Source organism: Subtercola boreus (assembly GCF_003399625.1).
GTDB classification, from domain to species: domain Bacteria; phylum Actinomycetota; class Actinomycetes; order Actinomycetales; family Microbacteriaceae; genus Subtercola; species Subtercola boreus_C.
The window spans coordinates 1-57,671 of sequence record NZ_NBXA01000023.1; the positions used below are offsets into that span (position 1 = coordinate 1).

41 protein-coding genes, 1 tRNA gene and 2 pseudogenes (1 of these 44 running past the window's edge) are annotated in these 57,671 nt (G+C 68.9%); 18 read left to right on the forward strand and 26 right to left on the reverse strand.

The window, feature by feature from the left end; genetic code table 11:
* Positions 1–176 (forward strand): annotated as a pseudogene (locus tag B7R21_RS12050) (IS256 family transposase); the annotation flags it as partial.
* 16 nt (positions 177–192) lie between these two features.
* Here B7R21_RS12050 and B7R21_RS12055 read toward each other — a convergent pair.
* From B7R21_RS12055 to B7R21_RS12070, 4 genes are all read right to left on the reverse strand, one after another.
* Complete coding sequence (locus tag B7R21_RS12055; protein WP_147305880.1) at positions 193–1,794, reverse strand: hypothetical protein; 1,602 nt, start codon at positions 1,792–1,794, stop codon at positions 193–195.
* A 157-nt stretch (positions 1,795–1,951) separates the two neighbouring features.
* Positions 1,952–2,025: transfer RNA gene (locus tag B7R21_RS12060), tRNA-Met, on the reverse strand.
* 86 nt (positions 2,026–2,111) lie between these two features.
* A complete protein-coding gene (locus B7R21_RS12065; protein ID WP_116283513.1) occupies positions 2,112–4,997 on the reverse strand; it encodes a UPF0182 family membrane protein in 2,886 nt (961 codons plus the stop codon).
* Positions 4,998–5,071: 74 nt separating this feature from the next.
* The gene (locus B7R21_RS12070; protein WP_116283514.1) at positions 5,072–6,205 is read right to left on the reverse strand and encodes a YlbL family protein; all 1,134 of its coding nucleotides are present in this window, start codon (positions 6,203–6,205) and stop codon (positions 5,072–5,074) included.
* A gap of 174 nt (positions 6,206–6,379) precedes the next feature.
* Here B7R21_RS12070 and B7R21_RS12075 point away from each other — a divergent pair, with 174 nt between their 5' ends.
* Positions 6,380–7,750 carry a zinc-dependent metalloprotease gene (locus tag B7R21_RS12075; RefSeq protein ID WP_116283690.1) on the forward strand — a complete coding sequence of 457 codons (1,371 nt, stop codon included), beginning with the start codon at positions 6,380–6,382 and terminating at the stop codon, positions 7,748–7,750.
* Positions 7,751–8,691: 941 nt separating this feature from the next.
* Here the strand turns inward: B7R21_RS12075 and B7R21_RS12080 are convergent.
* Positions 8,692–10,449, reverse strand: a complete 1,758-nt coding sequence (locus tag B7R21_RS12080) for an ATP-dependent helicase (protein ID WP_116283515.1) — start codon at positions 10,447–10,449, stop codon at positions 8,692–8,694.
* Positions 10,443–11,453 carry an NAD(+) diphosphatase gene (nudC, locus tag B7R21_RS12085; RefSeq protein ID WP_253259781.1) on the reverse strand — a complete coding sequence of 337 codons (1,011 nt, stop codon included), beginning with the start codon at positions 11,451–11,453 and terminating at the stop codon, positions 10,443–10,445. The genes B7R21_RS12080 and nudC overlap by 7 nt, the downstream gene beginning before the upstream one ends.
* A 61-nt stretch (positions 11,454–11,514) precedes the next feature.
* On the opposite strand from nudC, the gene B7R21_RS12090 reads away from it, so the two are divergent.
* Entirely contained in the window at positions 11,515–12,567 is a 1,053-nt protein-coding gene (locus B7R21_RS12090) for a phosphotransferase (RefSeq protein WP_116283517.1), read from the forward strand.
* Here the strand turns inward: B7R21_RS12090 and B7R21_RS12095 are convergent.
* Both B7R21_RS12095 and B7R21_RS12100 read right to left on the reverse strand, forming a co-directional pair.
* The gene (locus tag B7R21_RS12095; protein WP_253259782.1) at positions 12,551–15,877 is read right to left on the reverse strand and encodes an ATP-dependent DNA helicase; all 3,327 of its coding nucleotides are present in this window, start codon (positions 15,875–15,877) and stop codon (positions 12,551–12,553) included. The two genes, B7R21_RS12090 and B7R21_RS12095, sit on opposite strands and share 17 nt — an antisense overlap.
* Entirely contained in the window at positions 15,874–19,332 is a 3,459-nt protein-coding gene (locus B7R21_RS12100) for a UrvD/REP family ATP-dependent DNA helicase (RefSeq protein WP_253259783.1), read from the reverse strand. The genes B7R21_RS12095 and B7R21_RS12100 overlap by 4 nt, the downstream gene beginning before the upstream one ends.
* A gap of 153 nt (positions 19,333–19,485) precedes the next feature.
* On the opposite strand from B7R21_RS12100, the gene B7R21_RS12105 reads away from it, so the two are divergent.
* The 3 genes from B7R21_RS12105 to B7R21_RS12115 are packed head-to-tail and all read left to right on the forward strand — an operon-like array spanning position 19,486 to position 21,368.
* Entirely contained in the window at positions 19,486–19,710 is a 225-nt protein-coding gene (locus tag B7R21_RS12105) for a DUF3107 domain-containing protein (protein WP_116283520.1), read from the forward strand.
* A 16-nt stretch (positions 19,711–19,726) separates the two neighbouring features.
* The gene (locus B7R21_RS12110; protein ID WP_116283521.1) at positions 19,727–20,032 is read left to right on the forward strand and encodes a hypothetical protein; all 306 of its coding nucleotides are present in this window, start codon (positions 19,727–19,729) and stop codon (positions 20,030–20,032) included.
* A gap of 49 nt (positions 20,033–20,081) precedes the next feature.
* Positions 20,082–21,368: a kynureninase gene (locus B7R21_RS12115; protein WP_116283522.1), complete on the forward strand. Its 1,287-nt coding sequence runs from the start codon at positions 20,082–20,084 to the stop codon at positions 21,366–21,368.
* Between the two features lie 169 nt (positions 21,369–21,537).
* Here the strand turns inward: B7R21_RS12115 and B7R21_RS12120 are convergent, their stop codons facing one another.
* Complete coding sequence (locus B7R21_RS12120) at positions 21,538–22,254, reverse strand: ferritin-like fold-containing protein (RefSeq protein ID WP_253259784.1); 717 nt, start codon at positions 22,252–22,254, stop codon at positions 21,538–21,540.
* Positions 22,255–22,564: 310 nt separating this feature from the next.
* Here B7R21_RS12120 and B7R21_RS21125 point away from each other — a divergent pair.
* A pseudogene (locus B7R21_RS21125) lies at positions 22,565–23,771 on the forward strand (DEAD/DEAH box helicase); the annotation flags it as partial.
* 797 nt (positions 23,772–24,568) lie between these two features.
* A complete protein-coding gene (locus tag B7R21_RS12130; RefSeq protein ID WP_116283523.1) occupies positions 24,569–25,783 on the forward strand; it encodes a DUF445 domain-containing protein in 1,215 nt (404 codons plus the stop codon).
* A gap of 30 nt (positions 25,784–25,813) precedes the next feature.
* Here B7R21_RS12130 and B7R21_RS12135 read toward each other — a convergent pair whose 3' ends face one another.
* The 3 genes from B7R21_RS12135 to B7R21_RS12145 all read right to left on the reverse strand — a co-directional run bounded on the left by B7R21_RS12135 (position 25,814) and on the right by B7R21_RS12145 (position 30,576).
* Positions 25,814–28,144, reverse strand: coding sequence for an acyltransferase family protein (locus tag B7R21_RS12135; protein WP_116283524.1), 2,331 nt, complete (start codon positions 28,142–28,144; stop codon positions 25,814–25,816).
* A 127-nt stretch (positions 28,145–28,271) separates the two neighbouring features.
* Positions 28,272–29,564, reverse strand: a complete 1,293-nt coding sequence (locus B7R21_RS12140) for a GDSL-type esterase/lipase family protein (RefSeq protein WP_116283525.1) — start codon at positions 29,562–29,564, stop codon at positions 28,272–28,274.
* A 121-nt stretch (positions 29,565–29,685) separates the two neighbouring features.
* Positions 29,686–30,576: a PHP domain-containing protein gene (locus B7R21_RS12145; RefSeq protein WP_116283526.1), complete on the reverse strand. Its 891-nt coding sequence runs from the start codon at positions 30,574–30,576 to the stop codon at positions 29,686–29,688.
* A gap of 66 nt (positions 30,577–30,642) precedes the next feature.
* Here B7R21_RS12145 and B7R21_RS12150 point away from each other — a divergent pair, with 66 nt between their 5' ends.
* Positions 30,643–31,641, forward strand: a complete 999-nt coding sequence (locus B7R21_RS12150; protein ID WP_116283527.1) for an endonuclease/exonuclease/phosphatase family protein — start codon at positions 30,643–30,645, stop codon at positions 31,639–31,641.
* A gap of 4 nt (positions 31,642–31,645) precedes the next feature.
* Positions 31,646–33,205, forward strand: a complete 1,560-nt coding sequence (locus tag B7R21_RS12155; RefSeq protein WP_116283528.1) for an aminopeptidase P family protein — start codon at positions 31,646–31,648, stop codon at positions 33,203–33,205.
* A gap of 26 nt (positions 33,206–33,231) precedes the next feature.
* Here B7R21_RS12155 and B7R21_RS12160 read toward each other — a convergent pair whose 3' ends face one another.
* Positions 33,232–33,822, reverse strand: coding sequence for a general stress protein (locus B7R21_RS12160; protein WP_216364219.1), 591 nt, complete (start codon positions 33,820–33,822; stop codon positions 33,232–33,234).
* An 86-nt stretch (positions 33,823–33,908) separates the two neighbouring features.
* On the opposite strand from B7R21_RS12160, the gene B7R21_RS12165 reads away from it, so the two are divergent.
* From B7R21_RS12165 to B7R21_RS12180, 4 genes are all read left to right on the forward strand, one after another.
* A complete protein-coding gene (locus B7R21_RS12165; RefSeq protein ID WP_116283529.1) occupies positions 33,909–35,294 on the forward strand; it encodes a magnesium transporter MgtE N-terminal domain-containing protein in 1,386 nt (461 codons plus the stop codon).
* Positions 35,284–35,838, forward strand: coding sequence for a DUF1003 domain-containing protein (locus B7R21_RS12170; protein WP_116283530.1), 555 nt, complete (start codon positions 35,284–35,286; stop codon positions 35,836–35,838). Before B7R21_RS12165 ends, B7R21_RS12170 begins: the two co-directional genes overlap by 11 nt.
* Complete coding sequence (locus B7R21_RS12175; RefSeq protein WP_116283531.1) at positions 35,831–36,985, forward strand: P-loop NTPase; 1,155 nt, start codon at positions 35,831–35,833, stop codon at positions 36,983–36,985. Before B7R21_RS12170 ends, B7R21_RS12175 begins: the two co-directional genes overlap by 8 nt.
* A gap of 119 nt (positions 36,986–37,104) precedes the next feature.
* Positions 37,105–38,082, forward strand: coding sequence for an aldo/keto reductase (locus B7R21_RS12180; RefSeq protein WP_116283532.1), 978 nt, complete (start codon positions 37,105–37,107; stop codon positions 38,080–38,082).
* 7 nt (positions 38,083–38,089) lie between these two features.
* Here the strand turns inward: B7R21_RS12180 and B7R21_RS21130 are convergent, their stop codons facing one another.
* On the reverse strand, positions 38,090–38,701 hold the full coding sequence (locus B7R21_RS21130) for a hypothetical protein (RefSeq protein WP_437184189.1): 612 nt from the start codon (positions 38,699–38,701) through the stop codon (positions 38,090–38,092).
* Between the two features lie 105 nt (positions 38,702–38,806).
* On the opposite strand from B7R21_RS21130, the gene B7R21_RS12190 reads away from it, so the two are divergent.
* On the forward strand, positions 38,807–39,436 hold the full coding sequence (locus B7R21_RS12190) for an O-methyltransferase (protein WP_116283533.1): 630 nt from the start codon (positions 38,807–38,809) through the stop codon (positions 39,434–39,436).
* Between the two features lie 90 nt (positions 39,437–39,526).
* Here B7R21_RS12190 and B7R21_RS12195 read toward each other — a convergent pair whose 3' ends face one another.
* The 3 genes from B7R21_RS12195 to dapE form a co-directional block, all read right to left on the reverse strand.
* Positions 39,527–39,700, reverse strand: a complete 174-nt coding sequence (locus B7R21_RS12195; protein ID WP_104244821.1) for a DUF3117 domain-containing protein — start codon at positions 39,698–39,700, stop codon at positions 39,527–39,529.
* 93 nt (positions 39,701–39,793) lie between these two features.
* The gene (locus tag B7R21_RS12200; protein ID WP_253259785.1) at positions 39,794–41,002 is read right to left on the reverse strand and encodes a hypothetical protein; all 1,209 of its coding nucleotides are present in this window, start codon (positions 41,000–41,002) and stop codon (positions 39,794–39,796) included.
* Positions 40,999–42,099 carry a succinyl-diaminopimelate desuccinylase gene (gene dapE / locus B7R21_RS12205; RefSeq protein WP_116283535.1) on the reverse strand — a complete coding sequence of 367 codons (1,101 nt, stop codon included), beginning with the start codon at positions 42,097–42,099 and terminating at the stop codon, positions 40,999–41,001. The genes B7R21_RS12200 and dapE overlap by 4 nt, the downstream gene beginning before the upstream one ends.
* Before the next feature lie 255 nt (positions 42,100–42,354).
* On the opposite strand from dapE, the gene dapD reads away from it, so the two are divergent.
* Positions 42,355–43,323, forward strand: a complete 969-nt coding sequence (gene dapD, locus B7R21_RS12210; protein WP_116283536.1) for a 2,3,4,5-tetrahydropyridine-2,6-dicarboxylate N-succinyltransferase — start codon at positions 42,355–42,357, stop codon at positions 43,321–43,323.
* A gap of 18 nt (positions 43,324–43,341) precedes the next feature.
* Here dapD and B7R21_RS12215 read toward each other — a convergent pair whose 3' ends face one another.
* Genes B7R21_RS12215 through B7R21_RS12230 form a run of 4 tightly spaced genes read right to left on the reverse strand, consistent with a single transcriptional unit; the run spans position 43,342 to position 46,657 of the window.
* Positions 43,342–44,679 carry a citrate synthase gene (locus B7R21_RS12215; RefSeq protein WP_116283537.1) on the reverse strand — a complete coding sequence of 446 codons (1,338 nt, stop codon included), beginning with the start codon at positions 44,677–44,679 and terminating at the stop codon, positions 43,342–43,344.
* A 31-nt stretch (positions 44,680–44,710) separates the two neighbouring features.
* Positions 44,711–45,844: a succinyldiaminopimelate transaminase gene (dapC, locus tag B7R21_RS12220; RefSeq protein ID WP_116283538.1), complete on the reverse strand. Its 1,134-nt coding sequence runs from the start codon at positions 45,842–45,844 to the stop codon at positions 44,711–44,713.
* Positions 45,845–45,847: 3 nt separating this feature from the next.
* Positions 45,848–46,174 carry a ferredoxin gene (gene fdxA, locus B7R21_RS12225; RefSeq protein WP_116283539.1) on the reverse strand — a complete coding sequence of 109 codons (327 nt, stop codon included), beginning with the start codon at positions 46,172–46,174 and terminating at the stop codon, positions 45,848–45,850.
* Between the two features lie 36 nt (positions 46,175–46,210).
* Positions 46,211–46,657: a hypothetical protein gene (locus tag B7R21_RS12230; protein WP_116283540.1), complete on the reverse strand. Its 447-nt coding sequence runs from the start codon at positions 46,655–46,657 to the stop codon at positions 46,211–46,213.
* Between the two features lie 117 nt (positions 46,658–46,774).
* On the opposite strand from B7R21_RS12230, the gene B7R21_RS12235 reads away from it, so the two are divergent.
* Complete coding sequence (locus B7R21_RS12235; RefSeq protein WP_172592153.1) at positions 46,775–47,674, forward strand: EfeM/EfeO family lipoprotein; 900 nt, start codon at positions 46,775–46,777, stop codon at positions 47,672–47,674.
* A 49-nt stretch (positions 47,675–47,723) separates the two neighbouring features.
* Here the strand turns inward: B7R21_RS12235 and efeB are convergent, their stop codons facing one another.
* Genes efeB through efeU form a run of 3 tightly spaced genes read right to left on the reverse strand, consistent with a single transcriptional unit; the run spans position 47,724 to position 51,946 of the window.
* On the reverse strand, positions 47,724–49,058 hold the full coding sequence (gene efeB, locus B7R21_RS12240; protein ID WP_253259786.1) for an iron uptake transporter deferrochelatase/peroxidase subunit: 1,335 nt from the start codon (positions 49,056–49,058) through the stop codon (positions 47,724–47,726).
* Positions 49,059–50,273, reverse strand: coding sequence for an iron uptake system protein EfeO (gene efeO / locus B7R21_RS12245; protein ID WP_216364221.1), 1,215 nt, complete (start codon positions 50,271–50,273; stop codon positions 49,059–49,061).
* Between the two features lie 20 nt (positions 50,274–50,293).
* Positions 50,294–51,946: an iron uptake transporter permease EfeU gene (gene efeU, locus B7R21_RS12250; RefSeq protein ID WP_116283543.1), complete on the reverse strand. Its 1,653-nt coding sequence runs from the start codon at positions 51,944–51,946 to the stop codon at positions 50,294–50,296.
* A gap of 198 nt (positions 51,947–52,144) precedes the next feature.
* Between efeU and B7R21_RS20735 the strand changes: the two genes are divergently transcribed.
* Positions 52,145–54,745 carry a bifunctional 3'-5' exonuclease/DNA polymerase gene (locus B7R21_RS20735; protein WP_253259787.1) on the forward strand — a complete coding sequence of 867 codons (2,601 nt, stop codon included), beginning with the start codon at positions 52,145–52,147 and terminating at the stop codon, positions 54,743–54,745.
* 548 nt (positions 54,746–55,293) lie between these two features.
* Here B7R21_RS20735 and typA read toward each other — a convergent pair.
* Together typA and B7R21_RS12270 are read right to left on the reverse strand one after the other, a co-directional pair.
* Entirely contained in the window at positions 55,294–57,207 is a 1,914-nt protein-coding gene (typA, locus tag B7R21_RS12265) for a translational GTPase TypA (protein ID WP_116283544.1), read from the reverse strand.
* 143 nt (positions 57,208–57,350) lie between these two features.
* Positions 57,351–57,671: the 3' end of a dipeptide ABC transporter ATP-binding protein gene (locus tag B7R21_RS12270; protein WP_172592154.1), read on the reverse strand. It continues 1,434 nt past the right edge of the window; only the last 321 of its 1,755 coding nucleotides appear in the window; its start codon lies beyond the right edge, outside the window — the gene reads right to left on this strand; the stop codon is at positions 57,351–57,353.

A 57,671-nucleotide genomic window follows, 5' to 3' on the forward strand; every position in this document is an offset into this window, starting at 1 on the left:
CGGTCCGCGCCAGGGGACATTTCCCCAATGAGCAAGCCGCACTGAAATGTGTCTACCTGGCCGTGATGAGCCTGGATCCGACCGGCCAAGGGCGGGCCCGCTGGACCCAACGATGGAAGGCCGCGCTAAACGCGTTCGACATCACTTTCAACGGCCGACTCACCGTCGGACGCTAACCCACAACAACACTAGTTACACCGAATTCTTGACAGACCCGCTGTTCGCCAATTCAAGTTCATAGGCCGGAAACGACACTTTGAATGCGCTTTGACCAAGCTTCTCCTCCCTTTCTGTTCGGCTTAGTTGTGCCCGCTCGAACAGAAATTCGTGAGAATACCGTCCGAACGTGGATTCGAGTTCGGACGCCTGCTGGTAGATAAAGGTGCGCTGTTCGTCAACGAAAGAGCGGAATACTGCTGCCTGCTCGGACAGGTCTGCGTTCATGGACCTAACACGAGCTCTCAAGGTCGCTAGTCCGCTCTCGGCTTCGGCACCCCCTCGTTCCGCGCGTGGAAGACGTGAAATCAACTGCCGAAGGTGAGACTCGCTGGAAGTAGCCCTCGCGTCAAGTTCAGCGAGCTTCAGCCGCAATCCGTCGAGACGACTCTGAACATCCGCGGCCGACGCTTTTGATACTTCATACTCAGCGGAGGCATTCGCATACTCCGCTTCGGTCGAGTAGGCACGCGCGTCGGAGATGTCCGAAACGTTGTCTGCCACAAACGGTTCAACTACGTTCCCGCAAAAAGCACAGTTGTGATGGGCGACACGGTCCTCCATTGCTAGCCGCAGTTCAGGCGATTGGTGGCCACACAGGAAACAGTTCCCAGTGGCTAGGAATGATCCAAACACGTACTGGGCGGATTGCTCGTGCTCCGGGAACCTAGCGGCCAAGCTGGCCAGCTTTGCGTGCTCGAACCTCCGCTTCGCCGTGTCGAGTGCCAGTTCCAGCCTTAGAGCCTCCAGTCGCCGCTTGGCCAGCAGTTCTGCGAGCGCCGCTTGGTCACCCTCAAGTTCTTCTCTACTCACCCCGTCGTCTGCCAACATGGTTTGAAGCGAACTGATTGCAGCACGCAATTCATCTGGTGTCTGAGCTGACTCGCTTTCTTCGGCTATTGCTCGCTCCTCCCGGTTGAGAGCGACGTTCAAGTTTCGACGTCGACTGTCCAGTTCCAAGATCGAGCGTTCCTGACTCGTCCACTGTCTTGCGTTCTCGATCGAGAGAAACAGGGGTCTGAGCAGTTGGCGTTGAGCTGAGCGATCCCAGATGAGTGCGCGACGATCATCCATGTAAAAGGTCACGAACCGCAGTACCAAGATCCAATCAGCAAAAGATCCGAGTCCCGCCCTGTCGCAGATCACGTCCTGGAATACGCCTTCTGACGTCTCCAAGTCCGTTCCGTCGACGGTTATATGGGTGACCGACAAATCTCGGAGGGACCGGGACACTGAGATTGCAGTGGACCCTACCGAGAAGTCGAGTGTCGCGACTGCATGTCGGGCCCCGTCTAGCACTCGGTTCCCAAAGTAGTTCCTTGCAGCTCCGACGATGCGAGTTGCAGCAACATTCGCATTTCCAAGCCCGTCGGTGGAAGACAACTTTGGGAGATCGAACGGTCCCGAAAGCATGCGAAACATGATCTCTATCAATGTACTTTTGCCAAGCCCGTTTGCGCCGAGAATCACGCTCGCCGAAGAATCCAGGCGGACCGAAAGACCCGCGTTCCCGGGCGAACCAGGATAAAGGTCATACCCGTTGACCTGGAGTTGATCTAGAACGGGGAAGTTGATCATGAAATGGTCCTAGGGACGTCGCGGTCGGCGTTGCACTCGGCTGCGTTACAGCTGGTCCAGTTTGGCGTGTAGTCAGTTCAGTAGTCAACAGTGCCCCGAACACAAAAGCCGCCCCGGGTAATAACCCGGGAGCGGCTTCTGATCTGGTTTTTCTTTGTTGCGGGGACAGGATTTGAACCTGCGACCTCTGGGTTATGAGCCCAGCGAGCTACCGAACTGCTCCACCCCGCGGCACAAGATGTAACACTATCACAGCATTTGGCAGCTCGTGACCGCCGGGCCCCCGCCGCGACCCGAAGGCCGCAGCGGGAGGGCCACTACTGCTGGCCCGAGGCGGCGATGGCCGCAGCCACCGCATCCTTCAGCTGCTGGTCTGCGACGCCGTAGGCGGTCCAGTCCGCGGCCTGGAGGGCTGCGGTCCGCGCATCCAGAGCAGCCTTCGCGTCGCTCAGCGCCTTCGTGAGGGCCGCATTGTCGCCGGGAGCGGCAGGAGTTCCAGTACCGGTTCCTGTGCCCGTGGTGGGCGGCGTGATGCCCCCATCGCCGGCCGTGGCTCCCGAGTTGCCTCCGAACAGGTCGTCGAGCGCAGCGTCGAGGGTGTCCTCGAAGGCGATCTTGTCACCGAAACCGACCAGGATCTTCTGCAGGAGCGGGTAACTCGTCTCACCGCGCGAACGAACGTAGACCGGTTGCACATAGAGCAACCCGCCCCCGACCGGCAGGGTGAGCAGGTTACCGCTCAGCACCTCGGTCGACCCCTGTTTCAGGAGGTTGAGGGCTTGCGAGACGGTGGGATCCGAGTTGAACTTGTTCTGCACCTGGCCGGGGCCGGGCACCGTCGCATCCTTCGGCAGGGTCAGCAATCGCATCTTGCCGTAGTCCGCGGCCTTCTGGCCCGCCACGGAACCCGCGTTCGCATCGACCGCGAGGTAGCCGTTGAGACTCTTCGACGTGTCCTGCCCGGTGAGCGGGATGAAGGTCGAGTAGATCGAGTACGACGGTGCATCCTGGCCCGGCACCTGCAGCGTCAGGTAGTACGGCGGCTGCGTCGTCGGGTTCGAGGCGGGCGATGTCGGGTCGTTCGGCGTGGTCCAGGCGTCTTCACGCGAGTAGAACGATCCGGCGTCGGTGACGTGGTACTGCCCGAGGATGGCCCTCTGCACCTTGAAGAGATCGGCCGGGTACCGCACGTGGCTCATCAGCTGGGCACTCATGTCGCTCATCGGCTTGAGGGTCGACGGGAAGATCTTCTGCCAGGTCTGCAGCAGCGGATCCGTCTCGTCCCACGCGTAGAGCGTGACCTTGCCGTCGTACGCGTCGACAGTCGCCTTCACCGAGTTGCGGATGTAGTTGATGTTGTTGTCGGGCGCGTACCCGGGCTTCGGGGTGTACGTGTCGGCGATCGCCGCGCTGAGCCCCTCCGTGCGCGAGTACGGGTATTCGGATGTCGTCGTGTAGCCGTCGACGATCCAGACGACCTTGCCGTCGACCACTGAGGCATACGGCGCGGAGTCGATCGTGAGGTAGGGCGCGACCTTCGACACCCGGGTGGCAGGATCACGGTCGTAGAGGATCTGCGAATCGTTGTTGACCGCCTCAGAGAGGAAGATCTGCTCCGACTGGAACTTCAGCGCATAGGCGAGCTTGTTGAAGACGTTGTCGAGCTTCGGCCCGCCATCACCCGTGAAGGTGGTGTACGTCTGCGAAGCGCCATCCGTTCCCGACGGGTAGTCGAGTTCGATCTGGGTTGAGCCGGCCGGCGCACCCACGATCGAGTAGTTGGGCGAGTTCTCGCCGAAGTAGATGCGCTGCTCGTAGTCGCCGAGCACACCCGTGCTGGGGATGCCCTGCTCGGCGAACACCGGCTGGCCGTCGACCGCGCGCTGGTTGCCGTAGGCCGCGACGATGCCGTAACCGTGCGTGTAGACGACGGTCTGGTTGTACCAGCTGGCAGATGTACCGAGCTGGGCGAGGTTCAGGTCACGAACGGTCGAGACGACGTCCTGCGTCTTGCCGTCGATCGTGTAGCGGTCGACGTTCAGATCTGTCGGGAACTGGTAGTACTGCCGGAACTGCTGCAGCGCGGCGAAGGTGCTGCTCACGAGGGCCGGGTCGAGGATCCGGATGCTCGAGGTGGTGGCCGCATCCGCCCGGAGCGCCCCGGGCGCGGCGGTCGTCGTCGCGGGGTAGGCGATCGACTCGACGTCGCTCACCCCGTAGGCATCCCTGGTGAGGTCGATGTTGTCCTGCAGGTACGGCTGCTCGAGGCTCCGCTCGGAGGGCGCGACCTGGAAGCGCTGCACGACCCACGGGTAGAGCGACCCGAGGATCAGCCCGCTCACGATGAGGAGCACCGTGCCGATGACGGGCAGCCGCCAACGACCGATGAACGCAGCGAGGAGGAAGAGCACGGCCACGATCACGGCGATGCCGGCGAGGATCTGGAGGCCCGGGATGGTGGCGTTCACGTCGGAGTACGAGGCACCTGTGATGAGACCGCCGGTGTTCGACAGCGTCGCGAACTGGTCGAGCCAGATGCTCACGGCCTGCAGGAGCAGGTAGATGCCCGCGGTGATCGCGACCTGGATGCGCGCGGTCTTCGAGATGCGCACCTCGCGCTGGCCGAACCGGATGGCGCCGTAGAGGTAGCTGGTCGCGATGGCAGCGATGCCGGCGATCAGCACGACGGCAGAGGCGAACCCGACCACACCCTGCCAGAAGGGCAGGTCGTAGACGTAGAACGAGATGTCCAGGTTGAACTGAGGATCGGTCGTGCCGAACGAGGTGCGGTTCAGGTACTGCAGCGTGACCTGCCACCGGGCAGCGGCCGAGACGCCGGCGAAGAGGCCGAGGAGCGCGGGGATGCCGAAGGCCGCGAGGCGACGGAGGGGCTCGACGACCTGCTGGTAGCGGTCGAGTTGCGAGTTCAGTTTCGCGTAGACCGGACGGAAGCGGAACGCGACCTCGATGCTCACGAAGACCGGGATCGCCATGGCGAAGAATCCGATGCCGAACATGGCCGCGCCGGCGAACCACTGGGTGGTCAGCACGCTGAGGAAGCCGAGCTGGTTGAACCAGAGCACCTCGGTGTACAGGTTGGTGAAGACGAAGAACAGGATCGCGAGAACGGCGATGACCGCAATGGCGACTGCGATCACCGTGCGCGATCTGCGTGCTGGCTTCTGGGCTGTGGAGGAAGTCACGGATAGCCTCTTGTGGTTGCTGTGGGGTGTCCGCCCATCCTAGACAACCCTTGCTGGGAAGCGGCCCCTTCGGTTCAGCCCGCGGCCTGAACCGTGTCACAGGTTGGCAACGAATCCGTGCTCGCGCCGGTGGCCAGGTCGTTCAGCACCGTCAGGGAGTCACTCAGCTTCTCGACCGCGAACACCTTCAACCCGTCGGGCACGTGACCCACCACCTCGTCGCAGTTGGTGGCCGGGGCGAGGAAGACGGTGGCACCGCTCTCGGATGCTCCGTAGAGCTTCTGGCGGATGCCGCCGATCGGCCCCACCGTGCCGTCGGCCGTGATCGTGCCGGTGCCGGCGACCTGCGCTCCCCCGTTCAGTTCGCCGGGGGTCAACTGGTCGATGATGCCGAGCGCGAACATCATCCCGGCACTCGGGCCCCCGACGTTGTCGAGCTGGATGTCGACGGTGAACGGGAACTCGAACGAGTCGGCCGACGCTGCAGCGATGCCGAGCAGGATGCTGCCGTCCGCCGCCTTCTTCGGCGTGACCTTGACGGTCTGGTCGGCGCCCGAGCGGGTGATGACGAGCGTGGCGGCGGCGGCATCCCCGTTCGCCGTGATCGCGGCCTTCAGCTCGTCGATCGTGCTCACGGCCGATCCGTTCACGGAGTCGATGAGGTCCCCGGCTTCGAGGATGCCCGTGGCCGCCGAATCGGCCGTCAGCTGGGCGACGCCGACCTTCTGGCTCGAGGTGAAGGGGATCTTCAGGTCGGTGAGGGCGGCGGCGATCGCCTCCTGCTGCGAGTCGACCATCTGCGCGGCGTTCTGGGCGTTCTGCTGGTCGACGCTCACGGAGGGCGGGTAGATGGCATCGATCGGCACGACCGCGCGGGTCGAGTCGAACCAGGCACCGATGATCTCGGCCCAGCTGGGCCGGGACGAAGGCGTGCCGACGACCGACACGGTGAGCATGTCGAGGGAGCCGGCGGTCGGGTAGGTCGTCGTTCCCGAGATGGAGATCAGTGGCACAGCCGATCCGTCGTGATCGCTCGTGCCGAGTGTGTTGAAGACCGGACCGGGCTGCTCGATCACGTACGGCAGGGGAATGAAGCTCATCCCGAGCGCCAGCACGAGCGCGACGATCAGGCTCGTCCAGCCGACGGTTCGACGACGGGAGCGCGGCCTCGCGGGCGCGGGCGCCTCCTGGTCGTCGAAGATGCTCACGGGTTCCTTTCGAGGGGTGGCGGTTCGAGGCGGTGGCGCTGTTCGCCACGGGCGCACGGCCCGACGTGCCAGCTTATGAGAAATCCCAGCTTGGCGAAGAGGCCACCGGCTAGCGTAGAAGGCAATGCTGACAGGCCGCACAGAGCCGGCTTGACGCGCAAGAAGGGTAAGACCGTGACTGACGAGCCAGACAAGAACCCCGAAGACGAGTTCACCGACATGCTCCGCCAATTCCTGTCGGGCAACTCCGAGCTCGATCCGTCGAAGCTCGCAAGCGCTGCGGGCCTGCCGTCGGATCCGGCGGCTGTCGCCGCCCTCATGCAACAGCTGCAGAACGCGATGCAGCACACCGGCGACGGGGTCGACTGGAAGGTCGCCCAGGACGCTGCGGAGCAGATCGCCTCCGCGGATGCCGTCACGATCACGCCCGGCCAGCGTTCGGCGCTCGAACAGGCCCTGCACGTTGCTGCGCTGTGGCTCGACGAGGTCACCTTCGTCTCCGAACTCGCCGCCCCTCCCCGCGTGCTCACCCGCAAGGAGTGGACGAGCGCGACCATGCCCGTCTGGAGCCAGGTCGCGGAGCCCGTGGCGCTCAGCATCGCCGACGCCCTCACCCGGGTGCTGAAAGACCAGGCGCCCGAGGAGCTGTCGGGCATGATGGCCAACGCCAGCCAGCTGATGCGCAACATCGGCGGGGCGCTGTTCGCGATGCAGCTCGGCCAGGTCGTCGGGCAGCTCTCGACAGAGGTCGTCTCGGGCGGCGACGTCGGCATCCCGCTGATGAACGACCAGCAGGCCGCACTCGTGCCGCAGAACCTCGCCGCCTTCGGAGCCGGCCTCGACATCCCGGCCGACCAGGTGGAGCTCTACCTCTCGGTGCGGGAGATCGCTCACGCCCGGCTCTTCCGGCACGCCAAGTGGCTGCGGCTGCACGAGATCTCCTCGATCACCGAGTTCGCGCGCGGCATCACGATCGACACCGACCGGCTCGAAGACCTGGCCTCGAGCTTCGATCCGTCGAATCCCGAGGAGCTCAGGGAGGCGATGGTGAGCGGTGCGCTCATCCCGCCGAAGTCCGAATCGCAGCTGCAGGCGCTGGCCCGACTCGAGACGACGCTTGCGCTCGTCGAGGGCTGGGTGGATGTCGTCACCGCCGCCGCGACGGTGAGGCTGCCCAAGCGCGATGCTGTCGCAGAGACTGTGCGGCGCCGGCGTGCAACAGGCGGGCCCGCCGAGTCCGCCTTCTCGACGCTGGTCGGTCTCGAGCTCCGGCCGCGGAGGCTCCGTGAAGCTGCGGCGATGTGGCAGGCCGTGACGGATGCCGTCGGCCCCGAGGCGCGCGACGCGCTCTGGTCGCACCCCGATGTCGTGCCGACCACGGAGGACATCGACAACCCCGACGCTCTCGTGGCCCGGCTTCTCGCCGGCGCCCCCGAGCCCGACGAGATGGACCTGGCGCTGGAGGACTTCTTCCGCGAGGAGGAGGCGGAGACCGCGGCGGAGACACAGACGGAACAGGACCCGGACGCGCCGCCCGTGGTCTGATCTGGCGCTGAGGGCTGTGAGGGCTTTGACGGCTGTGAGGACTGCCGCGCCAGCCTGTGGATAACTTCTGACGCCAGCAGCCCGATGGGTGCATGCTGTGCCGATGAGATCAGACAGCGGCACCCTCCGGCTCGACCCACGCTTCCCCGTGGTCTGGCGCTCCCCCACCTGCCTGCAGATCGGCGTCGACCAGCCGCGGGCCCGCTTCGCCCGGGTGAGCGCGGCCGAGGAGCAGATGATCCACGCTCTCACGCGCGGCGTGAGCGTGGAGGGACTCCGGATGATCGGAACCCGGTCCCACGCGAACGAGAGGTCGGTGTCACGCCTGCTCGACCGTGTCGCACCGGCGCTGGTCGGTGGCGCGGACTCCGGCGCTGAAGACCGGCCGCTGGCGGGGCGCACCATCGCCCTCTGCGGCGGCGCTCCCACCCGGGCCATCGCGCGGCTGCTCGGTGAACTCGGCGCGGTCGCACTGCCGGCGGCCGAGATCGAGTCAGCGAAGGAGCCGCCCGACCTCGCACTCATCGTCTCCTCGTGGTTCACACCTCCCCCCGAAGCCGCGGTGTGGATGCAGCAGGACCTGCCTCATGTCGATGTGGTGTTCAGCGACACCGAGGTGACGGTCGGCCCGTTCGTCACGCCGGGTGCCGGGCCCTGCCTGCACCGCCGGGAACGCTTCCGGATCGATTCGGACGAGAGTTGGCCCGCGATCGCCGGCCAACTGCTCGGCCGGCCCGCACCCACCGAGGTTCCGCTCACGATCGCGCGGGTCGTTCCGCTGGTGGCGTCGTTCTGCATCGACTCCCTGCGTGGCGGGGAGCCAGGGCGTGGCGGGGAGTCAGGGCGTGGCGGTGCGTCAGGGCGTGGCAGTTCGTCGGGGCGTGGCGGGGCGTCGGGCGCCGATGGCCTGGTGCTGCACGTCGACGCGGTGACAGGGGAGGTCAGCGAGAGCCGGCTGGCGCCCCATCCGGAGTGCGCGTGCCGAGCTCTGCCAGGAACCTCGATGCCGCCCTGGTCTGGGAGCGGGACGCCCCGGTCTCCGCCCACGACAGCAGGAGCCGCTGGCGGGCGCGGGTGACGCCGACGTAGAGCAGCCGGCGCTCCTCATCGACCAGCTCGAGGGTGGTGGCGTAGCTGATCGGCATCAGGCCCTCGCTCAGCCCGATCACGAAGACGGTCGGCCATTCGAGACCCTTCGCGGAGTGCAGGGTGGCGAGGGTGACGGCCGAGATCGTCGGTTCGTGCTGGCCTGCCTGGCGCTCGAGCAGTTCGTCGGTGAACGAGCGGAAACTGGTGCGGGGCGGCAGCTGTTCGGCGAGGCCCATGATCGCGTTGAGCGACTCCCAGCGGTCGCGCACAGCCCCGCGGCCCTCGGGTGGGCTCTGCGACCAGCCGAGCGAGCGGAGCACGTCGCTCACCGACTTGAACAGCGGTTCGCCACTGATCGAGACGGAGGCCGCCCGAAGCGACATGATGGCCTGCTTCACTTCGGGCAGGTCGAAGAAGCGCTGGGAGCCGCGGATCTGGTAGGTGACGCCCGCTTCGGCGAGCGCGCCCTCGAGCGCGGCCGCCTGGGCATTGATGCGGTAGAGCACCGCGATGTCCTCGGGGCGGGTTCCGTCGGCGATCAGCCGGGCCACCGAGGCGGCGACTCCGCGTGCCTCCGTCGATTCCGACGCGTACCCCGTGATGACAGGCTCCGCCCCCCGGGTCGGCGCGTCACCGGCCGCCCGGAGGGTGAGCGCACCCGTGCGGCCGCGCATCAGCCGGTTGGCGGTGTCGACGACCGCGGGAGTGGAGCGGTAGTTCTGTTCCAGTCGCACGACCGTCGAGTTCTCGTACGCGGAGGCGAACGTCAGGAGGAACGCCGACTGCGCCCCGGCGAACGAGTAGATGGTCTGGCTCGCATCGCCCACGACGCAGAGGTCACGGCGATCCCCCACCCAGAGCGACAGAAGGTGATGCTGGAGCGGCGAGACATCCTGGTACTCGTCGACGACGAAGAATCGGTACTGCTCCCGCACCTGCATCGCCACAGACGGTTCCGTCTCGATCATGCCGGCGGTCGCGAGCAGCACATCTTCGAAGTCGAGTTGACGGCGTTCGTCTTTGATCGACTCGTAGCCGCGTTGCAGGTCGATCACCTGGTCGATGCTCAACAATCCGGGCATCGTGCGGCTGCTGTGGGCGGCCGCGGCGTAGGCGTCGAGCGAGAGATTCGAGATCTTCCGCCACTCGATCTCGGCGGCGAGGTCGCGGAGCGAGGCCGTGTCGACCCGGAGCTTCAGGGATTCCGCGACCTGGGCGAGGAGCCGCGCCTTGCCCTCGAGCACACGCGGCACGTCGCCGCCGACGACCTGCGGCCAGAAGAAGTTCAACTGGGCCAGGGCTGCGGAGTGGAAGGTGCGCGCCGAGACCCCGCCGGCGCCGAGCGGGCGAAGGCGTGAACGGAGTTCGGCGGCGGACCTGCTGGTGAAGGTGAGCGCCATCACCTTGCCGGGTGGGAAGACCCCGGTCGCCACCCCGTAGGCGATGCGGTGCGTGATGGCGCGGGTCTTGCCTGTACCGGCTCCCGCGAGCACCACGACAGGGCCGAGGAGCGTTTTCGCCACCACGCGCTGTTCGTCGTCGAGACCGGCGAGCAGGGCATCCACACCCGTCGCGGGAAGCGACCGCTCCTCCTGTTCGCTCGTCACCATGTGGGACGGGGCAGCGGCCCGCCGTACCAGTGCTCGATGATGGCGCGGGCGATCGACGACGAGCCGGGCAGCAGCACCGTCGCGTCGGGGGCTTCGAGGTCTTCACGGCTGAACCAGCGCACGTCGAGGATCTCCTCGCCGTCCGGCAGCAGCGGATCGGCCGCGGTGTCGGGGTCGACGTGGGCGAGGAATCCGCACATCAGAGAAGCAGGGAACGGCCAGGGCTGGGAACCGAGGTACTGCGGTTCGAGGATCCGCACCCCCGATTCCTCTAACACCTCGCGGATGCTTGCCGCTTCCAGCGACTCCCCCGGTTCGACGAAGCCGGCGAGCAGGGAGTACCTGTTGTTCTCCCAGAGCGCGTTCGACCCGAGCAGGATGCGATCCTGGGCATCGACGATGCCGACGATCACGGCCGGATCGGTGCGCGGGAAGATCTCGATGTCCTGCACGGGGCAGCGACGCACCCAGCCGCCCTTCTCGGGAACGGTCTCGGCTCCACACCGCGGGCAGTGCGTGTGGGAACGGTGCCAGTTGATGATGCCGAGCGCCTCGGTGAAGGCCCCGGCATCCAGGTCGTCGAGTTCGGCTGCGACCGTTCGGAGGTTCACCCAGCGGCTCTCGTCGGGTTCGAGCAGGGCGGCGGCCTCGTCGGTGAGGTTCGCTGCGACGATCCGGGTGCCGACCGGTTCGGTTCTGCCGTCGGCCAGCGAACGGCCGAGGTAGACCAGGAGGTCGGAGGCCGGCGCATCCGCCGGCGACAACAGGGCGAGGGTCGGATGCCCGGACCCACCCGCTTCGCGGATCGGGGTTCCTGCCCAGTCCGCCGCGCCCGCCTCGGAGTCGCCTGCCCTGAGCAGGGCCTGCTGCCGCCAGATCGGCAGCACCCGGGTGCTCTCGTCTGCCCACAGCACCTCGAACACATCGGGCGTGTCCCGGAAGAGGTGGTCGCGGTCGATCTCGAAACGCGAGAGAGGCAGGGAGGGAAGCAAAGTCTTGTGCACGGGTTGACCAATCATGCGTGGCGGAAGCCTGCGAGCGAGGAAGCCGCCCTACCCTGAAGGTATGGCCAGATCCTCTCTCACTCTAGCCGCGCTCGCCACCGCTGCCGTCGCTGGGCTCGACGTCGTTTCGACGACCCCTCTCTCGACCGGTCTGACCGGTCGTTTCGACTCCGCGCTGCTCACCGTGCGGGGGGGCGACCAGCTGATCATCCGGGTTCCCACCTCGCAGGAGACGGAGACGGAACAGTCCGGCGACCTCGTGGCGCTGCGCGCACTCACCACCGGTTCGCGGGGACGCCTCCCGTTCCGGGCCCCCGAATTCCGCGGGCAGGCGCCGATCGGGCAGACCCGGGGAGTCGTGTACGACTTCATCCCGGGATCTCCCGCCACCCTCGACAGCCTCGACCACAGTGTCGAACTGGCGGAGGCGTTCGGGCGCGCCATCGCGGCCATCCATTCCCTTCCCACCTCGGTGATCACCGATGCCGGGCTGCCCGTGCTGAGTGCCACCGAGTCAGCGCGCGTGGCGACGGTGGTGAAGGATCGCGCTGCCGCAACGGGCAAGGTTCCCGTCGAACTGCTGACGCGCTGGTCGCTCGCCCTGGAAGACAGCGCGCTCTGGCAGTTCCAACCGGCGGTCATCCACGGATCCCTCGGGCCGGAGTCGTTCCTCGTCTCCGGTGAGCGGGTCACCGGCGTACTCGACTGGTCGAACCTCAAGGTGGGTGACCCGGCCGCCGACCTCTTCTGGCTCAGTTCGGTCACCCGTGAGGAGTCCGCGACCAGCGTGTTCTCGGGGTACAACGTCGCGCGCTCAGGGCCCGTCGACAGACAGCTTCGAAAGCGTGCCCGGCTCTACGCCGAACTCGAGATCGCGAAGTGGCTGGTGCACGGCTCGGACCTCCGTGACCCGTCGATCGTCAACGATGCTGTCGGGATGCTGACCGGCTTGGCGTCGAGCTCGCAGGCCGACCTGGTGAACCCGCTGTCGACCGACACCGGGCGGGTGCTCGCCGTGGACGAGGTCGAGGCGATGCTGAGCAAGACTCCGCGGAGCCAGCCCGTGCCGGCCCACGACCACGTGAACGCGGCCCGGATCAGCGACGACGACTGAACGGGGCCGGCGGGGCGGGGGCCGCTGGGCTCGTCGCCACCGTGGTCGCCGTCACCCTCTCCCAGAGCGCCAGCAGTTCGGACTCGGAGTACACGCGATCGGGAGCGATGATCTCGTCGACCGACACGAAGTAGAACACGGCATCGATCCGCTCGGGATCGATGCCCCGGTACTCTGCGTAGGCGAGCCGGTAGAGAGCGAGCTGGAGCTGCTTCACCTCGAGGTCATCGGCGCCGGATGGAGCGCGGCCTGTCTTCCAGTCGACGATCTGGTAACGGTCACCATCGCGGAAGACGGCATCGATCTTGCAGACGACGATGTTGCCACCCAGCACGAGGTGGATCTCGATCTCGACCTCCTCCGGCTTCCGACCGCCCCACGGCGAGGCCTCGAAGGTCGTCTGCAGCCGCTGGAGTTCTTCCTCTTCGGCAGCGCCCCCATCGATGGCGGGAGTCTTCGTCTCGGCGACGTGATCCAGAGCCAGATCGACGTCCAGATCCAGATCCAGAGCCGAGTCCAGTTCGCTGTCCAGATCCACATCGAGCTCGCCGGGGCCGGCATCCAGCTGCTCAGACCCGCCGACCAGGCCGAACCGGCTCTCGACCCAGGAGTGGAAGCGGGTGCCGAGCCTCGTCTGCCGATAGGGCCTGTCGGGCATCGGGCGGCGAAGCTGACGGAGCACCTCGTCGGGATCGGTCACATAGTCCTTGAACCGGGAGGCCGCCACGCGGGTCGGAACGACGAGTCGCTCCCCCTCGAGCCCGGCACGCCGTTCGGCGAGCAGCAGGTCGATGTCGTGGGACCACGGCGTCGTCGCACCCGCGTCGGCGTCGACCACCGCTCTGGCCGCGGCCTCGACCCGGGCGGCACGGGAGCCGAGCGGCGAGAGCGGCCACGGCACCAGCTCCGTCGACTCGGCCAGTGGATTCACCTCGCTCGCGGGGACCTCGGGCAGGGCATCCGGCGGAATCAGCCCGGCGCTTTCGAGTTCGCGGAGGAAGAGTCCGGGCATCCGCGGCTTCGTCGTGGTGGACCAGAACGATCCTGAGAGCAGCAGGCTCTCGCGCGCGCGGGTCACAGCGACATAGACCAGCCGGCGCTGCTCCTCGGCGTAGCGGTCGGTGATCTGCTCGGTGAAGACCTGCTTCGAGGCGGCGAACTCCGCCTGGTTGTCGGCCGACCGCCAGGCCAGCACGGGAAGCTCCCGCGAATCGCCCCGGAACTCGTACGGCAGTTCGCCGAAAGCGAGCCAGCCCTGTTTGCTCTGCGGTTTGCCCGGGAGTTCGCCCTCGACCATCCGGGGTACGGCGACGCTGTCCCACTCGAGACCCTTCGACCCGTGGATGGTGAGGATCTGCACGGTGCCCGGCTCCGGGTCGTCGGAACGGGGGCTCAGCCTGTCACGCTTCTCCGCCTCCTGGAGCCAGGAGAGGAAGGCACCGAGACCGGCGGACGGATCCGCGGCGATGAACCCTGCGATCTGCTCGGAGAAGGCGTCGAGGCTCGCGCGCCCGAGAGCGGACCCTTCGTTCGCCGCGACCTCGATGTCGAGCAGGAGCTCCTGCACTACGAGGTTCACCAGGTCGGGCAGGTCGAGCCCCGTGCGGGTGCGCAGGAAGGCCAGCTGACGGCCGGCGGCGCGGAGGCGTTCGACACCGGTCGCGCTGAACTGCTCGAGCATCCGGTGACCGGCGGGAGCCTCGGCCACGAAATCGAGCGCATCGACGAGCGACCGTGACTCGTCGACGACCACCGACTCACGGATGCGTTGCTTCAGGGCCGGATCGAGCTTCGCGTGGTGGTGGTCGCGCTCAGCCAGCCAGACCGCCACGGCGCTGAGGGAGGCGATGTCACGAAGACCCACCTGCCAACGGGCCCCGGTGAGGAGCCGCACCAGCTCGGACTCTGCGGTGGGGTGATAGATCACGCGGAGCGCCGACACCAGGTCGGCGATGGCAGGCTCTTCGAGCAGCCCGCCCAGGCCGAGCACATGGAACCGCACCCCCCGTGCTGTGAGAGCCGAGGTGAAGGCGCCGATCCGTTTGATGGAGCGGCAGAGCATCGCGGCGGAGCGCACTCCCCCGCTGGGGGTCGGGCGTTCGAGTTCTCGTGCGAACCAGCCCGCAACGGCAGCGGCCTCCTCGTCGACCGTCTCCCCGAAGAACACGTCGAGCCGGCCCACTGCTGCTGCGGGGCGGGGGTCGAGCCGCGACACCGGCACGGTCGACGCTTCGGTGAGCGGAGCCACCAGGTGGTTGGCGGCATCCAGAACCCGAACGGGATTGCGCCAGCTCGTCGAGAGCGGGAAGGCAAGAGCCCCGGAGCGGTCGCCGGTGAAGTCGAGCGCGAACGTTCCGAGGTTCGCCGCACTCGCACCGCGCCAGCCGTAGATCGACTGGTGCGGATCGCCGACCGCCATCACGGGGCGACCCCCGAAGAGCGTGGAGAGCAGGCGGGTCTGCACGACGCTCGTGTCCTGGTACTCATCGAGCAGTACGACGCGGAACCGCTCCCGGTACTCGGCTGCGACCCGCGGCACCCGCTCGGCGATCGACAGGGCGAGGGCGACCTGGTCGGAGTACTCGACGAATCCGCGCCGCACCTTCTCTTCGGCGAACCGGTCGGCAAGGTCGACGAGCACGGGCAGGGCGCTGACGGCCTGGAGCGACGCACGGAGCTCGGCGTTCAGCGTGGGAACCCGCTTCGAGCCCGTGGGCAGTTCGGCGAGGCCCGTGAACTCCTCGGCCATCCGCACGACCTCGCTCGACGTCACGACGTTCTCGCTCATGGACCGGCTGAGGGAGATCACGGCTTCGGTGAGGGAGTCGATCGACTTGTCGAGGCCGACCAGCCGGTCATCCGTGCTCCCCGTGACGAGCCGGCGCGCGATCTGCCAAGCGGACGCCTCGCTCAGGATGCTCGAATCGCCCTCCCTCCCGACGAAGAGGGCGTTGTCCCGGAAGATGCTGTTCGCGAACGAGTTGTAGGTGGCGACAGCCGGCGAGTCGAACGGATCGGAGACCGTCTCGGTGAGGCGCGCAGCCGACAGCTGGTCGATACGGGAGCGGATGCGGTGGGCGAGCTCCCCGGCGGCCTTGCGGGTGAAGGTGAGTCCCAGGATTCCGGACACGGAGACGAGGTCGTTGGCGAGCAGCCAGACGACCCGGTTCGCCATCGTCTCCGTCTTGCCGCTGCCCGCCCCGGCGATCACGATGCTCGGGGTGAGCGGGGCCTCGATGACGGCCTGCTGCTGCGGTGTGGGCGGCGGGAGGTGGAGAGCCGCAGCGATCTCGAGGGCGCTGACCGTCACGACGACACCGCCCTGACGAGGTGGATGCGGTACTCCCACGCGCCGTGCGGATCGCGCTCGGCGAGATCTGTGCGGCCCGGGAACGTGCTGCCGGCCATCCCGGTCGCCGCCGTCTCGATCCGCGCGCGGAACTCGGCCATCGCGTCGTCGTCGAGGGGCTCCTGCGCGAGCAGCTTGTACTGCACCCTGTTCGCGCCGGCGCCCGAGGCGACGGCGACATAGAGCAGCATGGCGCCGCCGCTCTCGCCGGGCTGCGCCGCGGGTGCGTCTCCGTCCGTCGCGCCCGCCTGCAGCGCGTCGGACTGCAGCGCTCCGGCCCGCAGCGCGAGCTGGTAGCTGCCGAGCTGCGCGTGGCTCGACACCGCGGCGGACGTCGGCGCCGACGACCCCGTCTTCAGGTCGACGACACTCACGCGACCGTCGGCGCGCCGCTCGAGGCGGTCGACGGTTCCGCGGAGCCGCGCCCGCCCCACCTCGAGAGAGAAGGCCGCCTCGCCTCCGAGCAGGACTCCTCCCTCCCGTTCGAAGCCGCGCAGGTATTCCGAGAGCCCAGCAACTTTCGCCTCGGTCTTCACACGTTCTCGTTCGGCCAGCCACGGGGATTCGAACTGCAGTTCGCCCCAGCGTTCGTCGAGTCGCCGCCAGAGCGCGGCGGTGCTGAGGGGGTCTGTATCGAGGGGGTCGGTGCTGAGGGGGTCGGTGCTGAGGGGGTCGACTGCGACATCCGGATCGGGCCCGGTGGTCGCCTCCTCCATCACCGAGTGCAGCAGCGTGCCGATGCCTGCCGAGAGCCCGAACGTGGAGCCCGAGACCCGGTCGACGAACCAGGCGAGTGGTGACTTCTCGAAGGTCTCGAGTTTCGACGGCGAGACGTCGACCCTGTTGGCGGGGTCGTCGAGGTCGACCAGCGGCTCGGTGGTCGACGGTTCGAGCACCCCGTACCAGCTGAGCGGATCGGCCCCCGGCACACCCTCGGCGGCGAGCCGGGCGAGCGCGTCTGCCGCAGCGGGGTCGCCCGTCGTGGCAAGGCGGCGGCGGAGGCTCCCGACGAGTGCGCGGAGGGAGAGCGGATGCTCGGCCGCCGATCGCTGGAACTCCGAGGTGGCTGCCGAGAGGCGGGCACGGGCAACGGCGGCCGTGTCGGCGGGGGCCGTGGCTTCGCCGCTTGCCGAGGCAGGCGCACCGGCTGTGGCCACCTCACCCTCCGAGGCAACCGGCCCCGCCGGCCCGTCCGGCCCCTCCGGCACCAGGCGCACGAACGGCGACGGCTGCTCGTCGTCGTTCGCCACGCTCGTCAGCACGACCTGGGTTCTCGCCCGCGACACGGCGAGCACGAACATCCGCAACTCGTCGCCGAGCACTTCGGCGCGTTCGTCGACATCCGGAACCGGGGTACCGTCGACGAGCTCGGCAAGCCGGTCAGGATGCAGCAGCGAACCGCGGAGGCGGAGGTTCGGCCAGACCGAGTCCTGGAGGCCTGCCACGACGACCACGTCGAATTCCGCGCCGATCACACCGTTTGGTGTCGAGACGACGGCGGCGTCGGAGGCGGATCGCGGCGACAGGGAGTCTTCGGGTACCTCGGACGTCAGCAGATCGACGAGGAAGTCGGCGGCCGGCCGATGCGGATAACGCTCGACGAAGCGTTTCGCCGAACTGAAGAGGCCGACGACACCGTCGAGGTTGCGGTTCGCCTCGTCGGCGAGGATGCCCGACCCGACAGACGCCTTCTGCCAGCCGCGCGCGAGGCCGCTCCGGCTCCAGAGCTCCCAGAGCAGCTCCTCGATGCTCGCGCCGGCGGCGTTCCGCTCCCGTACGGCCGCGAGCGCGTCGGCCAGCCGCTGTGCCCGACGGCCCGGGGACGAGTCGATGGTGGCGAGCCGCCCCGGCGCAGCGAGGCTCTCGGTGACGAGCACGTCGGCCGGCCGGTTGCCCCCGCCCGCCAACTCCTCCTGCCGGAGCGCGAGGCGGAGGCGTCGGAGCCCCACGGAATCGAGGCCGCCCAGCGGCCCGAGCAGCAGCTCCCCCGCCAGGGCATCGTCGAGCGGCTGCACCCCGACCGCCGCGGCGACGGCCGTCGCGAGATGCCGGGCCGCATAGTCGTCACGGAGCGCACGCCCGCCCGTCTGGGTGGACGCCGGAACCTCGGCGACGGCAAGGCCCCGCACGAGGGAGGTGATGAGGGCTCCGGAGCGCACCACCACGGCCATGCGGTTCCAGGGGACGCCGCGGAGAAGGTGATGCTCCCGAAGCAGGTGCACGATGGCTGCGAGCTCGGCTGCCGGGGACTCGGACTCGATGCGGCGGACCGCCGGCACTCCCGACGACTCGATGGCCGCCTCGACCTCGAGGACTGCCGCCGTGGCCCGCGCCGCGCGTTGGCGACCCGCGGCTGAGGCCCCGATGCGCGACGTGCCGCGGTCGATGAGACCCCGGATGCCCGCTCCGTGCCGGTGCACCGCTTCGAGGTACACCGGGGCGGCCACGTTCACCCGCTCGCCGAGCACGGCACCGAGCCGCCCGAGGGTGTCCTTCTCTCCGCCGCGGAACGAGGTGGTGGCCACATCGGGGTCGCCGAAGGCGAGAACGGCGACGCCCCGGCGGGCGAGGGTCGCGACGAAGCTGACGGCGCCGCGGCTCAGTTGCTGCAGGTCGTCGACCACGATCATCCGTACCCCGGCGAGCGCAGCCGGCCCACCGTTCACCCGCGACCCACCGGTCACCCCGAAGGCCACACCCGCATCGCCCGACACGACCTGCAGGCGCGCCTCGGCGATGAGTTCGGCCGAATCGAGGGAGGCATCGCGGAAACTCGAGACGACGCCCTGGTACTCCTCGGCGAAACGGCCGGCTGCGACCCACTCTGCGATGCCGTGCCTCCGGCCGAGCTCGGCGAGCTGGCGCGGGGAGACACCCGACTCCGTGGCGCGCATCATCAGCTCGCGGAGTTCTGTGCGGAACCCCCGGAGAGCACGCACCTCGCCGGTCAGCGGATCGGGCCATTCGGGGCCGAAGCCCTCTTCGGCCTGGCCGGCCAGCAGGTCGGCGATGATGCGGTCCTGTTCGGCACCGGTAAGGAGGGTCGGCGGCTCCAGGCCAGACGCCGCCCGCGCCGACTGCACGATCTGGAAGGCGAGCGAGTTCACCGTGCGGGCGAGCGGCCCGTTCGTGGGCAGGCCGAGCCGGAGCGCCAGCGTGTCACGGAGCTGTGTCGCCCCCTGCCTCGTGGGAGTCAGCGCCAGCACTTCGGAGGGGAGATATCCCCGACCGAGTACGCGCTCGGCGACCGTCTCGACGAGGGTCACCGTCTTGCCCGAGCCCGGGGCGCCGATGATGGCACGGCTGACCCCGTCTGCCGTCGCAAGCACCTCTGCCTGCGAACCGTCGAGTTCGAGGGCAGGGCGGAACGCAGAGAGCAGTCGGTCGCTCTCGTCTCGCAGCTGGGATGTCGGCACGTCTCCAACGCTAACGGGCACCCCCGACATCGCCGGTGTTCGCTCTCGGCGAGTGCCGACGGCGGCCGATCGGGCGGGCCGGGCATCCGTTCTGCCGTAATCTGGGCACGTGGATCTGGTCACAGCCCACAGAACTCTCGAAAGGCGCACCTGGTGGAAATTCGTATCGGCATTGCACACACTCCCCGCGAACTGAGCTTCGAGACGAACCAGTCTCCCGACGAGATCGAGCAGACCGTCTCCGCCGCGCTGACCAGCGGAACCGGTCACCTCTCGCTGAAGGACAACAAGGGCAAGCTCTACCTGGTTCCCGTCGCCGGCCTCAGCTATGTCGAGATCGGCACCGAGGAGTCCCGCCGCATCGGTTTCGTCGGCTAGAGACGGCCCGTCCAGCATGGAACTCCTCTTCGTCACCCTCGGCGGCATCATCATCGGCCTCCTCGGCCGTTACCTGTTCCCGCTCAGGGAGACGCACGGCGCGTTGCTCGTCCCGGCTCTCGGCGCCGCCTCTGCCGCGATCCTCTGGGAGGCGATGACCTGGCTCGGCCTGCCCTACAACGGTGGCTGGATCTGGGTGATCGCGCTCGGCGGCACGGCCCTGATCGTGGCACTAGTCACCCCGTCGCTCGGCCGCGCGCGGCGAACGCGCGACCGGGCGGAGCTCAGTGCCCTGCTGAGCCCGCGCGCCCGCGTGAACTAGCGGCGTACCCTCTTCCACTGCGATTCCCGTCACACAAGGCCGGTTCCGGATGCCCGTACCCCTCACCCTCGGCGATGCTCTCGAGCGTGCCGGCGAGCTCGACCGCGCCGATCCGCTCGGCCGATACCGCGAACTGTTTGTGGCTCCCGGGGCCCAGCATGATCAGGATGCCGAGGCCGTCGCCGCCCGCCCGGCCGACGCCATCGTCGCCTACCTCGACGGGAACTCCCTCGGCCGGCCACTGCTCTCGACCGCCGACACCCTCTCCGCGTTCGTCCGTGACGCCTGGGGCTCCCGCCTCATCCGGGGCTGGGACGAGGGGTGGTTGCAGCTCCCCACCGTGATCGGCGACGAACTCGGTGCAGCCGCCCTCGGTGCGGCTCCCGGCCAGACGATGATCGGCGACTCGACCACCGTGCTGCTCTACAAGGCGATACGCGCCGCTGCGGACGCCCGCCCGGGCCGCACGGAGATCGTGGTCGACAGCGACAACTTCCCCACCGACCGCTACGTGGTCGAGGGCATCGCTTCGGAGCGCGGACTGACCGTCCGGTGGGTCGAGACCTCGCCCCGGCTCGGGCTCACCGCCGAGCTCCTGGCAGAGGCCGTGGGCGAACGCACCGCCGTCGTGGTGGCGAGCCAGGTCGCCTACCGCTCGGGATACCTCGCCGATGTCGGGGAGCTGACCCGCATCACGCACGACGCCGGAGCGCTCATCGTCTGGGACCTCTGCCACTCCGCCGGCAGCGTGCCCGTGCTGCTCGACGAGTGGCAGGTGGACATCGCGGTCGGCTGCACGTACAAGTACGTCAACGGCGGGCCCGGTTCGCCGGCGTTCCTCTACGTGCGTCACGAGTTGCAGCCCCAGCTCCGGCAGCCCATCTGGGGCTGGCTCGGCCACGCCGAGCCGTTCGCCATGGGTCCGGGGTACGACAGCGCCCCGGGCATCCGGAGCTTCCAGAGCGGAACGCCGCCTGTTATCGGCATGCTCGCGATGCGCGACATGATCGCGCTCATCGGCACCGCGGGCATCCCCGCCGTACGCGCGAAGTCGGTCGCGCTCACCGAGCTCACGATCGAACTCGCCGACGCCTGGTTGGCGCCGCTCGGCGTCGAGGTCGCCTCCCCCCGGCAGAGCGACCAGCGCGGAAGCCACGTCACTCTCGACCACCCCCGGTTCCGTGAGGTGGTCGCAGCGCTCTGGCAGACCGGCGTCGTGCCCGACTTCCGTGCGCCCGAGGGCCTCCGCGTCGGCCTCTCCCCGCTCAGCACCAGCTTCACCGAGACGGTGCTCGGCCTCGCGGCCATCCGCGAGCTCCTCGACCCGGCCGTCTGAGACCGGGCACGCCCCGCCTCCGCCGCCCAACCTCCCCATCCAGTGGGCAGTTCGGGCCCTTGCGCCGGCATCTTCGGGCCCGAACTGCCCACTCGATTGAGGTGGCGGGGCGGGGCCGGGAGGCGGGGCGGGCAGGGCGGGACGCGGGGCGAGGCGGGGGGGCGGGGGGTCAGGCCGTGAGGCCGAGGCCGTCCATGCGACGGCTGTGCTTCGCGATGAGCTCGGTGAAGACGGGCTCGATGCGCTCCTCGTCGGTGCGCGCGTTGTCGGTGTGGTGGATGGCCGAACGCGCCACCAGCAGGGTGTCGCCGACGAGCCGCCGCCCCCAGAGCGCGAGGCGGGAACCGAGCGACGGGTCTTCGGCGATCGCGTCGTTCAGCAGCACCACTATCGCGGCACGGCCCGTCTCGCCACCGATCAGCTGCGCGGCCCGGGGACCGATGTCGCCTTCGAGACCGGTTGCGAGAAGCACGAAGAAGTCGTCGAGGATGCCCGCGGTCAGGTAGATGCTCGCCAGCGACTCGTACCAGTCGCTGCCCCGCACGACCGCGGCATAGGAGTCGATCGCCGGAGCGAACGCGGCCATCACGGCGGAGGGATCATCCACTCGGCGACGAAGCTCCCCCACCAGCTTCTCGTGCTTGCCGAGGGCCTCGCCGGCTGCCCGGCCAAGCGACTCCTTTGCACGGACGGTCGGCGAGAGCATCACGGCGCGGGCTATCGCCTCGAAGATGGCGAGCTGGATGTACGCCGCCTGCCCGAGGTAGGGAAGCACCTCGGGCGTGAGTTCTGCCAGGTTCACCTTGGGCAGTGCACCCGATGTGCGGCGCGGTCGGAGGCGCGGAACATCGATGCGCACCGTCGGGCGCCTGAAGAATTCAAACACTCGCTCACTCTAGCGGAGGGCCACGGGCCGCCCTGGCGCTAAACTAGTGGGGACCCTGACACGAATCGGGGCCTCTACGCCGCCGCCAGGCGCCATCGCCGGCCGACATGAACGCAGTCCGGACGCACAGAGCCGACGCACCCCCCGTGCCGACGCACCGCATCCGCATCGACTGACAATCCGCGGCGTACCCATTGACTGACAGGGCCCACGCACAGTGACTTTCACCGAACCTTCCTCCCCCGACTCCCTCCCCGAAGACCTGAACGCACCCGTCGAGGTGATCGACGTGGTCGCGCCCGACCCACTGGTGGGTGACGCCTTCCTCACCGACACCACGTTCTCCGACCTGAAGATCGAGCAGGATCTCGTCGACGCGCTGGCCTCGAAGGGCATCCTCCACCCGTTCCCGATCCAGACCCAGACGATCCCCCTCGGCCTCGAGGGCCAGGACATCATCGGCCAGGCCAAGACGGGCACCGGCAAGACCTTCGGCTTCGGCCTCCCCCTGCTGCAGCGCCTCGGTGCGAACCCGGAACCCGGCGTGCAGGCGCTCGTCGTCGTGCCGACCCGCGAACTCGCCGTGCAGGTCACCGAAGACCTCCAGCTCGCGGCATCCAACCGTCCTACCGCCGTCATCGCGATCTACGGCGGCAAGTCGTACGAGGGCCAGATCGAGCAGCTGAAGGCCGGCGCCCAGGTCGTCGTCGGAACCCCCGGGCGCCTCCTCGACCTCGCCGGGCAGCGCCTGCTGTCGCTCGCGAACGTGAAGGTGATGGTGCTCGACGAGGCCGACAAGATGCTCGACCTCGGCTTCCTCGCCGACGTCGAGAAGCTCTTCGCACAGACGCCCGCGGGCCGTCACACCATGCTCTTCTCCGCGACCATGCCCGGCCCGGTCGTGGCGCTCGCGCGCCGGTTCATGAGCCGGCCGATCCACATCCGCGCGACCGACCCCGACGAGGGCCTCACCCAGGCCAACATCAAGCACGTGGTCTACCGTGCCCACAATCTCGACAAGGACGAGGTCATCGCGCGCATCCTGCAGGCCGAGGGCCGCGGCAAGACCGTGATCTTCACCCGCACCAAGCGCGCGGCGGCCCGCCTCGTCGAAGAACTCGGCGACCGCGGCTTCAACACGGCAGCCGTGCACGGCGACCTGAACCAGGAGCAGCGTGAGCGCGCCATGGCCGCGTTCAAGGCCGGCAAGCGCGATGTGCTGATCGCCACGGATGTCGCGGCCCGCGGTATCGACGTGAACGATGTCACGCACGTGATCAACCACACCATCCCCGAAGACGAGAAGACCTACCTGCACCGCGCGGGCCGCACGGGCCGGGCCGGCAAGACCGGAATCGCCGTCACTTTCGTCGACTGGGACGACCTGCATAAGTGGGCGCTCATCAACCGCGCCCTCGACATGGGACAGCCTGAGCCGGTCGAGACCTACTCCTCGTCTCCGCACCTCTACACCGACCTCGACATCCCCGCCGGAGTGAAGGGCCGCCTGAAGCCGACACCGGCTGCGAAGGGCCCCGAGGGCGCCGCGAGCAGGCCGCCCCGCGAAGGCGGATCGGGTTCGCGGGGACCCCGTGAGGGCAGCCGTGAGGCACGCTCGGGCGGGCGCGGCGAGAACCGCGGAGACGGGCGGAGCGAGAGCCGTGCCGATAGCCGCTCCTCGGCAGGCAGCTCGTCGGCGAGCAGCAGCGCCGGCAGCAGCAGCGCCAGCGCCAGCAGCAGCGCCAACAACAGCAGCAACACCCCCACCAGCGCCGAGAACCGGGGCGCCCAGGGCACGGGTCGCGGCACCCGCGACACCAGCCGCGTCGGTGTCGGCCTCGCCGGCGACCAGGCCACCGCGCTCGAAGGCGCCCAGCGTCCGCCGCGCATCCCCCGTGAGGCAGCCGAGCCCACCGGCAACGGCGACCGACCCGCACGGAGCCGCAACCGCAGCGGCAACCGTTCCGGCGGCGCCTCCCGCGCCGGTGGCCAGAACGGAACCACGTCCGACGCCGTCTCGAGCGGCATGATCGGCGAGACCACGGCCGTCAGCTTCTCGGGCTCGGGCGACGCCGGCTCGTCCGGCGGCAACGAGGGTGCGGCATCCAGCGCCTCGGCCACCGGCCACGGCTCGACCGGCCACGAGCACCACGACGGCAACAGTGCACCCCGCCGCCGCAGCCGATCGCGGGGCCGCGCGCCCCGCGCCGAGTAGAACGGCCGTTCGCTGAGCGCCAGCTCCCGGCGTGCGCGCCGGGCGACCCTGGTCAGCCTGACGGAGGGCGACGCCACGAAGCTCCGCGCCCTCCGGCGCATGAAGCTGCTCGCCACGGGGCTGCTGGTCATCATGGCGATCATCTTCGCGATCTCGTTCGCGCTGCAGGGCCGCTACCCGTGGCTCGAGTATGTGCGGGCGGCCAGCGAGGGCGGCATGGTCGGTGCACTTGCGGACTGGTTCGCCGTGACCGCTCTGTTCCGGCATCCGCTCGGCCTGAAGGTTCCGCACACGGCGATCATCCCGACCCGCAAGAACGAGATCGGCGAGAGCCTCGGTGAGTTCGTCGAGCAGAACTTCCTCTCCGAGACGGTGGTGCGCGACAAGCTCGCCTCCGTCGGAGTCTCCCGGGTCGTCGGAACCTGGCTGATGAAAGCCGGGAACGCCCGGCGCCTGACGAATGAGGTCTCAGCCGGCCTCACCGGCGCCATGGCGTTCCTCAGCGACGACGACATCCGGGGCGTCATCGAAGGCCTCGCCCGCACCCACATCGTCGGCCGGGACTGGTCGCCGCAGCTGGGGGTGCTCACCTCGAAGATCGTCGAGTCCGGCCAGCACCATCACGCGGTCGACCTGCTGCTCGACAAGGCCGAGGAGTGGATGCTCGCCAATCCCGACTCCTTCGGTGACGCGGTCTCGAAGCGCCTCCCCACCTGGCTCCCGTCGTTCGTCGACCGGGTGGTGGATGACCGGGTCTCCCGTGAAGCGCTGAAATTCGTGCAGGCGGTGCAGGCCGATCCGAACCACCGCCTGCGGCTCGCGCTCGATGACTACCTGAGGAAGCTCGCCGGCGAACTCCAGCACGACCCTGTCATGCGCGCGCGCGTCGAGGGCGTCAAGGAACAGCTGCTCGACGACCCGCGCATCCGCGAACTCGCCGCTGTCGCCTGGCAGTCGATCAAGGATGCCCTGCTCACCGCTCTCGCCGACCCCGAGTCCGGGCTCCGACTCACGATCGAGCAGACCATCCTCGACGTGGGCGAGCGACTCGTGACCGACACCGTTCTGGCCGAGAAGGTCGACACGTGGGTCGAGGGCGCCGCCACCCACCTCGTGGCGAGCTACCGGCACGACATCGCATCGGTCATCTCGGAGACCGTGCAGGGCTGGGACGGCGAGGAGACCAGCCTGAAGATCGAACTCCAGGTCGGCAAGGACCTGCAGTTCATCCGCATCAACGGCACGGTCGTCGGCTCGCTCGCGGGCGTGGCGATCTTCACGATCGCGCAGGCCCTCGTCTCCCTCGCGGGCTGAGAGGCCCCCCGCCCACCCCGCCAGGCACAGCTAGGCGGGGGGCAGCAGGCTCCTCAGCGTCGCCGTGAGGATCGGTTCGAGCATCCGGGCGTACACGGCCGTGAGGTGCAGCACGTCGCCCCGGATGATCGTGGTGCCGGCGAACGGCGGGCACGAGGTGTTCTCGGCGCAGAACCAGAGCCGCGTGTCGACGACCGACACAGGCTGGGCGCTGGTCGCCGAGACCTCTGCGGCGGCCTTCTGGGTCACGTTGAGCTGCTTCAGCCAGGTGTTGCTGATCGGCTTGGTGCAGTCGCTCGGGTGGTTGATGCGCGTCGCGCAGTCGCTGAGCGGGATCGTCGCCGGGGGGCCGGCGAGCATGACGACAGGCACACCGAGCGGCTCGATCTTCGAGAGCGAGTCGGTCACGCCGGCCTGCAGCGCCTCAAAGCGCTTGTCGTCCCCGGTGATGACCATCGACGACACCTCGCTCTCGGCATCGGTGACGATCACGAGGTCGGGCTTCAGCTGGAGAGTCTTGTCGATCGACCACGCGCGGTGGTCGTCGCAGACCGCCGGGAATCCGGGAGCGGCCGCACCGTCCTTCGACTGGCCGAGCACCTGCACGTTCGCGAACGTGCACTCGGAATGGGTCAGCGCCTGCACCCGGTAGCCGAGCGAACCGAGGGCCGGGATGAGGCCCGGCATGTAGCTGATGGCCGCAGAGTCGCCGAGCAGCACTGCCGTCTTCCCCAGGGAGGCGTCGCCGTAGACGCACTTGGTGACGTTCTCGTCGCTGACGTCGAGGCAGCCGTCCTCCACCCACTGCGGAGCCAGTGCTCCCAGGTCGAGCTTGTCGAGGCCGGGGGTCAGATCGCTCGGCCAGTCGGCTGTGGTGAGCCCGACGGTGATGGCGTCGGTGAGCACCTTCTGCGCGGAGCCCACAGAGCTCGCCGTGCCCGCGGCGGGGGCAGCGGCAGCAGCCGCAGCAGCGGCGGCCGTGGATGTCGCGCCCGGCTCGACCGGCAGGGATCCGGGGTCGACGACCGAAGCGACAGGCAGCGACGCGACCTGCGTGCGCGGGGCGAGCGCGATGACCCCGATGAGCGCGACGGCGACGGTGACTCCGGCCACGGCGAAGCCGATGCGGATGCGGCGACTCCGTGTGCCCGGGTCGGTTCGACGGTGGTGCCGCGCGCGCGGGTCTGTGTCCCGATGATGCAGCCGGGGTTCGAGCCAGGAGGAGTGGCGGATCGGGTCTTCGACGAACCGCGTCGTCAGGGCGGCGACGGCCAGTGAGAGCGGCATCGCCGCGAAAAGGTAGACCGGCGACTCCCTGCCGAACAGCACCCCGAAGAAGATGAAGATCGGCCAGTGCCAGAGGTAGCTCGTGTACGAGATCTTGCCGAGGTAGCGGGCGACCGGGTTGGTGGTGATGACCAGGTGGCTGTCGCCGCCCATGCCGGCCACGATGATGAGCACCGTGCTCGCCACCGGGATGAGGCACCAGAAGCCCGGATAGTGGAGGGCCGGTGTGTAGACGAAGGCGCAGACGAGGATCACGACGAGACCGCCCCAGGCGAGCACAGGCCGGAGCATCGCGGGGATCTTCGACGCCAGCGGAACCGTGAAGCAGAGCAGTGCGCCGGCGCCCAGCTCCCAGATGCGGGTCAGCGTCGACAGATACGAGACCTGGGGAGCGGCGTCGGCCTGGATGACGCCCCAGGCGAACGAGAGCAGGCTGACGACGGCGATGCCGAGGATCAACGGGCGGAAGCTCTGGGCGGGCGGGCGCCGCCTGCTGGTTGAGCGCGGCCGCAGTGTCGGGTCGGCTGGCGCGATCGGCGCGGCTGGCGCGACCCTGCGCCTCCCCGCGGAGCGTGCGCCCGCGCCCACGATGAGCAGGCCCAGCACGATCGCCGGCCAGAAGAGGTAGAACTGTTCCTCGACGCTCAACGACCAGAAGTGCAGCAGCGGGCTCTGCGGAAGCGTCGTGGCGAAGTAGTCGGTGCCGGTGAGCGCGAAGTTCCAGTTGCTGACCAGCAGCAGCGACCAGAAGGCATCCCAGAGGGTCTGCACCGCTCGCGGGAGGATGAACACGAAGAGCCCGGCGAGGCTCGTGGCGACCAGCACCAGCATCGCGCTCGGCATGAGGCGGCGTATGCGGCGCCGGTAGAAGCCGTTCAGAGAGATCGTACCGGTGAGCCGGTACTCCCGCAGCAGGAGCCCCGTGATGAGGTAGCCCGACAGCACGAAGAAGATGTCGAGGGCGACGAATCCGCCCGTCGGGAACTCGATCAGGTGGGTGAACAGGATGATGACAAGAGCAATGCCCCGGATGCCTTCGAGGTCCCCCCGGAATGATGAAGCTTTTTTCGGCACGCTGGTGAATTCCTTCTCTACCCCCCGGCTGGCAACCTATCCGCGGCGCGTTCCGGTCCGGTTCCGCGTCACCCGATTGATTCACCCCCGGTCGAGGGTCTCGCCGACGTCCGCGCGAACGGAGGGATCAGCATCCGTCGAACGCGCACTCGAAGGCATCGGCCACGAGGGCGTACCCGGCCGGTGCAGGGTGGGCGTCGTCGCCGATGATGGCGGGTCGCAACTGGTTCGGCCGGTCGGGATCGCTCAGCAGAGCATCCGCGTCCACGACGGTGAACGCCCCCGAGGTGTCACCCCGCAGCCAGTCGTTCCAGCGCACCCGGTTCTCCTCCAGCTGCCCGGTCAGCCCCCGGCCCGGCTCGGTGAAGGCGAACATCCTCGCCTCCGGCCAGAGCACTTCGGCGCGCGCGAGGCTCGCGAGCCACTCGCCCTTCAGTGCTTCGACATCCGCCCCGCCCGCGATGTCGTTCGACGCCGCCCAGAGCACGAAGGCATCCGGCTTCAGCCCGGGATAGAGATCCCACTTCGGTGAGTCGGCCGGAAAGTCGGCCGCCCAGGAGCCCGGTGCCGAGAGGGAGGCTGCGACCGCTCCATTCTGGTCGGCCCAGACCTGGTGCCACGAACTGTTCTCACCGGTGTGCGGATGATCGGCGGCCCGGGCGTTTGCGCCGGAGTTCAATGAATGCCCGGCCACGACGACGAGTTTCTCCGTGCCGGCGTAGGTGTAGTCCATCCAGATGTCGAGGAACGATCCGCCCATCTGGTAACTTCCGACCGACTTCTCGGTCGTCACCGCTGCCGCAGAGCTGCTCGGCTGGAGCCAGGACACGTCCCAGCCGATCCCCAGCTCGGTGTCGGCCGGGGCCGAGAACCCCAGCGAGAGGAAGAGGGGTGCGCCCTTCTCGAAGCCGACGGCATCGGCACCGATCCAGTCGCTGACGAACTCGGCACCGTCGGTGAGCTTCGTGCCCGCGCTGAAGACGGCGGGGGCAGCGGCGAAGGCGCTCGAATCGCCGGGGATCTGGCCCGAGACGGCACGGCCCACAGCAATCGCGCTGATGTCGATCGTGCCGGCGAGGGGTCTGTCCTCGATGTAGTTCCAGTTGCGCACGTGCAGGCGCATGCTCGTGACGTCTGCCTGCAGGGTGAACGGGATGCGCTGGGTCGCCTCGACCGCGACGCCCGGGCCCCCGGGCAGCACGGCCGCGGCGGTGTGGCCGAACGAGTAGTCCGAGAGCCGATCACCGGCCGGGGCCGTGGAGCTGCCGTCGGACAGGGCGGGGAGCGGGCCGCTCGGCACCGCCCCGACGGGTGAGAGGTTCGAGACCAGCAGCGCGACCACCAGAACCGCGGCGAGGCCGGCGACGAGCATGAACACCGTGGAGCCGATGATCAGCAGGGTGGCTGCAGGCCGCTTCATACCGGGAATCCTAGCCCGCCGCTGCCGCCCGGCCGGTTCGGTCACCCGCAGGGTGGGGCGGGCGCGGCCGCGGTGCGGGTCAGAGCGTGCGGGTCAGAGCGTGCGCGTCAGAGCGTGGGGGTCAGAGCGTGCGGGTCACGGCCCCGTACACCGGCGACCAGCCGGTCGCTCGGTCGATGAGCTGCGAGAGCACCTCGGGGCCCGTCGTGTTCTCCCCCAGGCGGTTGGGTTTGCCCGCGCCGTGGTAGTCACTCGACCCGGTGATGGCCAGCCCGTACTTCGCCGCGAGTTCGTGCAACCGCTCCTTGCCTTCGTCGGAGTTCTGGCGGTGTTCGATCTCGAGGCCGAACAGTCCGGCATCCACCAGCTGGGCGAGCCGGCGTTCGGGGATGACCCGCTCGCGCGGACCGGTGCCGGGGTGGGCGAGCACCGTGACTCCCCCGGCGGCGACCACCAGCTCGACCCCGCGGAGGGGTGTCGGCGCGTAGTGCGGCTGGAAGTATCCGGCCCGCCAGTGCAGGATGCCCTGGAACGCCTCGCTCCTCGTCGGAACGAGGCCCTTGGCCACCAGGGCGTCGGCGATGTGGGGGCGGCCGATGGTCGCGCCGGGCTCCGTCTGCGCAAGCACGTCGTCCCAGGACAGGTCGTAGTCGGCGGCGATGCGGTCGACGATGGCGTGCGCCCGCTTCAGCCGGGCCTCCCGGATCGTCTCGGTCTCTGCGAGCAGCGCAGGGTCGGCCGGGTCGAACAGGTACGACAGAAGGTGCACGCTGACGTGGTCGAGGCGCGTGCTGAGCTCCATGCCCGGAATGAGGGTCAGCTCGTGGTCGCGCGCCGCCTCCGACGCCGACGGCCAGCCCGCCGTGGAGTCGTGGTCGGTCAGGGCGAGCGTTCCGAGCCCCGCCTCGCTGGCCGAGCGCACCACGTTGTAGGGCGTCTCGGTTCCGTCGGAGGCGCTCGAATGCGTGTGCAGATCGATGGGACCGCGGAACGCTGGAGCAACTTCGGACATAACCCCATCGTAGGCTTGCAGGGCAATGGGGCCTGACCCCTTGCAGAGTGCACCTGGAGCAGACGGATGATCGTTCGAATCGTGTTCGGAGTGGTTGCTGTCGTGACGCTCGCCGTTCTCGCCGTGCTCTCGTGGCCACAGGGCTTCGGCCTCGAACACTCGATCGTCATCGCCCAGGTCGTGGCCTTCCGGCCCGCGCTCGCCGCCGCCGCGGTGGTGCTGGCCGTGCTGTTGCTGGCCGGGATGCTCGTGGCCCGTCGAACCCGGGGCCTGTTCGGCTTTCTCACCGTAGTGCTGCTGCTGTTCGCCGGGGGCCAGGCCGCGGTTCTCGCGACGCGCGGCTGGGTGCCGGACGCCGGCCATGCCGGCGCATCCGAGACCGCGACCGATGACGACATCGTCGTGCTCTCGTGGAACACGCTCGGCGGGGCCGCCGATGCCGCATCGATCGCGGGACTCGCCCTTCGTCTCGGAGCCGACGTCGTCACGCTGCCGGAGACACCCGAGAGCACTGCGGCCGAGGTCGCCGCCCTGATGACCGCCGGCGGGAAACCGGTCTGGGCGCACACCTCCAGCCACGGGGACTACCTCAGCCTGTCGACGTCGATCCTCGTCTCGACAGCCCTCGGCGAGTACGCGGTCACCGACACGTTCGGCGACACCGGCACGCTGCCGAGCATCGTGGTCTCCCCCGTCAGCGGCGACGGACCGACACTCGCCGCCGTGCATCCGGTCGCACCGACGCCCGACGACCTCGAGGGCTGGCGGGCCGACCTCGACTGGGTGGACCGGCTCTGCGGATCGCCGAATCTGATCGTCGCCGGCGACTTCAACTCCACGCTCGACCACCTCACCGGCATCGGCGACTGCCGGGATGCGGCGCTCACGGCCGGCACCGCCGCCCTCGGCACCTGGCCGACCTGGCTGCCGGCACTCGTGGGCACGCCCATCGACCACGTTCTCACCACGGGCGGCTGGCGGGTCGTCTCGGCCGAGGTCATCCAGAGCGAAGACGCAGCCGGCAGCGACCATCGGCCCACCACGGCGACACTTGCGCGAGAATAGGGGCATGGCTGAACAGACCGACACCGCCCCCCGCGCCACCTCGAACCGATCCACGACTCCCGGCTCCGACACCTTCAAGCGCTACATCGGCAGCGAGTGGGCGGAGCGCACCGACATCCTCCCGGCGTCGCGTGAGGAGGCCCCGTTCGCAGCCGCCCGGCGCGCCAGGCTCTCGGCCGCCTACCCGGGAAAGCGCCTCGTGATCCCGGCAGGCCGGCTGAAGCAGCGCTCGAATGACACCGACTTCCCGTTCCGCGCGAACACGGCCTTCACCTACCTCACCGGCTGGGGCAGCGACTCCGAGCCGGGTTCGGTGCTCGTGCTGGAGCCGGCCGATGGCGGTGGCCACGAAGCATCCCTCTACTTCCGCGAGCGGGCGGGGCGCGACTCCGACGAGTTCTACGCGAACCCCGAGATCGGCGAGTTCTGGATCGGGCCGCGCCCCTCCCTCGCCCAGGTGGCGAGCGATCTGGGGCTCGAGACCCTGGGCATCGCCGGGCTCGACGCAGTGGTCGCGTCGAGCGATGAGAACACGCTCGTGCTGCGGGACGCCGATCCGGAGCTCACGCTCCTGCTCGACATCGCCGTGGAACAGGCCACCACCGGGCAGGCCACCACCGGGCAGCAGGACGAAGCGGCCCTGCCGGCGATCACCTCCTCACCCCGGGCGGAGGAGGCCGACACTGCTTCGGGCTCGGAGTCGCTCGAACAGAAGCTCTCCGAGATGCGCCTGGTCAAAGACGAGTACGAGATCGCCCAGATGCGTCTCGCCGTCGCGGCGACGGCCCGCGGTTTCGACGACATCATCGCCGACCTGCCGCGGATCACCTCGCACGAACGCGGCGAGCGCCTCGTCGAGGGCGTGTTCAACGGGCGCGCCCGGGCCGACGGCAACGCGGTGGGCTACGACACCATCGCCGCCTCCGGCCCGCACGCCTGCATCCTGCACTGGACGCGGAACGATGGGCCCGTCGTTCCCGGCGACCTGATCCTGATCGACGCGGGCGTCGAGCTCGACAGCTACTACACGGCCGACATCACGCGGACGCTCCCTGTCGACGGCCGGTTCGGTGACGAGCAGCGGATGATCTACGAAGCTGTTCGCGAGGCGGCCGACGCCGCGTTCGCCATCGTGCGTCCGGGCATCCGGTTCCGGGAGATCCACGCCACCGCCATGGGCGTCATCGCGCAGAAGACCGCGGAGTGGGGCCTGCTGCCGGTCACCGCCGAAGAGGCGATCGAACCGGAGAACCAGCAGCACCGGCGTTACATGGTTCACGGCACGAGCCACCACCTGGGCCTCGATGTGCACGACTGCGCGAAGGCGCGCCGCGAGATGTACCTCGACGGGGTGCTCGAGGCGGGCATGGTGTTCACGATCGAGCCCGGGCTGTACTTCCAGCCCGACGACCTCACGGTGCCGGAGTCGTTCCGAGGCATCGGGGTGCGGATCGAGGACGACATCCTCGTGACCGCGACCGGCGCCGAGAACCTCTCGGCGGCCATCCCGCGGACGGCTGACGAGGTCGAGGCCTGGATCGCCGCAGCCGCCTCGAAGAGGTAGGCACAGCTAAGAAGAGGTAGGCACAGCTAAGCGGTGGGCTGCTCCGACGTCGGCTCGGCGGCGGCGGGGGGCGGGTCGGAAGGGTGCGCGGCAGCGGGCGGCGGGGTGAACGCCGGCTGGCCCCAAGCCTGGCCGGGGCTGACGATGTTGCGGGCCCGGTTCGCCACGTCGGAGTCGGCCACCACGTCGTAACGCGAAGCGATCACCTGCATGGTCGAGGTGTAGTCGCGGCGGCGGCGGGTTAGGGTGTACGACACGATGCGGAACAGCATGCCGAACCCGGCGCCGATCAGCACGGCCGCGCCGAGGAACGGCAGCGACGACGCCGCGGGCTGGAAGATGATGAGCAGCAACCCGAGGAACAGCCCGAGCCACGCTCCGCTCACGGCGCCTGCGGCAGCCGCCCGGCCATAGCTCAGCTTTCCCGTGACATTCTCGACGCTCTTCAGCTCGCTGCCGACGATCGAGAGCTGCGCCACGGGGAAGTCCTCGCGGGCGAGGAGATCCACGGCCTGCTGCGCCTCCTCGTAGGTCTCGTACGTCGCAATGACGTCTCCCCGCGGGATGCGCGGTGACAGGGGGTTCGATCGGCCGGGGCGTGAGAGTGGGTTGGTCACGGCATCCATTCTCCCACGCCCGCCCCTCGCGGCAGCTGTGCGCACGGCTACCCGCCCCGCCCAGCCCGACGGTCTAAGTTAGTACCGTGAGTGCCACCAGAGTCTTCGTCGCCCGATTGGCCGGGTGCACCGTCTTCGACCCCGCCGGCGACCGACTCGGCAAGGTTCGCGACGTGCTCGTCGTGTACCGCAACGGCCAGTCACCGCGGCTCGTCGGGCTGATCGTCGAGATCCCCGGCAAACGCCGCGTCTTCGTGAGCATCGGCCGTGTCACGAGTATCGGCAGCGGCCAGATCATCACGACCGGCCTCATGAATGTGCGCCGGTTCGAGCAGCGGGGCGGCGAGGTGCGGGTCATCGCCGAGATCCTCGGGCGCCGGGTGCGCTTCACCGACGGGTCGGGGCTGGCCACGATCGAGGATGTCGCCATCGAGCAGTCCGGGCCCGGTGAGTGGAGCGTGTCGCAGGTCTTCCTCCGTCGCCCCAAGACCGGCGCGAGCCCGTTCGGCAAGGGCCCGACGGTGTTCGCGACGTGGAACGAGGTCGAGGAGCTCGGCCAGACCGGCGAGTCGCAGTCGGCCGAACAGCTCATCGCGACCTATGCCGACATGCGGCCCGCCGACCTCGCGACCACCCTGATGGATCTTCCCCAGCTCCGCATGCTCGAAGTGGCCGGGGAACTGCCCGATGCCCGTCTCGCCGACGTTCTCGAGGAGATGCCTGAGAGCGAGCAGGTCGAGATCATGAACCAGCTCGACGACACCCGTGCGGCAGATGTGCTCGACCAGATGCAGCCGGATGACGCAGCCGACCTCATCGCGCAGCTCTCCGAGGCCCGCGGCGAAGAACTCCTGAAGCTCATGCAGCCCGAAGAGGCCGACGACGTGCGGATGCTCCTCGCCTACGCCCCCGACACCGCCGGTGGACTGATGACCACCGAACCCATCATCGTGTCGGCCGATGCCACCGTGGCCGAGGGGCTCGCCCTCATCCGTCGCCACGAACTCGCGCCCGCCCTCGGCGCCGCGATCTGCGTGACCCTGCCGCCCTACGAGCCGCCGACCGGGCGTTTCCTCGGCATGGTGCACTTCCAGCGGATGCTCCGCTACCCCCCGCACGAACGCCTCGGTTCGCTCGTCGACGACGGGCTCGAAGCTGTCACCGCGGAGACGAGCGCGGCCGAAGTCTCGCGTATCCTGGCCAGCTACAACCTCGTCTCCGTTCCCGTGGTCGATGAGAACCACCGACTTGTCGGGGTGGTGACAATTGACGATGTTCTCGACTACCTGCTGCCCGACGACTGGCGAAGTCACGAGGGCGACGACCGGGCGGCGAGACGCACGGCGCCCTCCCTCCAGGCGAGACCCCTTGCCGGCAGCCCCGCGGGCGGCCAGATCAAGGCACCCACGGCCGGAAACGGCCAACTGAGGCCCGGAACGGCCCGTGAGAGGAGGAACGGCCATGGCTCGTAACGCGCCGACCCGTGCATCCAACACCCGCCTCGACGCGCCGAAAGGCCTCCGGAGCGGTGTGCTCCCCGGTCGGAACCGCCCGTCCCGCACCAGCCGCGACCGGTTCGGCCGGAGCACCGAGGCCATCGCCCGCGGCATGGGAACGCCCTGGTTCCTCGTCATCCTCACCGTCTTCGTGCTCATCTGGATCGGCTTCAACACCTACGGCCCCGCAGATCTGCGGTTCGACTCGGCGGCCATCGGCTTCACGGCTCTCACGCTCATCCTGAGCCTGCAGGCCTCCTACGCGGCACCGCTCATCCTGCTCGCGCAGAACCGGCAGGATGACCGCGACCGTGTGCAGATCGAACAGGACCGGCAGCGCGCCGAACGGAACCTGGCCGACACCGAGTACCTCGCCCGCGAGGTGGTTGCGCTCCGGCTCGCGATGCAGGACATGGCGAGCAAGGACTTCATCCGTGCCGAGCTCCGGGCTCTGCTCGAGGAGCTGACCGTCGACGATGCGGAGCGGGTGACGTCGGGAAAGACGAGCGGGAGTGCCTGACGCGCCATCCTCCCTCGCCCACGACGTGCGGCGGGCGCTCGGCCGGGTGCTCGATCCCGAGATCCGGAAGCCCATCACCGACCTCGACATGGTCGGCGAGGTGAGCGTCGGGCCGGACGGCCTTGCGACTGTCGTCGTGAAACTGACGATCGTCGGATGCCCGGCGGCCGACACCATCGAACGTGACGTCAGGGCGGCCACCCTCGGCGTTTCGGGAGTGTCTGGTGCCGACATCCGGGTCAGCGTGATGACGCGCGAGGAGCGGCAGGCGCTCACCGAGAGGCTCCGCGGCGCCGGTGGCGTGCGTGTGATGCCGTTCGGGCCGGATTCGCTCACCCGCGTGATCGCGGTGACGAGTGGCAAGGGCGGGGTGGGGAAGTCCACGCTGACGGCCAACCTCGCTGTGGCGCTGGCGGCCGGGGGGCTCCGGGTGGGGATCGTCGACGCGGATGTGTACGGGTTCTCGATCCCGGGCATCCTGGGCCTCGTCTCGGAGGGGGTGGCGCAGAAGCCGACCCGTGTGGACGAGATGATCCTGCCGCCGGTCGGTTTCGGGGTCAAGGTGATCTCGATCGGGATGTTCGTCGACGACAACGCCGCCGTCGCGTGGCGGGGCCCGATGCTCCACCGCACCATCCAGCAGTTCCTCACCGACGTGTACTTCGGCGACCTCGACATCCTGCTGCTCGACCTGCCGCCGGGCACGGGCGATGTGGCGATCTCGGTCGGACAGCTGCTGCCACACGCCGAGGTGCTCGTGGTGACCACGCCGCAGCCCGCGGCGGCCGATGTCGCCGAGCGCTCCGGCGTCGTCGCCCGCCAGACCGGCCAGCGCATCGTGGGCGTCATCGAGAACATGGCGGGCCTCCCCCAGCCCGACGGCTCGTTGCTCGAGGTCTTCGGTTCGGGCGGAGGTGCTGAGGTGGCGCGCCGGCTGTCGGCCGGACAGGCTCCGGATGCCCGGGTGGAGCTGCTGGCCTCGATTCCGCTCAGCGTGGGGCTCCGCGCCGGCGGCGACGTGGGGATGCCGATCGTGCTCAGCGACCCCTCCGACCCGGCCGCGGCGGCGATCCTCGCAGTCGCGCGGCGCCTCGCGTCCCGGGGCCGAGGCCTCGCCGGCCGCAGCCTCGGCGTGACTCCGGTCTGACCCCGCGCCACGCACGCCCCTCCTCCCACCTCCTCCTCGGTCGACTTTCCCCTTTGCGCACGAAAAGCGGGGGAAGCGTGCGCAAAGGGGAAAGTCGCAGGCGAGCGTAGGCTCGAAGCATGCACACCATCACACTCGGCAACAACGGCCCCGAGGTCTCCCGCCTCGGACTCGGCTGCATGGGAATGAGCGACTTCTACACGGGGCACGGCACCGACGAGCAGGGGTCGATCGCGACGATCCACCGCGCGCTCGAGCTCGGCATCACGTTCTTCGACACCGCGGAGATCTACGGCCCCTTCACGAACGAGGAGCTCGTCGGCAAGGCGCTGGCTGGGCGCCGCGACGAGGTCGTGATCGCCACCAAGTTCGGCTTCATCCAGCACCTCGGCGACGGTTCGCGCGGTCTCGACGGTCGGCCGGAGAATGCGCGGCTCGCTCTCGAAGGATCGTTGAAGCGCCTCGGAACCGACCACATCGACCTCTTCTACCAGCACCGGATGGACCCGAAGGTACCGATCGAGGAGACCATGGGCGCGCTGGCCCAGTTCGTCGACGAGGGCAAGATCCGTTACATCGGCCTGAGTGAGGCGTCGCCTGAAACGATCCGGCGGGCGCACGCCGTGCATCCGGTGACCGCACTGCAGACCGAGTACTCGCTCTGGTCGCGCGATCCGGAAGCCGAGATCCTGCCCACCGTGCGGGAACTGGGGATCGGCTTCGTGCCCTACTCACCGCTCGGGCGGGGATTCCTCACCGGCACCATCCGCTCGCTCGACCAGCTCGACGAGAAGGACTTCCGGCGGAACAACCCGCGCTTCGAGGGCGAGAACCTGGCGGCGAACATCCGCATCGTCGAGCAGGTGGACGCCGTCGCCGCGGAACTCGGCGCGAAGCCCGGCCAGGTCGCGCTGGCCTGGCTGCTCGCGCAGGGAGACGACATCGCGCCGATCCCGGGCACGAAGCGGGTCTCGTATCTCGAGGAGAATGCGGCCTCAGACGCCCTCGTGCTCACCGACGCCCAGCTCGCTGCGCTCGACGCCGTGGCGCCGCCGGTCGGCGACCGTTACGCGGACATGTCGCCGGTCAACCGGTAGCAGCGGGTCAGGTCGCCTCGGTGTCGAACGGGGCGGCCATGACCGGCTGGGCCGAGGCCAGCCGGGCCTCTGACTTGCGGCCGGAGAGGTAGTCGGGAGCGGAGGTGCTCGAAGCGGAGGTGCCAGCAGGACCGTCACTCCCGTTCGTGTCGGAGGCCGGCACCGAAAGCGACACACCGGGACCGTCGTCGAACGACGCATCCTCGGCGAGCGACTGCGCCAGGGCGTCGGCCGGGGCGCCCTTCGTGAGACTCACGCCCGCAGCACCGGCGGCCATCGCAGCAGCTGCACCCGGCGCCTGGGCCGTCTGGAGGGAGGCCGCCATCGGAGCCGAGGGCTTCACCGGCACGGGATCCGGCTCGGCCGGGTCTTCGAGCAGGGCGTCACGGATGATGCGGCGCGGATCGTACTGGCGAGGGTCGAGTTTCTTCCACTCGACTTCGTCGAAGTCGGGACCCATCTCCTCCTTCATCCGGTTCTTCGCACCATTGGTGAAGTCGCGGAGCTGTCGCACGAATTTGGCCAGCACGGAGGCGTAATGCGGCAGGCGCTCGGGACCGATCACGAACGCGGCCACAACCCCGATGATGATGAGCTTCTCGAACGTCAACCCGAACATGTATACACCCTACTTGACGAAGTGCCGGAACTTCCCACTTGCGGCCGAGGCGGTCGACACCTCGTCGCAAGGTGGCATCTAAGCTGAACCCGGAGGTCATTACCTGTGTCGAAAGAGACCAACTGGAAGTACGCCGAAGACATCGTGACGGAGCCGGCGGTGATCGTCGAAGCCCGCGCACATGCGGGCGAGGTCGGCGTCGAGTCGGTGAGCCCGGGGATCGGCGCGCAGCTCGCCGTGCTCGCGGGCGCTGCCGCCGCTCGCTCGATCGTCGAGATCGGCACCGGCCTCGGCGTATCCGGGCTCTGGATGCTCGCGGGGGCCCCGACCGCCACCCTCACGTCGATCGACACCGAGGTCGACCGGCAGCAGTCCGCCCGCGCAGCCTTCACCGCCTCGGGCGTCGCCGCGAACCGCGTACGGCTCATCACCGGGCGGGCGAAAGACGTGCTCCCCCGGATGAACGAGGGATCCTACGACCTCGTGCTGGTCGACGCCGATCCGGAATCCGTGATCGAGTACGTCGAACACGGCCTGCGGCTCGTGCGGGTGGGCGGAACCGTCGCTGTTCCGCACGCGCTCTGGCGCGACCGGGTGGCGGATCCGGTCCAGCGTGACGACACCGTCGCCGACTTCCGCTCGCTGATCAGCGAGCTGTCGCAGTCGAGCGCTGTCATCACCGCGCTCTCGCCCATCGGCGACGGGCTGCTCCAGATCACGAAGGTGCTCGGCTGAGCCGACCCCGCGCAACCGCCCCGCACACGGAGAGAAGCCCCCGTCATCCTGCAGCTGCAGGGCGACGGGGGCTTCTCTCGGTGAGGCGTCTCAGGCGGGCGCCACGACTCCTGCGAGGGCGTCGTGCAACTCCCGGGCCTCAGCGTCGTTGACGGAGACCACAAGCCTGCCGCCTCCTTCGAGAGGCACTCGCACAATGATGAGGCGTCCTTCTTTGACGGCCTCCATTGGTCCGTCGCCGGTCCTGGGTTTCATGGCGGCCATGCGGCTCCCCTTCCGTGGTGTCGTACTTCCATTATCCAGCATTCAGCGAGGTGTCTCGAACCTCGGCCTGTGCGGGGGGCAGGCAGCTCGGGGTCACGGCGGGGTCCAGTCGGCTCCGTCGACGCCCCAGCAGATCAGCAGCCATCCCCACTGGGCAGCCAGGAACACGATCACGATCACGACGCGGTAGACGCGCGATTTCGGCAGAGCCACCACGCCGAGCAGCGGGAACAGGGGCATCAGCAGGCGGAACACGCTCGACTGCGGGAAGAACACCGCGAGCAGGTAGAGCACGTACGCGATCACCCAGAACCGCAGATCGAGAGAGATGCGCTTCACGCCTCGTGTGGCCATGAACAGGCCGAACGCGATCACGAGCAGAACCACGACCACGGCGCCCGCGGGCACACCGAGCCACCAGTTGCCGCCCTGGATCCACGAAGCGAAGGGGATGAGGTGGCTGTAGCCGATGTACGCGGCACGCCAGGCGAGCTCCGTCTCGGTGTAGGCCTGCGCGTAGCCGGTCGCTCCCCACGCGATGAGGGTCCAGACGAGTCCCACGATGATGCTGAACGCCGTGACGGCGACCGCCAGCACCCGCTCCCGGAGCGGAAAGGGCTCCCTCTCGCGGATCCACCAACGGTGCACGATGTGGAACCCGAGCGCGAGAGCGAAAGCGAGCCCGCTCGGGCGTGTGAACGACATCACGAGCACGATGGGGAACAGCCAGGCGTACTTTCGCCGCACCAACAGGTACAGCGCCAGCATCAGCAGGAACATGTACATCGACTCGGCGTACGCCACCTGGAACATCGGCGACACGGGCGCGATGCAGAACAGGAGCACGGCGAACATCGACGTGCCCTGCGGCAGCGTCAGGCGCATCAGCCGGTAGAACACCAGGGCTGCGCCGGCGCCGAAGATCACCGACGCGAAGACCGACATGTACTCCCACGGGACCCCCGTGACCGTTGTCAGCCCGCGGATCAGGAACGGGTACCCCGGCAGGAACGCCCACGCGTTCTGTTCGACGTGTCCCGAGGTGCCGAGCGGCAGCTGGGAGGGGTACCCCCAGTAGGCGATGATCTTGTACCAGGTGCCGTCCCAGATGGAGGCGTAGTCGAAGTAGGAGGGCTGGGCGCCCGTCCACGGGTTCTTGCCCTGCACGCTGGCCAGCACGAGCAGCATGATAGTGGTCACCGCCCGGGCCGCCACGTAGATGAGCAGCACGGTCATCCACCACGAACTCCACCACCGTCCGAGCCGGGTCACGGATCGGGGTACGCGTTCCTCTGTGATCACGGCGACTCTGAGAGCCAGACCCGCAGGGCCTGCTCGCACGAGGTGATCTGGCTGAGGAGTACCCGCTCGTCGTCGGCGTGGGCCTTCATCGGGTCGCCGGGTCCGAAGTTCACCGAGGGGATGCCGAGGGCCGAGAATCGGGCGACGTCCGTCCAGCCGTATTTGGGCTTCGCCTCACCGCCGACCGCCGCCAGGAATTCCTGGGCGAGGGGGGCGTCGAGCCCGGGACGGGCGCCCTCGGCGAGGTCGACGACCGTGATCTCGTAGTCGCCGAAGAGCTCGTGCATGTGCGCGATCGCCTCGTCGCCCGAGCGGCTCGGCGCGAAGCGGTAGTTGATGTGCACCATGGCCTCATCCGGGATGACGTTGCCGGCCACTCCCCCGCTGATGCCCACGGCGTTCAGGCCCTCGCGGTACACGAGGCTGTCGACCTCGACCTCGCGCGCTTGGTAGGCAGCGAGCGTGTCGAGCACCGGTGCGAGCGTGTGGATGGCGTTCGACCCGACCCAGCCCCGGGCCGAGTGCGAACGCTTGCCGAACGCGCGCACCTCGATGCGGAGGTTGCCGTTGCAGCCACCCTCGACCTGGCTGTTCGAGGGTTCGCCGAGAATCGAGAAGTCGCCCACGAACAGGTCGGGCCGATTGGCGGCGAGCCGGCCGAGGCCGTTCAGCGCGGCAGAGACCTCCTCGTGGTCGTACCACATCCACGTGATGTCGACCCGGGGGGCGGTGAGCTCGGCGGCGAGCTTCAGCTGCACCGCGACTCCGGCTTTCATGTCGACCGTGCCCCGGCCCCACAGGTAGTCGGCGCCGTCCTCGGTCTCGTAGCGGCTCGGCACGTTGTCGTTCTCGGGCACCACGTCGATGTGACCGGCGATCACGACGCGCTGGTCACGCCCGAGATTCGTGCGGGCCACGACCGTGTCACCGTCGCGGATGATCTCCAGGTGCCGGGCATCCGCGAGGCTCCTGACGATGGCGTCGGCAAGCGGACCCTCGTCGCCCGAGACCGAATGGATGTCGACCAGCTGGCGGGTGAGCTCGACAGAACTCGCCCCCAGGTCGAGCGGGATGATCGTGGTGGGGGCGTCCGGCATGCGGCCCAGTTTATCGGTGCCTGCCGGGCTCCGCTGTGAGCCACCAGTGGCTGCTCGTGAGCGCGACCCGCCCTGCTGAGCGCGGCCCGCCCTGCTGAGCGCGACCCGCCCTGCTGAGCGCGACAGCCCTGCGAGCCGCACTCAGCATCGGGAGTCGCTCTCACCGCGCGGCCGGCGCGCCCGGCGCGACCGGCGGGCGGCCGCGGTGGGGCTGGCGGGGCCAGCGGGGCCGGAGCGCCCCGCTACCCTTGGACCATGACTTCGAACGACGCCCTGCCGACCCACGCCTGGGGCCACGGCCTCGCCACCATCGCCGGTGACGGTACCGTGCTCGACACCTGGTACCCGTCGCCCCGCCTCGGCGAACCCTCCGACGCGGGCGACGCGGCATCCGTTCCGGCCGAGCTCGCCGCGCAGGCGATTCCGGATGACCGGCGAAACGTGCGCGTCGAGGTCGTCACCACCGAGATCACCCTGGCCGACCCGCCCGCCTCGACGCCCGACGCGTACCTCCGCCTGCACCTGCTCTCGCACCTGCTCGTGGCCCCGAACACGATCAACCTCGACGGCATCTTCGGGCATCTGCCGATCACCGTCTGGACCAACGCCGGCCCCGTGCTCCCCGCCGAATTCGACCGGCTCCGCCCCTCGCTCCAACGGCACGGAATCGCGGCGCACGGCATCGACAAGTTCCCGCGCCTCACCGACTACGTCAGTCCCGATCGTGTGCGCATCGCGGATGCCTCGCGCGTGCGCCTCGGCGCGCACCTTGCTCCCGGCACCACCGTCATGCACGAGGGTTTCGTGAACTTCAACGCCGGCACCCTCGGCGCCTCGATGGTCGAGGGCCGCATCTCGCAGGGCGTCGTCGTCGGTGACGGATCGGACGTCGGGGGTGGCGCATCCATCATGGGGACGCTCTCGGGCGGCGGAACCCAGCGTGTCTCGATCGGCGAGCGCGCCCTGCTCGGGGCGAACTCGGGCATCGGCATCTCGATCGGCGACGACTCCGTGGTCGAGGCTGGCCTCTACGTGACGGCCGGCACGAAGGTGCGCCTGGTCGGCGCGGCACCACGGAACGACGGGTCGACACCGACCGTCAAGGCCGTCGAGCTCTCCGGCCGCCCCAACCTGCTCTTTCGCCGCAACTCCCTCACGGGCGCGGTCGAGGTGCTCTCACGCACCGGCGCCGGCGTCACCCTGAACGAGACCCTGCACGCCTGAGCCCCGCAAGGAACCGCGTCAGCGGTCGGTCGGCCACTCGCGCTCGGGGCTGCCCAGGTACAGCTGCTGCGGGCGGCCGATCTTCGTGGCCGGGTCGGTCTGCATCTCGCGCCAGTGCGCGATCCAGCCGGGCAGGCGCCCGATCGCGAACAGCACCGTGAACATGCGCGTCGGGAAGCCCATCGCCTTGTAGATGACTCCCGTGTAGAAGTCGACATTCGGGTACAGGCGTCGCGAGATGAAGTAGTCGTCCGCCAGCGCGATCGCCTCGAGCTCCTTGGCGATGTCGAGCAGGTCGTCCTGCACGCCGAGGGCGGCGAGCACCTCGTCGGCCGCCTCCTTCACGAGCTTCGCGCGAGGGTCATAGTTCTTGTAGACGCGGTGGCCGAACCCCATGAGACGGATGCCCGCCTCCTTGTTCTTGACCCGCTCGACGAACTTCTCGACGCCCTCGCCCGAGTCCCGGATCTGCGCCAGCATCGTGAGCACGGCTTCGTTCGCCCCACCGTGCAGCGGCCCGTACAGCGCATTGATACCGGCCGAGATCGACGCGAACATGTTCGCCTCGGTGGAGCCGACGAGCCGCACGGTCGACGTCGACGCGTTCTGCTCGTGGTCCTCGTGCAGGATGAGGAGGCGCTCCAGCGCCTTCGAGAGCACCGGGTTGATCTGGTACGGCTCGGCGTTCGTGCCGAAGTTCAGCCTCAGGAAGTTGTCGATGAAGCTGAGCGAGTTGTCGGGGTAGAGGAACGCCTGCCCGAGGCTCTTCTTGTGCGCGTACGCGGCCATCACGGGCAGCTTGGCCAGCAGACGGATCGTCGAGATCTCGACGTGCTCCGGGTTCCGCGGGTCGAGGGAGTCCTGGTAGTAGGTCGACAGCGCCGAGATGCCCGCCGAGAGCACCGACATCGGGTGCGCGTTGTGCGGCAGCGCATCGAAGAAGCGCTTCAGGTCTTCATGCAGCAGCGTGTGGTGACGGATCTCGTTGTCGAACTTCTCGAGCTGCGAAGCCGTCGGCAGCTCACCGTAGATGAGCAGCCAGGCCGTCTCGAGGTAGGTGGAGTGCGCGGCGATCTGGTCGATCGGATACCCGCGGTAGCGCAGGATCCCCTTGTCACCGTCGATGTAGGTGATGCTCGAGCGGGTGGCCGAGGTGTTGACGAACCCGTAGTCGAGGGTGGTCAGACCGGTCTGCTTCGTGAACGTCGAGATGTCGACGGAGGATGCACCGTCGACGCTCGTGAGGATCGGGAATTCCGCCGTGCCACCCGGGAACGTCAGGGTGGCCTTCTGCTCGGCGGGCTCCTGAACGGGGGGCTTCTGCCCTACGTCTGAAGCCTGATCGGTGTCGCCCACGGCGCCTCCTTGAGATTCGTGATGTGCACACTCAGCCTAAAGCACTGGGCGAACCCAGCCGTTCGGCCGCTGCCGTGATGCGCTCGTCTGTCGCGGTGAGCGAGAACCGCACGTGCTCGGGGAAGTGGTCTCCGTAGAACGGGCCGGGGCCGGCGAGGATGCCGAGCCCGGCGAGCCGGTCGATGCTCTGCCACGCATCCCGGCCCTCGCTCGCCCAGAGGTAGAGCCCCGCCTCGCTCCGGTCGATGCGGAACCCGCTCCGCTCGAGCGCCGGCTTCAGGATGTCGCGGCGAGCACGATAGAGCTCCTTCTGGTGGGCGACATGCCGGTCGTCGCCGAGTGCGGCGACCATCGCTGTCTGCACGGGTGCAGGCGGCATCATGCCGGCGTGCTTCCGCACGGTCAGGAGCCGTTCGATGAGCACCTCGTCGCCCGCCACGAAGGCGGCGCGGTAGCCCGCGAGGTTCGACTGCTTGCTGAGGGAGTACACCGCGAGCACCCCGGTGACGTCGACGACACCGTCGTCTCCCGTCACCACGCGGGGGTCGAGGATGCTCGGCACGGGCGAAGCGGCCCACTCCCCGTCCCAGCCGAGCTCTGCGTAGCACTCGTCGTTCGCGATCGTCGCACCGAGCGCTCGAGCGCGTTCCACGGCACGACGGAGGTGTGCAGCATCCAGAACCGCTCCGTCGGGGTTGCCGGGCGAATTCAGCCAGATGAGCTTCGTGTCGGTCGGCCATTCAGCGGGGTCGTCGGAGGCGAACGAGCGGGCCCCCGCGATGGTCGCGCCGATCTCGTAGGTCGGGTACGCGGCTCTCGGATGCACGACAACGTCGCCCTCGCCGAGCCCGAGCATGAAGGGCAACCAGGCGACGAGCTCCTTGGAGCCGATGGTGGGAAGCACCTGGGCCTCGGTCAACCCGGCGACCCCCCGGCGCCGCTCGAACCAGGAGCGAATGGCGTTCCGGAGCTCGGGGCTCCCCGCCGTGGCCGGGTAGGAATGGGCATCCGTCGCTGCTGCTAACGCCTGCCGCACGACATCGGGCGTGGGGTCGACCGGCGAACCGATCGACAGGTCGACGATGCCGCCCGGATGCGCCTTCGCCTTCGCGGCGAACGGCGTCATCGCGTCCCACGGGTAGTCGGGCAGGGAGCCGAGCGTCACCGGTTACGCGTGCGTCTCTTGCGGCGGGAGCGCGGAGATGACGGGGTGGTCCTTCGGGATGACGCCGATCTTCGCAGCGCCCCCCGGGGAACCGATGTCGGTGAAGAACTCCACGTTGGCCTTGTAGTAGTCGGCCCACTCTTCGGGCAGGTCGTCTTCGTAGTAGATCGCCTCGACGGGACAGACCGGCTCACAGGCACCGCAGTCGACGCACTCGTCGGGGTGGATGTAGAGCGATCGCTCGCCTTCGTAGATGCAGTCGACAGGGCATTCGTCGATGCACGCGCGGTCTTTGACGTCGACACACGGCAGGGCGATGACATAGGTCACGGTGGTGAGATCCTTCCGAAACGAGCAGGTTCCAGTCTAAGCGGCGTCGGAGGGTTGCTCTGCCTGTCGGCGTTTCGGCCAGGCCAGCACGATGAGCGCGACCACGGTGGGCGCGAACGTCCACACGTAGCCGTAGCCGTGTTCGTCTGCGGGGATGAGGATCGACCCCCCGGGGCTCGGCAGAGTCAGCACGGCGACGATGCCGACGAGCCCGAGGGCGGCGAGAAACGCAATGAGCCTGCTCGGCAGGATGAGCCGCAGCCCGACGAGCAGGAAGACGACGGAGGCGACAGCGAGGATCAGCCCGAGCGGCAGGTCGAACAGCCCGAAGAAGCCGATGGTGGACTGGTGCACCACCGTTCCGAGCATGCCGAAGACCACGCCGAGCAGCAGACCGATGATCCAGCTCGCGACGCGCACGACCATCGACTCCCCCACGGGCTGGTCGGCGGTGTCCGCCACGGTCGTCTCTCGGAATGACATCACAATTGCCTTTCGTTGTCGGCACCAATGTACCCGGGCATCCTGAACGCTTGTACCCTTGGAATCGGACGACGACGTCACCCCATCCGCTGTCCGACCCACCGACGGAGCCTCTTCGTGCACCATCCCCCCGCCCGCTCGAAGCCGCGGACCACCGCCCTCGTCGCGGCGGCCTCCGCCACGCTGCTGCTCGCGCTGGCCGGATGCACGTCGTCGTCGCCCAGCGAGGCGGCAGCCGCAGCCGCCGCGAAGCCGCTCAGCCAGCAGGCCTTCATCACCCGTCAGCTCGGCCTCTCGAGCGTCGACTTCGGGGAGTATCTGCGGCGACAGGCCTTCACCCTGCAGTCGGGCACGACCGAGTTCGTCACGGCCTGGGAATCGGGCGACGACGACCTGGCCCGATCCCTGTACGCACCGACGCGCTCCTTCTACAACCGGATGCTCGCCGCTTCCGCCTCGTTCCCCGAACTCGACGCGTCGCTCGACGCTGGTGACTCAGGATGGCACGCCATCGAAGCGCAGCTCTGGCCGCTCACGGCGGAGGAGAACCAGGGCATGCCCGTCAGGCCGGCGACGGCGGATCAGCGCCAGGCGGTCGGCCAGCAGCTGGAGACCGACACGAAGAGCCTCACGGGCGCCGTCTCCGGCCTCCGCCCCACCGTCGAGGAACAGGCGGCGGGCGTGGCAGCACTGATGGCCGGGCGCGGCCGGGCGGCAGCCGCCGGCGAACAGGAACCGCGCTCACACACCGACCTCTACGACCTTCAGGCCTACGTCGACGGTTCGCGCGAGGTGTTCTCCGGTCTCCGGCCCATCCTCGTCACCCAGAACGCCGCGCTCGCCACCACGCTCGACCACCGCTTCGACGCGGCCGAGGGGCAGCTGAACGCACTCCGCACGGGGGTCTCGTTCCCGGGCTTCGACACCCTCACGGGCGACCAGCGGCAGGCGCTGCAGGCGGCCGTGGGCGACCTGACCCAGTCGCTCGGCCAGGTGCCGCAGACCCTCGCGGGCTGACTGCCCTCGCTGGCTGACAGACCTTCGCAGGCTGACAGCCCATCGCCGGCTACGCGAACAGCGCCTTGCCGTAATAGTCACCGGCGGCGGCGAGGCCCGGGGGCACCGCGAAGACACCGGATCCGACGTGCCTGATGTACTCGTTCAGGCGGTCCATCGAGCCGAGCTTCTGCTGGATCGCCACGAACTGCGCGGGATCCCTCTGGTAGGAGATGAACATGAGTCCGGCATCCAGCCGCCCGACGCTGTCGATACCGTCGGTGAAGTTGTAGCCGCGCCGGAGGATCTTCGTACCTCCATTGTTCTCGTGCGCCGCGAGGGCGACATGCGAGGTGGCCGGGATGACCGGGGTGCCGTCGGCGCCCTTCACGGCGAAATCGGGCGTGTCGAACTCGGCCGTGCCGCTGAGCGGCGCGCCCTCCATCTTCGTACGCCCGAACACCGCGTGCTGGTCGCCGATGTAGTCGGTGTCCCACGTCTCGATCAGCATGTGGATCTTGCGGGCGACGAGGTAGCTGCCGCCGGTCATCCACGGCTGGTCGCTGTCGGCGCCCACCCACACCTGCTGGGCGAAATCGTCGTCGGTCACGATGTTGCGGGTGCCGTCCTTGAAACCCATCAGATTGCGGGGCGTCGCCTGGTCGGCGCTCCGGGATGCGCGGCCGAAGCCCTGCACGGTCCACCGTGTCGAGGCGGTGGTGCGGGCCATCCGCGCGAGGTTCCGGATGGCGTGGTACGCGACCTGCGGGTCGCTCGCGCAGGCCTGCACGCAGATGTCCCCACCCGTGAACTCGGCGGTCAGCGCATCGCTCGCGAAGGCCGGGAGGTCGTTCAGCACGGCCGGCTTGTACTTCGCCCAGCCGAACCGGCCGTCGAACATCGAGGGAGCGAAACCGACGGTCACCGTCAACTGGTTCGCGCCCATCCCGGCGGCCTCGCCCGTGTCGCCCGGAACCGCGAGCTCCCGTGCGGGTTCGACGGCGCCGACGGCGAGCCCCTGGGTGTACTGCGCGATCGCCGCCGACCACTTGGCCAGCATCACCTGCAGCTCAGAGGCCGATGTGGTGGTCACATCGAACACCATGAAGACGAGGTGATCCTGCGGTGGGGTGCGGATGCCGGCCTGGTGCTCCCCGTAGAAGGCATAGGTGTCGTCGGCCGGGGCGGACGATGCACTCTGCGCGCCCTCAGACGCCTGGGCGGCCAGTCCCGTGGTCGTGACGCCGATCGCGGCGCCCGCGGCCGCACTGGCGACGGCACCGCCGAAGAACGCTCGGCGCGAGATGCCGGAGTCGCCCGAAGGCACCCCCTCCGCGGCCCCGGGTCTTTCGTACCGGGCATCGCCTGAGGGAGTGCCGTCTGGGTTCTTGTCTCTACGCGCCACTTACGCGGTCGCCACCTTTTCACTGATCTGTGCGAGCGGAGCCTGGAGGGCCTGGATGGCCTGCGTCAGCTTCGGTGCATCCGAGGTGCGGAGCGCCTCGTCGTACAGCTTGTAGCCGCCGGGAGCCGCAGCGTCCTTGTAGGTTGCGAGGAGGGCATCCACCGACGCGAACTGGGCGCTGATCGACGCCGTGAGGTCGGGGTCGATCGTCGTGAGCGCGGGCTTCAGGTACTCGAACGCCTGCTCGGAGCCCTCGACGTTCGCAACGAAGTCGACGAGGTCGATGTGGCTGTACGCCTCCTCCTCACCGGTGATCTTCGAGGACTGCACTTCTTCGAGCAGACCGGATGCCCCGTTGGCGAGCTCCTCCGGTTTGTAGGTGAGACCTGTGGTGAGAGTCTGCAGCTGGGCGATGTCGGTGACGAGCTTGGTGCTGAGCGCCTTCGTCGAGTCGGTGATGGTTCCGGTGTCGAAGATGTCCTTCTCGATCGGGTGGAATCCGGTCCACTCGGTGCCGGGATCGACGTCGGCGACGCGCGCGTCGACCTCCGGGTCGAGGTCGGCGAAGCTCTCGGCGACAGGCTCGATGCGCTCGTAGAACGGGCGGGCCGCGGCGTAGGCGCTCTTGGCCGCGTCGACGTCGCCGGCCTGGATCGCCGTGTCGAGCGCCGCCACAGCGTCGACGAGGCTCGCGGCCTGGCCTTCGACGTACTGGCCGTAGCCGACGGTGCCCTCGGCGAGCAGGCTCTGCACGTCGCTCGGGGCGGAGGTCGCGTCACCGATCACAGTGAAGTCGGTGTTCTCGGTGGTCGCGCCCGGGCAGTTCAGCTGGTACGTGCCGCCGGTCAGGGTGACGGTGAACGAGGAGGCCTTGAGGCCGGCCACGATGTTCTCCCGCTCGCCGAGGATGCGCTTGTCGCTCATCAGCTCGACCTCGCTGAGGCCGGCAGCGTCGGAATTTGTGATCTCGAAGGTGACGGGGCCCGCGGGGGCGCTGGCGAAGTCCATCGCACAGTCGTTGCCGCTCAGGGTCACCTTCACCTGGGCCGCTCCGTTCGAGACGGGGGCGCTGCCGGCCGCTGAGCTGGTGCTGCCGGAGCTCGCGCCGGTCGATGCCGTGCCGGCGCAGCCCGCAAGCAGCATGCTGCCGAGGGCGATTCCGGTGATCACGGCGTACTTCGAGCCGCGGCGAAGCGGGGTGGGGTGTCGGGTCAAGGTGAAGCTCCTTCTCAGGGTCAGCTGTGTGCAGAGATGGTGGTGCGTACGGGGGGATTCTGGATGCCCGTGTCGTCATCGGGAACGTCGGCGACTGTTCCCACGCCCCCGCCGACGACGCCGGAATTACGGCGCTTCGCGGCCCGGAGGCCCCGTGCGCCGAACAGCGCAAGAACGAGAGCGGCCACCGCGAGAACGAGTGGCAGGTAGTACCGAAAGAGTGCGGCCTCGTCGGCTGCCGTGACCTGGTTCGCGAGCGCTGCCGCCACGAGCTCGGACTGTTGGGCATCCACCGTCCAGGAGACGGATTCCGGGGCGGTCGTGCCCCCGCTCACGGTGACGGTGCGGGGCGCCGTGAGGCCGCCGCCCGAGAGGCTCAACGTGGTGACCGAGTCGCTGGTGGCGTCGAGCAGGGTGTCGCCGGCGACCCACACGTGCTCGTTGAGGGTCACCTGCCAGACAGCGCTGAACGGCCCGGGGTTCTGGGCACGGTTCACTCCCACCGGGGTGCGGCCGCCGTTCAGCACGCCGAGCTGTTCGAGCGTGACGGTCGAGGGCACACCCGTCGGAACCGTCTGGGTCGTCACGGCCCAGGTGCGGGCATCCGTTCCCAGCCGGGTCTCGGATGTCGCGGCGCCCGCCGCGAGCACGGTCGACGTTGACACGCCCTGCACCGTGGACACGAGCTCATAGCCGTCTGCGGTCGGTGCGAGTAAAGCGGTTCCCACCTGCTGGCCGTCTGCCGACACGATCGCGAGCGGAGCGGTCGGGTGCGCCGCCCCACCGGAGGCCGGAACGGCGATGAGCAGCACCAGCGCGGCCGCGGAGGCGGTCAGAGCGATGCCGAACTGCACGCGGTACGAACGGATGCCCGGCCGGAGCGCATGCGGCCAGAGCACGAACAGCAGCACGGGCACCAGGTAGAGCAGCCAGCCGAGCACCTCGATCACCTTCGGATCCGCGGGGATGCCGAGAACCCCGGTGACCAGGGCGGCCTGCACAGAGCCGTTCGGGGCGAGCCAGGAGAGATCGACGGTGGCGGCCTGGCCGACGAGGATCCAACCGGCCTCATGCGCCGTGCGGAGCGCGCTCATCACGAGGCCCGCCGCAACGAAGACCAGGAAGACGCCCGTGACGGTGAAGAACCTGCCGAGGTTCAGGCGGATGCCGCCGCGGTAGATCAGGTAGCCGATCACGACCGCGAGGAGGAGACCGAACACGGCGCCGGCACCGGCGACCAGCGGATTGACCGACGACTGGAAGGCGGCCAGCAGGAAGACGCTCGTCTCGAACCCCTCGCGGAGAACGGCGAGGAAGGCCATCACGGCGAGCGCGGCGACAGAACCACGGGCCAGGGCATCGCCCGCGACCTCTTCGAGCTCTGAACGCATGTTGCGGGCGTGCTTCGACATCCAGACGATCATGACGGTGACCATCACGACGGCGACGGTGCCGATGATCGACTCCATACCCTCTTGCTCGGCCTGCGGGAGGCCCACCGAGATGATCTCGAGGATCACGCCGACGCCGATGCTGAGCACGATGGCGGCGATGACGCCGACCCACATCGACTTCAGCGAATGCCCGTTGCGCTTCAGGAAGGCCGCGATGATGCCGACGATCAGGGCGGCTTCGAGACCCTCACGGAGGCCGATGACGAATGTGGCTAACAACGGGGGTCTGGCTCCAGCAACAGGCGCGCAAGGTAAAGACGCGCACAGGATCGGGTGTTCGCCGGCTGGCCGAACAAAGGTAAGCCTACACTTAGTTAGGGTGGGCTGCACTGACTTCATGGACGGGCCAGCTGGTTTGCCAGCGGGGCACCCACTCCGTCGGCGGGGCAACCGGGGATGTCGGTTGCACCGGCCAGAATGGATGACGTGTACGTCGTCATCTCCGGGGCCAGCCGAGGCTCTGCCACCCTCACCTCGCTCGACGACTCCGGGATCGCCCATCCCGACGAACCGGCCACCACCCTCGACGGAGACGACCTCGTCGAGGCGGTCGAGGCGCTCGAACTGGAGAACCCGCGCTGGGTGTGGGCCGACACGGCCCCGCAGTACGGCTGGCTGCTCGCCCACGGGGTGCGCGTCGACCGGTGCCACGACCTCCGGTTGACGCGGGCGATCCTGCGATCATCCGCCCTCACCGAAGGCTCCGCCCTGGCGGCGTCGCCCCGTGGGGAGTTCGACGGACCGGCCCCGTTCACCTCGCTCTCGGGCCCCGAGGGCTCCTCTGCCACGGCCGACCGGAACGCCGGCCCGGTGCCGTTCGACTTCGAGGGCGGCATCCCGTCGCTGTCCTCGCGGGCCAGGGCATCCTCTGCTGCTACGGCGTCCTCGCCGGCCACGGCATCCTCTGCTGCCACGGCGTCCTCACCGGCCATGCCGGCCACACCGCCGGGCGCCTCCGATGACGAGAGGCTCGCAGAACGCACCGTGGCCGAACTGGTGCTGCAGCTCGACGCGATCCGCACCTCGACGGAGCCCAATCGGCTCCGCCTCCTGGTCGCGGCCGAGTCGGCCGGCGCGCTCGTGGCGGCAGAGATGTCGCACGCGGGGCTGCCGTGGCGGGAAGACGTGCACGACCAGCTGCTCACAGAGCTGCTCGGGCCGCAGGTCGAGCCGGGCCGGCGACCCGCCCGGCTGGAGGCTCTTGCCCAGGCCGTGCGGCGCGCGCTCGGTGCCCCGCAGCTCAACCCCGATTCGCCGCAGGAGCTCCTCCGTGCCCTCCGCGCTGCCGGGCTCGCCGTCACCAGCACCCGGTCGTGGGAGTTGCAGGGCATCGAGCACCCCGTCGTGCCGCCGCTGCTCGAATACAAGAAGCTCTCGCGGCTGCTGAGCGCCAACGGATGGTCGTGGATGGAGTCCTGGGTCACGAACGGCCGGTTCTTCCCCGACTACGTGCCCGGCGGGGTCGTCTCGGGCCGCTGGGCAACCCGCGGCGGCGGAGCCCTGCAGCTGCCGAAGCAGGTTCGTCGAGCAGTGACGGCAGACGACGGCTGGACCCTGGTGGTGGCGGATGCCGCGCAACTCGAACCGCGGATCCTTGCCGGTATCTCCGCCGACACGACCATGGCGGCTGCCGGCCAGGGCAAGGACCTCTATGCCGGCATCGTCGAGAGCGGAGCAGTGAAGACCCGCGCCGAGGCCAAGGTCGCCATGCTCGGGGCGATGTACGGCGCGACGACCGGTGAGAGCGGCCGACTGCTCCCCCGGCTCGGGCGGGCCTTCCCGACCGCGCTCTCCTACGTCGAGAACGCCGCGCGCGCGGGTGAACGGGGCGAGGTCGTGACGTCGCGCCTCGGTCGGAGCGCACCCCGCCCGCCAGAGGCCTGGTCGGAGACCCAGGCCCTCGCCCGGGAAGGTTCCCCCAACGAGGCCGCACAGCAGCAGGCCCGCCGCGAGGCCCGCGACTGGGGCCGCTTCACGCGGAACTTCGTGGTGCAGGCGAGCGCGGCCGACTGGGCACTCTGCTGGCTGGCCGACCTCCGCCGCCGCCTGGCGGCCCTGGCCCCCGCCGACGCGGACCTCGCCGACGCCGACGTGAACGCCTCCGACACTACTTCCGATGACGAAATGGTTGCCACCGCCGATACCGACACGCAGGTGGACGAGCTGGCCGCCGATCAAAGGGCTGGCGGCTGGGCCCCCGGCGGCGGCGGCGACACCGAGGCCACCGACGAACCGGCCGCCACGGCACACACTGACGCAGCATCAGCCACCTCTCCCGCTCCAGCCACCGGCCCCGGCTCGGCCATCGACCCCACCTCCGCGGATGTCGCTGACCTCTCCCCCGCCGACCGCGAGGCGGCGCGCGTCGCCGCGATCGAGGCCGAGATCGCGGAACGCGAGCGACGCAAAGCGGCCGACTCCCCCTTCAAGGCGGCCGACCCCGTAGCAGCGATGGCAGCCCGCCTCGCCGAACTCCGGTCGGCCGGCCAGAGCGTCCGCCCCGTGACCGCCCCCGCAGCTGCGTCACGCCCCGCCACCGTCGTAGCCCCCGCAGCCATGTCCCGGCCCGTCACCGCTGCCGCTGCGGAAGGCACTGCCCGCACGCCGGTCACCGCCCCCACGGCCACCCTCCGAACTGCTCTCCCCACGGCCGCCGCGAGCGCCGGCCAATATCCTGCCACCGGCACCCTCGGCTCCCCCGCGGCCCATGCGCCCTTCGCCGCCACCACCGTCACGACTGCAGCCACAGCCACAGCCACAGCCACAGTAGACGCCGCCGGATCGGTGCCCGCCACGATCGTGCCCGGCAGGGCGAAGCCCCCGTTCCGACACGCTCCGCACCTCGTTTTCTTCCTGCACGACGAGGTCATCGTGCACGCACCGGCGGCCCTGGCCGAGGAGGTGGCCGACGCCATCCGCGAGTCTGCTGCTGCCGCCACCCGCCTGCTCTTCGGCCGGTTCCCGCTCGACGTGCCGCTCGACATCTCCATCGTCGACTCGTACGCCGACGCCGACTGACCCGCACCGCGGGAGCCCCCGCCGCGCGCTCCCGCGCCCGCCACATCGCACCCGCCGCGCCGCCCGCGCCCGGCCACATCGCACCCGCCGCACCGCGCGCTCCCGCGCCCGGCCACATCGCACCCGCCGCACCGCGCGCTCCCGCGCCCGCCACATCGCACCCGCCGCGCCGCCAGATGGGCGCAGAACCTGCCGCCCGGGAGGAGGTGAGGCGATCCGGCGCAAATACGACCTCGGATGGGCCCAGCTCCTCCCGGGCGGGCGTATGCGGCGCCCTCACTCAGCCCCGAGCATCCGTGTGCCCGCGCGTGACCGACCCCGAGCATCCGTGAGCCTGACGGGTGGCACGAACGGGCGAACCTCGGGCGACACGGATGCGCATACGGGGTACTGTCGGCCCGGGTTCATCCGTTCGAACCGGGAAGCCACCGGCTGCCCGAAACCGTGTCCGTGCGAACGACGAAGCCCCCGCCAGCGAGTCAAGACTCAGCCGGCGGGGGCTTCGGGGTGCGGCTACGCCGCTAAAGGCTCAGAAGAGCCCCAGAACCCTACGCGTTCGCGTTCTGGCTCTTGACGCGCGACGCGCTCCGCTGGCGCGCCTGAGCCGAGAGCTCCACCTTGCGGATGCGAACCCACTCCGGCGTCACCTCGACGCACTCGTCTTCGCGGGCGAACTCGAGGGACTCCTCGAGCGTGAGCTTGCGGGACGGGGTCATGCGCTCGAACGTGTCGGACGTCGACTGGCGCATGTTGGTGAGCTGCTTCTCCTTGGTGATGTTCACGTCCATGTCGTCTGCGCGCGAGTTCTCGCCGATGACCATGCCCTCATACACCTCCTGCGTCGGCTCGACGAAGAACGACATGCGCTCCTGCAGGTTGACGATGGCGAACGGCGTGACGACGCCCGAACGGTCGGCCACGATGGAACCGTTGTTGCGGGTGACGATCGCACCGGCCCATGCGTCGTAGCCGTGCGAGATCGCGTTCGCGATGCCGGTGCCACGCGTGGTGGTCAGGAACTCGGTGCGGAAACCGATGAGACCGCGCGACGGAACGATGAACTCCATGCGGACCCAGCCCGTGCCATGGTTCTGCATGGTCGTCATCTGGCCCTTCCGAGCAGCGAGCAGCTGGGTGATCGCGCCGAGGAACTCCTCGGGCGCATCAACTGTCAGGTGCTCGAACGGCTCGTGCGTCTTGCCGTTGACCTGCTTGGTGACCACCTGGGGCTTGCCCACGGTGAGCTCGAAGCCCTCGCGGCGCATCTGCTCGACGAGGATGGCGAGAGCCAGCTCTCCACGGCCCTGCACCTCCCATGCGTCGGGGCGGCCGATGTCGACGACCTTCAGGGAGACGTTACCGACGAGCTCGCGGTCGAGCCTGTCTTTCACCATGCGGGCGGTGACCTTCGAGCCCTTGGTGCGGCCGATCATCGGCGACGTGTTGGTGCCGATGGTCATCGAGATGGCGGGATCGTCGACCGTGATGATCGGCAGGGGCCGAACATCCTCGGGGTCGGAGATGGTGTCACCGATGGTGATCTCCTCGATACCGGCGATGGCGACGATGTCACCGGGGCCTGCCGTCTCGGTCGGGAAGCGGGTGAGCGCCTTCGTGATCAGCAGCTCGGTGAGCTTGACGTTCTGAACAGAGCCGTCGTGGCGCACCCAGGCGACCTGCTGGCCCTTCTTGATGTGGCCGTTGAAGATGCGGAGGAGCGCCAGACGGCCGAGGAACGGCGAGGCGTCGAGGTTGGTGACGTGGGCCTGCAGCGGGTGCTCGTCGTCGTAGACGGGAGCGGGAACGTGCTTCAGGATGGCCTCGAACAATGGCTCGAGGTCGTCGTTGTCGGGCAGCGTGCCGTTCTCGGGCTTGTTGTTCGACGCGGCACCGTTCCGCCCGGAGGCGTAGACGATCGGCACGTCGAGCACAGCGTCGAGGTCGAGGTCGGGGTGGTCATCCGACATGTCCGAGGCGAGGCCGAGCAGGAGGTCCTGGCTCTCGGCGATGACCTCGTCGATGCGGGCATCGGGGCGGTCGGTCTTGTTGACGAGCAGGATGACCGGGAGGTTGGCCTCGAGCGCCTTGCGCAGCACGAAGCGGGTCTGCGGCAGCGGACCCTCCGAGGCATCCACCAGCAGCACGACGCCGTCGACCATGGAGAGGCCGCGCTCGACCTCACCACCGAAGTCGGCGTGGCCCGGGGTGTCGATCACGTTGATGACAATGTTCTTGCCATCCGCGTGCTTGCCGCTGTAGAGCACCGAGGTGTTCTTGGCCAGAATGGTGATGCCCTTTTCGCGCTCGAGGTCATTGCTGTCCATCATGCGGTCTTCGCCCTCGAAGTGGGCGTCGAAGGAGTTGGTCTGCTTGAGCATCGCGTCGACGAGCGTGGTCTTGCCGTGGTCGACGTGGGCAACAATGGCTACGTTACGTAGGTCATCGCGGGTGGCTGACGCCATGGATGATCGTCCTCAATGTAATGCGGACTCAAACTGGTGGCGAGCCCGACGAATAAACGGGTTGGGGCAGCGACGCCCTCAGGAATGTGTTCTTCGCCGGGGCTCGCCCAGCAGGAGAATACACGCAGGTTGTGAACGCGGCGTTAAACTCCGAGGGCGATTCCAGCCCCGGGGATCGCGTTCAGCAACTCTTTAGTGTATTCCATCTGCGGGTTGTCGAAGACCTCATCCGTTGTGGCCTTCTCCACGATCTTTCCGCGCTGCATCACAGAGACATTGTCGGCGATGACCCGCACCACCGCGAGGTCGTGCGTGATGAAGAGATACGTGAGGTTGAGTTCGGTCTGCAGGTCGGTGAGCAGCTGCAGGATCTGGGCCTGCACGAGCACGTCGAGAGCGGAGACCGCCTCGTCGAGGATGACGATGTCGGGCTTCAGCGCGAGCGCCCGCGCGATGGCGACCCG

Excerpts from the sequence above, each read along its gene's own strand:
- typA (WP_116283544.1), bottom strand. The coding sequence starts at position 57,207 with ATGGCGTCAGCCACCCGCGATGACCTACGTAACGTAGCCATTGTTGCC.
- B7R21_RS12115 (WP_116283522.1), top strand. The coding sequence starts at position 20,082 with ATGCCCGTACCCCTCACCCTCGGCGATGCTCTCGAGCGTGCCGGCGAG.
- B7R21_RS12195 (WP_104244821.1), bottom strand. The coding sequence starts at position 39,700 with ATGGCCGCCATGAAACCCAGGACCGGCGACGGACCAATGGAGGCCGTC.
- B7R21_RS12090 (WP_116283517.1), top strand. The coding sequence starts at position 11,515 with ATGGCCAGATCCTCTCTCACTCTAGCCGCGCTCGCCACCGCTGCCGTC.
- B7R21_RS12145 (WP_116283526.1), bottom strand. The coding sequence starts at position 30,576 with ATGTCCGAAGTTGCTCCAGCGTTCCGCGGTCCCATCGATCTGCACACG.
- B7R21_RS12140 (WP_116283525.1), bottom strand. The coding sequence starts at position 29,564 with ATGAAGCGGCCTGCAGCCACCCTGCTGATCATCGGCTCCACGGTGTTC.
- B7R21_RS12055 (WP_147305880.1), bottom strand. The coding sequence starts at position 1,794 with ATGATCAACTTCCCCGTTCTAGATCAACTCCAGGTCAACGGGTATGAC.
- B7R21_RS12080 (WP_116283515.1), bottom strand. The coding sequence starts at position 10,449 with ATGGTGACGAGCGAACAGGAGGAGCGGTCGCTTCCCGCGACGGGTGTG.
- B7R21_RS20735 (WP_253259787.1), top strand. The coding sequence starts at position 52,145 with ATGGATGACGTGTACGTCGTCATCTCCGGGGCCAGCCGAGGCTCTGCC.
- B7R21_RS12230 (WP_116283540.1), bottom strand. The coding sequence starts at position 46,657 with ATGTCATTCCGAGAGACGACCGTGGCGGACACCGCCGACCAGCCCGTG.
- B7R21_RS12110 (WP_116283521.1), top strand. The coding sequence starts at position 19,727 with ATGGAACTCCTCTTCGTCACCCTCGGCGGCATCATCATCGGCCTCCTC.
- B7R21_RS12170 (WP_116283530.1), top strand. The coding sequence starts at position 35,284 with ATGGCTCGTAACGCGCCGACCCGTGCATCCAACACCCGCCTCGACGCG.
- dapD (WP_116283536.1), top strand. The coding sequence starts at position 42,355 with ATGACTTCGAACGACGCCCTGCCGACCCACGCCTGGGGCCACGGCCTC.
- B7R21_RS12130 (WP_116283523.1), top strand. The coding sequence starts at position 24,569 with ATGAAGCTGCTCGCCACGGGGCTGCTGGTCATCATGGCGATCATCTTC.
- B7R21_RS12150 (WP_116283527.1), top strand. The coding sequence starts at position 30,643 with ATGATCGTTCGAATCGTGTTCGGAGTGGTTGCTGTCGTGACGCTCGCC.
- B7R21_RS12180 (WP_116283532.1), top strand. The coding sequence starts at position 37,105 with ATGCACACCATCACACTCGGCAACAACGGCCCCGAGGTCTCCCGCCTC.
- B7R21_RS12155 (WP_116283528.1), top strand. The coding sequence starts at position 31,646 with ATGGCTGAACAGACCGACACCGCCCCCCGCGCCACCTCGAACCGATCC.
- B7R21_RS21130 (WP_437184189.1), bottom strand. The coding sequence starts at position 38,701 with ATGTTCGGGTTGACGTTCGAGAAGCTCATCATCATCGGGGTTGTGGCC.
- dapE (WP_116283535.1), bottom strand. The coding sequence starts at position 42,099 with ATGCCGGACGCCCCCACCACGATCATCCCGCTCGACCTGGGGGCGAGT.